Origin of the sequence: Rhodoplanes azumiensis (assembly GCF_042682915.1) — a bacterium.
Taxonomy (GTDB): Bacteria; Pseudomonadota; Alphaproteobacteria; order Rhizobiales; family Xanthobacteraceae; genus Rhodoplanes; species Rhodoplanes azumiensis.
In genome coordinates this window covers 55,451-105,291 of sequence record NZ_JBHUIW010000022.1, presented here as the reverse complement: position 1 = coordinate 105,291, position 49,841 = coordinate 55,451, and the positions used below count along the sequence as shown (strand labels likewise).

Annotated in this window: 46 protein-coding genes, 2 tRNA genes and 1 riboswitch (1 of these 49 cut by a window edge); of the genes, 26 read left to right on the top strand and 22 right to left on the bottom strand. The window is 71.0% G+C overall.

The genetic code is table 11. The features are described 5' to 3' along the window. The first annotated feature begins 364 nt into the window (after nt 1-364). The 17 genes from ACFSOX_RS17865 (at nt 365) to ACFSOX_RS17785 (ending at nt 16,208) form a co-directional block, all read left to right on the top strand. Entirely contained in the window at nt 365-631 is a 267-nt protein-coding gene (locus ACFSOX_RS17865; RefSeq protein WP_378479170.1) for a recombinase-like helix-turn-helix domain-containing protein, read from the top strand. Beyond that, complete coding sequence (locus tag ACFSOX_RS17860; RefSeq protein ID WP_378479169.1) at nt 615-1,394, top strand: ABC transporter ATP-binding protein; 780 nt, start codon at nt 615-617, stop codon at nt 1,392-1,394. The genes ACFSOX_RS17865 and ACFSOX_RS17860 overlap by 17 nt, the downstream gene beginning before the upstream one ends. Nucleotides 1,395-1,474: 80 nt before the next feature. Further along, nucleotides 1,475-2,470, top strand: coding sequence for an ABC transporter substrate-binding protein (locus tag ACFSOX_RS17855; protein WP_378479168.1), 996 nt, complete (start codon nt 1,475-1,477; stop codon nt 2,468-2,470). Between the two features lie 14 nt (nt 2,471-2,484). Then, nucleotides 2,485-3,327, top strand: coding sequence for an ABC transporter permease (locus tag ACFSOX_RS17850; RefSeq protein WP_378479167.1), 843 nt, complete (start codon nt 2,485-2,487; stop codon nt 3,325-3,327). A gap of 30 nt (nt 3,328-3,357) precedes the next feature. Then, entirely contained in the window at nt 3,358-3,909 is a 552-nt protein-coding gene (locus tag ACFSOX_RS17845; RefSeq protein ID WP_378479166.1) for a cupin domain-containing protein, read from the top strand. Between the two features lie 41 nt (nt 3,910-3,950). Further along, nucleotides 3,951-4,994, top strand: a complete 1,044-nt coding sequence (locus ACFSOX_RS17840; protein ID WP_378479165.1) for a Rieske 2Fe-2S domain-containing protein — start codon at nt 3,951-3,953, stop codon at nt 4,992-4,994. A 33-nt stretch (nt 4,995-5,027) separates the two neighbouring features. Then, on the top strand, nt 5,028-5,771 hold the full coding sequence (locus ACFSOX_RS17835; RefSeq protein WP_378479164.1) for an SDR family oxidoreductase: 744 nt from the start codon (nt 5,028-5,030) through the stop codon (nt 5,769-5,771). Beyond that, the gene (locus tag ACFSOX_RS17830) at nt 5,768-6,640 is read left to right on the top strand and encodes an alpha/beta fold hydrolase (RefSeq protein ID WP_378479163.1); all 873 of its coding nucleotides are present in this window, start codon (nt 5,768-5,770) and stop codon (nt 6,638-6,640) included. The genes ACFSOX_RS17835 and ACFSOX_RS17830 overlap by 4 nt, the downstream gene beginning before the upstream one ends. Beyond that, a complete protein-coding gene (locus ACFSOX_RS17825; RefSeq protein ID WP_378479162.1) occupies nt 6,637-7,485 on the top strand; it encodes an IclR family transcriptional regulator in 849 nt (282 codons plus the stop codon). Before ACFSOX_RS17830 ends, ACFSOX_RS17825 begins: the two co-directional genes overlap by 4 nt. After that, nucleotides 7,482-8,390 (top strand): VOC family protein, encoded by a 909-nt coding sequence (locus ACFSOX_RS17820; protein ID WP_378479161.1) that lies wholly within the window; start codon nt 7,482-7,484, stop codon nt 8,388-8,390. Before ACFSOX_RS17825 ends, ACFSOX_RS17820 begins: the two co-directional genes overlap by 4 nt. Nucleotides 8,391-8,394: 4 nt before the next feature. Then, the gene (locus ACFSOX_RS17815; RefSeq protein WP_378479160.1) at nt 8,395-9,183 is read left to right on the top strand and encodes an SDR family oxidoreductase; all 789 of its coding nucleotides are present in this window, start codon (nt 8,395-8,397) and stop codon (nt 9,181-9,183) included. Between the two features lie 11 nt (nt 9,184-9,194). Next, nucleotides 9,195-10,886, top strand: a complete 1,692-nt coding sequence (locus tag ACFSOX_RS17810; RefSeq protein WP_378479159.1) for a thiamine pyrophosphate-binding protein — start codon at nt 9,195-9,197, stop codon at nt 10,884-10,886. Nucleotides 10,887-10,920: 34 nt separating this feature from the next. Continuing rightward, nucleotides 10,921-12,429: an aldehyde dehydrogenase gene (locus tag ACFSOX_RS17805; RefSeq protein ID WP_378479158.1), complete on the top strand. Its 1,509-nt coding sequence runs from the start codon at nt 10,921-10,923 to the stop codon at nt 12,427-12,429. Further along, nucleotides 12,426-13,715 carry an FAD-dependent oxidoreductase gene (locus ACFSOX_RS17800; RefSeq protein ID WP_378479157.1) on the top strand — a complete coding sequence of 430 codons (1,290 nt, stop codon included), beginning with the start codon at nt 12,426-12,428 and terminating at the stop codon, nt 13,713-13,715. Before ACFSOX_RS17805 ends, ACFSOX_RS17800 begins: the two co-directional genes overlap by 4 nt. A gap of 3 nt (nt 13,716-13,718) precedes the next feature. Continuing rightward, a complete protein-coding gene (locus tag ACFSOX_RS17795; RefSeq protein WP_378479156.1) occupies nt 13,719-14,171 on the top strand; it encodes a flavodoxin domain-containing protein in 453 nt (150 codons plus the stop codon). Between the two features lie 151 nt (nt 14,172-14,322). Next, nucleotides 14,323-14,982 carry a DUF2478 domain-containing protein gene (locus tag ACFSOX_RS17790; protein ID WP_378479155.1) on the top strand — a complete coding sequence of 220 codons (660 nt, stop codon included), beginning with the start codon at nt 14,323-14,325 and terminating at the stop codon, nt 14,980-14,982. Between the two features lie 182 nt (nt 14,983-15,164). Then, on the top strand, nt 15,165-16,208 hold the full coding sequence (locus ACFSOX_RS17785; RefSeq protein WP_378479154.1) for a beta/alpha barrel domain-containing protein: 1,044 nt from the start codon (nt 15,165-15,167) through the stop codon (nt 16,206-16,208). 28 nt (nt 16,209-16,236) lie between these two features. Here the strand turns inward: ACFSOX_RS17785 and cbiB are convergent, their stop codons facing one another. Then, nucleotides 16,237-17,217, bottom strand: a complete 981-nt coding sequence (cbiB, locus tag ACFSOX_RS17780) for an adenosylcobinamide-phosphate synthase CbiB (RefSeq protein WP_378479153.1) — start codon at nt 17,215-17,217, stop codon at nt 16,237-16,239. A gap of 308 nt (nt 17,218-17,525) precedes the next feature. Further along, nucleotides 17,526-17,733: riboswitch (cobalamin riboswitch) on the top strand. Between the two features lie 176 nt (nt 17,734-17,909). Here cbiB and ACFSOX_RS17775 point away from each other — a divergent pair. The 3 genes from ACFSOX_RS17775 (at nt 17,910) to ACFSOX_RS17765 (ending at nt 20,742) form a co-directional block, all read left to right on the top strand. After that, on the top strand, nt 17,910-18,896 hold the full coding sequence (locus ACFSOX_RS17775; protein ID WP_378479152.1) for a FecCD family ABC transporter permease: 987 nt from the start codon (nt 17,910-17,912) through the stop codon (nt 18,894-18,896). Then, the gene (locus tag ACFSOX_RS17770) at nt 18,893-19,672 is read left to right on the top strand and encodes an ABC transporter ATP-binding protein (RefSeq protein WP_378479151.1); all 780 of its coding nucleotides are present in this window, start codon (nt 18,893-18,895) and stop codon (nt 19,670-19,672) included. Before ACFSOX_RS17775 ends, ACFSOX_RS17770 begins: the two co-directional genes overlap by 4 nt. Nucleotides 19,673-19,887: 215 nt before the next feature. After that, nucleotides 19,888-20,742: an ABC transporter substrate-binding protein gene (locus tag ACFSOX_RS17765; protein WP_378479150.1), complete on the top strand. Its 855-nt coding sequence runs from the start codon at nt 19,888-19,890 to the stop codon at nt 20,740-20,742. On the opposite strand, the gene ACFSOX_RS17760 is transcribed toward ACFSOX_RS17765, so the two are convergent. The 6 genes from ACFSOX_RS17760 to ACFSOX_RS17735 form a co-directional block, all read right to left on the bottom strand. Beyond that, nucleotides 20,743-21,147 (bottom strand): Na+/H+ antiporter subunit G, encoded by a 405-nt coding sequence (locus ACFSOX_RS17760; protein ID WP_378479149.1) that lies wholly within the window; start codon nt 21,145-21,147, stop codon nt 20,743-20,745. A gap of 4 nt (nt 21,148-21,151) precedes the next feature. Beyond that, the gene (locus tag ACFSOX_RS17755) at nt 21,152-21,421 is read right to left on the bottom strand and encodes a K+/H+ antiporter subunit F (protein ID WP_378479174.1); all 270 of its coding nucleotides are present in this window, start codon (nt 21,419-21,421) and stop codon (nt 21,152-21,154) included. 5 nt (nt 21,422-21,426) lie between these two features. Further along, entirely contained in the window at nt 21,427-21,933 is a 507-nt protein-coding gene (locus tag ACFSOX_RS17750; protein ID WP_378479148.1) for a Na+/H+ antiporter subunit E, read from the bottom strand. Further along, complete coding sequence (locus ACFSOX_RS17745; RefSeq protein WP_378479147.1) at nt 21,930-23,528, bottom strand: monovalent cation/H+ antiporter subunit D; 1,599 nt, start codon at nt 23,526-23,528, stop codon at nt 21,930-21,932. The genes ACFSOX_RS17750 and ACFSOX_RS17745 overlap by 4 nt, the downstream gene beginning before the upstream one ends. Before the next feature lie 106 nt (nt 23,529-23,634). Next, the gene (locus ACFSOX_RS17740; protein WP_378479146.1) at nt 23,635-24,000 is read right to left on the bottom strand and encodes a Na+/H+ antiporter subunit C; all 366 of its coding nucleotides are present in this window, start codon (nt 23,998-24,000) and stop codon (nt 23,635-23,637) included. Further along, on the bottom strand, nt 24,001-26,874 hold the full coding sequence (locus tag ACFSOX_RS17735) for a monovalent cation/H+ antiporter subunit A (RefSeq protein ID WP_465270126.1): 2,874 nt from the start codon (nt 26,872-26,874) through the stop codon (nt 24,001-24,003). A gap of 688 nt (nt 26,875-27,562) precedes the next feature. On the opposite strand from ACFSOX_RS17735, the gene ACFSOX_RS17730 reads away from it, so the two are divergent. Both ACFSOX_RS17730 and ACFSOX_RS17725 read left to right on the top strand, forming a co-directional pair. Continuing rightward, the gene (locus ACFSOX_RS17730) at nt 27,563-28,288 is read left to right on the top strand and encodes an AAA family ATPase (protein WP_378479144.1); all 726 of its coding nucleotides are present in this window, start codon (nt 27,563-27,565) and stop codon (nt 28,286-28,288) included. A gap of 142 nt (nt 28,289-28,430) precedes the next feature. Beyond that, nucleotides 28,431-28,507 (top strand) — tRNA-His (locus tag ACFSOX_RS17725). A 274-nt stretch (nt 28,508-28,781) separates the two neighbouring features. On the opposite strand, the gene ACFSOX_RS17720 is transcribed toward ACFSOX_RS17725, so the two are convergent. Further along, nucleotides 28,782-28,857: transfer RNA gene (locus ACFSOX_RS17720), tRNA-Phe, on the bottom strand. A gap of 59 nt (nt 28,858-28,916) precedes the next feature. Beyond that, complete coding sequence (locus ACFSOX_RS17715) at nt 28,917-30,089, bottom strand: diacylglycerol/lipid kinase family protein (RefSeq protein ID WP_378479143.1); 1,173 nt, start codon at nt 30,087-30,089, stop codon at nt 28,917-28,919. Nucleotides 30,090-30,306: 217 nt separating this feature from the next. Between ACFSOX_RS17715 and ACFSOX_RS17710 the strand changes: the two genes are divergently transcribed. The 3 genes from ACFSOX_RS17710 (at nt 30,307) to bluB (ending at nt 32,088) form a co-directional block, all read left to right on the top strand. After that, nucleotides 30,307-30,660 carry a DUF952 domain-containing protein gene (locus ACFSOX_RS17710; RefSeq protein WP_378479142.1) on the top strand — a complete coding sequence of 118 codons (354 nt, stop codon included), beginning with the start codon at nt 30,307-30,309 and terminating at the stop codon, nt 30,658-30,660. 161 nt (nt 30,661-30,821) lie between these two features. Then, complete coding sequence (locus ACFSOX_RS17705) at nt 30,822-31,250, top strand: hypothetical protein (RefSeq protein ID WP_378479141.1); 429 nt, start codon at nt 30,822-30,824, stop codon at nt 31,248-31,250. 133 nt (nt 31,251-31,383) lie between these two features. Beyond that, the gene (bluB, locus tag ACFSOX_RS17700; RefSeq protein WP_378479140.1) at nt 31,384-32,088 is read left to right on the top strand and encodes a 5,6-dimethylbenzimidazole synthase; all 705 of its coding nucleotides are present in this window, start codon (nt 31,384-31,386) and stop codon (nt 32,086-32,088) included. A 376-nt stretch (nt 32,089-32,464) separates the two neighbouring features. Here the strand turns inward: bluB and pnp are convergent, their stop codons facing one another. The 8 genes from pnp to rimP form a co-directional block, all read right to left on the bottom strand. Then, nucleotides 32,465-34,627, bottom strand: a complete 2,163-nt coding sequence (pnp, locus tag ACFSOX_RS17695) for a polyribonucleotide nucleotidyltransferase (RefSeq protein WP_378479139.1) — start codon at nt 34,625-34,627, stop codon at nt 32,465-32,467. 466 nt (nt 34,628-35,093) lie between these two features. Further along, nucleotides 35,094-35,363 carry a 30S ribosomal protein S15 gene (gene rpsO, locus ACFSOX_RS17690; RefSeq protein ID WP_378479138.1) on the bottom strand — a complete coding sequence of 90 codons (270 nt, stop codon included), beginning with the start codon at nt 35,361-35,363 and terminating at the stop codon, nt 35,094-35,096. 4 nt (nt 35,364-35,367) lie between these two features. Next, nucleotides 35,368-36,486: a tRNA pseudouridine(55) synthase TruB gene (gene truB, locus ACFSOX_RS17685; protein ID WP_378479137.1), complete on the bottom strand. Its 1,119-nt coding sequence runs from the start codon at nt 36,484-36,486 to the stop codon at nt 35,368-35,370. Then, entirely contained in the window at nt 36,483-36,914 is a 432-nt protein-coding gene (rbfA, locus tag ACFSOX_RS17680) for a 30S ribosome-binding factor RbfA (protein WP_378479136.1), read from the bottom strand. The genes truB and rbfA overlap by 4 nt, the downstream gene beginning before the upstream one ends. 178 nt (nt 36,915-37,092) lie before the next feature. Next, nucleotides 37,093-39,822, bottom strand: a complete 2,730-nt coding sequence (infB, locus tag ACFSOX_RS17675; RefSeq protein ID WP_378479135.1) for a translation initiation factor IF-2 — start codon at nt 39,820-39,822, stop codon at nt 37,093-37,095. Nucleotides 39,823-39,829: 7 nt separating this feature from the next. Continuing rightward, on the bottom strand, nt 39,830-40,537 hold the full coding sequence (locus ACFSOX_RS17670) for an RNA-binding protein (protein WP_378479134.1): 708 nt from the start codon (nt 40,535-40,537) through the stop codon (nt 39,830-39,832). Nucleotides 40,538-40,555: 18 nt separating this feature from the next. Beyond that, the gene (gene nusA / locus ACFSOX_RS17665) at nt 40,556-42,205 is read right to left on the bottom strand and encodes a transcription termination factor NusA (RefSeq protein ID WP_378479133.1); all 1,650 of its coding nucleotides are present in this window, start codon (nt 42,203-42,205) and stop codon (nt 40,556-40,558) included. A gap of 3 nt (nt 42,206-42,208) precedes the next feature. Continuing rightward, complete coding sequence (gene rimP, locus ACFSOX_RS17660) at nt 42,209-42,931, bottom strand: ribosome maturation factor RimP (RefSeq protein ID WP_378479132.1); 723 nt, start codon at nt 42,929-42,931, stop codon at nt 42,209-42,211. Between the two features lie 364 nt (nt 42,932-43,295). On the opposite strand from rimP, the gene ACFSOX_RS17655 reads away from it, so the two are divergent. Beyond that, complete coding sequence (locus ACFSOX_RS17655; RefSeq protein WP_378479131.1) at nt 43,296-43,976, top strand: 2-hydroxychromene-2-carboxylate isomerase; 681 nt, start codon at nt 43,296-43,298, stop codon at nt 43,974-43,976. A 232-nt stretch (nt 43,977-44,208) separates the two neighbouring features. Here the strand turns inward: ACFSOX_RS17655 and trmB are convergent, their stop codons facing one another. The 5 genes from trmB to ACFSOX_RS17630 form a co-directional block, all read right to left on the bottom strand. Then, the gene (gene trmB, locus ACFSOX_RS17650) at nt 44,209-44,925 is read right to left on the bottom strand and encodes a tRNA (guanosine(46)-N7)-methyltransferase TrmB (RefSeq protein ID WP_378479130.1); all 717 of its coding nucleotides are present in this window, start codon (nt 44,923-44,925) and stop codon (nt 44,209-44,211) included. Nucleotides 44,926-45,129: 204 nt separating this feature from the next. Next, the gene (gene metK / locus ACFSOX_RS17645) at nt 45,130-46,332 is read right to left on the bottom strand and encodes a methionine adenosyltransferase (RefSeq protein ID WP_378479129.1); all 1,203 of its coding nucleotides are present in this window, start codon (nt 46,330-46,332) and stop codon (nt 45,130-45,132) included. A 265-nt stretch (nt 46,333-46,597) separates the two neighbouring features. Beyond that, nucleotides 46,598-47,044, bottom strand: a complete 447-nt coding sequence (locus ACFSOX_RS17640; protein ID WP_378479173.1) for a helix-turn-helix domain-containing protein — start codon at nt 47,042-47,044, stop codon at nt 46,598-46,600. Nucleotides 47,045-47,565: 521 nt separating this feature from the next. Next, nucleotides 47,566-49,185: an apolipoprotein N-acyltransferase gene (gene lnt / locus ACFSOX_RS17635; RefSeq protein WP_378479128.1), complete on the bottom strand. Its 1,620-nt coding sequence runs from the start codon at nt 49,183-49,185 to the stop codon at nt 47,566-47,568. A 5-nt stretch (nt 49,186-49,190) separates the two neighbouring features. Further along, a protein-coding gene (locus ACFSOX_RS17630) for a hemolysin family protein (RefSeq protein WP_378479127.1) crosses the window boundary here: on the bottom strand, nt 49,191-49,841 show its 3' portion. Its footprint extends 522 nt past the window's final position; 651 of the gene's 1,173 nt are visible here — the last part of the coding sequence; its start codon lies beyond the right edge, outside the window — the gene reads right to left on this strand; the stop codon is at nt 49,191-49,193.

Here is a 49,841-nt window from a genome sequence, read left to right as displayed (position 1 = left end):
CGATACTCGCTCTCGCTGTTACAAGGGTGGGCAAAGCGAAGCGTGCCCACGCCGTCCGGTTCGGTTCGTCACGACCGCGTGGACACGACGCGGCAGCGGCGCGCCTTTGCCCACCCTACGGCATCCAACCCCACCCTTCGGCATCCAACGAAGTGATCACGTCGCAGCGCGCGCGACCCGCTCGAACGGGCCGTGCCCGCACGCCACTCATTGCGCCGCACAACAAACTCGCACTGCGGCATCCGTATTGATGCTGAATTGAGCTTGACGATGTCGCGGGTCCGACCCTAGCCTATTCAGCATTGAACGATCTGTTCAATAATGAACAGGTTTGAACGAGCGGCAGCGAACAGGCGACCCCCCGATGCCCAGACCGCATTCCGACCTCGCGCATCAATCCCGTGGCCGTGATCTCACCGCCGACGAGGCGGCACTCGCCGTCGCGCTCGAGCGCATCTTCGCCGCCGGCACGCACGACTTCGCCGCGGTCGCGCAGCAGCTCTCCGCGCAGGCGATCGTCGCGCCGGCGAGCCGCTCGACGCACTGGACCGTCGATCTGCTCGAGACCGAGCTGACCGCCATCAACGCATCTCTCGACGAGGCTTACGCGGCTCATGGTTTTGGCGCTTGACTTCATCGGCGTGACCAAACGCTTCCCGATCGTCGGCAAGCGCGACGAGTTCACGGCCGTCGAGAAGCTGACCTTCCATGTCGGCGCCGGCGAGATCGTCGCCGTCGTCGGTCCGTCCGGCTGCGGCAAGAGCACGATCCTCAACATGGTCGCCGGCCTCGACGGACCGAGCGAAGGCGAGGTGCGGATCGGCGGCGCGCGCGTCACCGGGCCGACCCGGCATGTCGGTTTCATGCTGCAGAAGGATCTGCTGCTGCCCTGGCGCACCATCGTCGCCAATGTCGAGTTCGGCCTCGAATCGCGCGGCATCGCGCGGGCCGAGCGGCGCGAGCGGGCGATGCGCGAGCTCGAGCGCTGTCGCCTCGTCGATTTCGCGCATCACTATCCGCACCAGCTCTCCGGCGGCATGCGCCAACGCGCCGCGCTGGCCCGGACGCTGGCGGTCGAGCCCGACGTGGTGCTGCTCGACGAGCCGTTCTCGGCGCTCGACGCGCAGACCAAGATGATCCTGCAGGAGAGCTTCGCCCGCACCATTGTGGCGACAGGTGTCACCACGGTGCTGATCACCCACGATCTTGCCGAAGCCGTGCTGATGTCGGACCGGGTCGTCGTGATGAGCGAGCGGCCGGGACGCCTCGTCGAGGAGCTTCCGATCGACCTGCCGCGGCGTGGCGATCCGATGGGCCGTGGCCGAATGCCGCGCGCCCACGAGTACATCGACCACCTGTTCAACACGCTGCATCTCGCCGAGCGCGCCGCCTGAAGCGTCGCAGCGACCCCTTCGCGACTCCAAACTGACGACCGCGACCGAAGACCCTCGCCGGGCCATCAAGGAGACCCCCGATGCCCTCCCTGCCGATCCGACTGGCCGCCGGCGCGGCCCTGCTGTTCGCCGCTGGCGCGGCGATGGCGGCCGTCACCGCGGCGCAGGCCGCCGAGAAGATGACCTATCTGTTCCCGGCGCCCGGCGTGCTGCCGGCCTTCGCGCCGTTCCAGCTCGCGCAGGCGCGCGGCTACTACGCGGCCGAGGGGCTCGAGGTGACGTTCCAGGTCGGCAAGGGCGGCGCCGACGTCGCCAAGCAGGTGGCGGTCGGCAATGCCGAGCTCGGCGGCGGCATCGGCGATACGCCCGTGATCGTCCGCGCCAACGGCCTGCCCGTGAAGGCGGTCGCGGTGCTGGGCGGCCAGGCGCTCACCCAGATCATCGTGCGCAAGGACGCCGGCGTGAAGTCGCTCGCCGAGCTGAAGGGCAAGAAGATCGGCGTCCTCTCGTTCCAGGACACGACCTACTACAACGCGCTCGCGGCGCTCGCCAGCGCCGGCCTCAAGAAGGAGGACGTCTCGATCGAGGCGGTCGGTCCGGCCGGCATGGTGAAGCTGATGATCTCCGGCGACCTCGCCGCCATCTCGGGCGTGCCGGAATGGACCGCGGCGATCGAGGAGGCCGGCATCGGCGTCGACATCTATCCGATCACGACGATCTTCCCCGCCATGGCGCAGGCGCTGCTCGCCTCCGACGAGACCATCGCCAAGAAGCCGAAGGTGGTGGAGGGCTTCGTGCGCGCGACCCTGAAGGCCGTGCGCGACATTCAGGCCGACCCGAAGAAGGCGGCGGCCGAATACGTCAAGGCGGTGCCGCAGCACGCCGGCCGCGAGGCGCAGATCCTCGACATCATGCAGCGCTACAACACGCTCGTGTACCGCACCGACGACCCGGCCGAGCTCGGCAAGCTCGACCCGAAGCGCATCGCCGCCGTGCAGAAGTTCTACGTCGACAACGGCATCGTGCAGACGGCCGTGCCGATCGCCGAGCTCTACACCAACCAGTTCGTCAAGTGAGCGGGGGCGATCCGATGAGCGTGAACGTTCTCGACGCCGACGCGGCCTCCGGCCGCACGCGACGCCGGCTCGCGGCGGCGAACGCCTCGCTCGCCCAGATGGCGCCCGACATCGCCCTGACGCTGACGATCGCCGTCGTCGTGCTCGCCGCTTGGCAGTACGCGCCGCCGCTGCTCGGCATCCCGCGCTACATCGTCCCGACGCTCGGCGATTGTCTCGCCGAGTTCGGCCGCATGATCGCGCAGGAGAACCTCGCCCGCCACTTCTTCGCCACCCTGTGGGTGTCGGTCGTCGGCTTCGTGCTGGGCAGCGCCTTCGGCGCGGCCTTCGGCTACGCGCTCGGCCTTTCGGCCATGTGGGAGCGGGCGATCGCGCCCTATCTGCTCACCCTGCAGATCGCCCCCAAGGTCGCCTTCGCGCCGCTGTTCATCATGTGGTTCGGCTACACGGCGTGGCCGAAGCTCCTGGTGACGCTGCTGATCGTGTTCTTCCCGATCCTCGTCAACGTGCTGCAGTCGATGAAGACGGTCGACCGCGATCTCGTCAATCTCGCCCGCGCCTACAACATGAGCCGTGCCGCGATCTTCTGGAAGATCGAGTTTCCGTCGTCGATGCCGGCCTTGATGGCGGGCCTGCGCATCGGCGCGACGCTCGCCGTCATCGGCGTCACGGTCGGGGAGTTCGTCGGCGGCAATGTCGGGCTCGGCTTCCTGATCACCTACGGCGAGGGCCAGGCCAACACCGCGATGGTGTTCGACGCGATCATCCTGCTGACCGTGATCGGCATCGCGCTCTACATGGCGGTCGCCGCGATCGAGAAGCGCGTTCTCCACTACATCCCCCGTGCCGGCCACTGACGTGGCGGAGCAGAGCCGAAGGAGAGGTCCATGAACCAGCCCGTGAAGATGGCCGAGATCATGCCCGAGGACGTCGTCGTCCCGGAGGGTAAGACCTTCGAGCAGTGGCTCGAGTCGCGCATCGCCCGCTACGACACCCGCAAGCTCGACTGGAACGCGCTGAAGTTCCAGGCCGACTACGATCCGAAGTATCGCCGCGCCCAGATGCGCTACATCGGCACCGGCGCGACCGGCGTGGCGCACGACGACAACGTCGTTCCGGCCGAGCACTTCACCTTCTCGACCATGGTGCTGCCGGCCGGCTGCGAGGGGCCGCTGCACCTCCACACCGACGCCGAGGAGGTGTTCTTCGTGCTGCGCGGCCGCAAGCTGCGCTTCATGGTCGAGCACCAGGGCCAGCGCTTCGAGGCGGTGCTCGGCGAGCGCGATCTCATCTCGGTGCCGCCCGGCATGTATCGCGGTCTCGTCAACGAGGGCATCGAGGAGGCGCTGATGCTGGTCATCATCGGCTCGACCAAGCCGGAGACGCCGACCTATCCGGACGACCATCCGCTGTCCAAGGTCAAGCGGCCGAAGACCTGACCTTCCGCAGACCCGACCCAGGCGCCGTCCCGGAGCAGCACATGTCCACGGATCTCAAGGACCGCATCGAACGCCGCATCAACCAGGGCCTGCTCGGCCAGTGGTACGCCGCCGCGAAGTCCGTGCAGGTGAAGCCCGGGCGGCCGCACGGCGTCACCATCCTGGGGCGCAATCTCGTGCTGTGGCGCGATGCCTCGGGCAAGGTGCAGTGCCTCGAGGACTTCTGCCCGCACCGCGGCGCCAAGCTGTCGCGCGGCGAGGTGCACGAGGGCAACATCGCCTGTCGTTATCACGGCGTGATCCTCGACGGCACCGGCACCATCGTCCAGGTGCCGGCGATGCCGGACTGCGCGCTGGAAGGCCGTCGCGCCATCGAGTCCTTCACCGTGCACGAGATGCGCGATTGCGTGTTCGTCTACATGCCGAGCGCCGAGCGCCCGACCGCGCCGGCGTTCCAGGCGCCGGTCGAGTTTCTCGACGAGGCGTGGGAAGGCTTCCTGTGCATGTCGCGCTGGGGCTGCAACTACCGCTACGCGCTCGACAACCTCGCCGACCCGATGCACGGCTGCTACCTGCACGCGCAGAGCTTCACGCTCGCTTACGGCGCCAAGCAGGATCTGATGAAGCTCGACCGCACCGACGACGGTTTCATCGTCTCGCGCGTGCAGCAGCAGGGCGAGAACTTCGACTGGACCCACATGGTGGTGACCGAGGCGCAGACCTATTGCCGTCTCGACATCCCGTATCCGAAGGCGGCGGGCCCCGGCAGCGTGTTCCGCATCATCGGCTTCACCACGCCGATCGACGAGACGCACTGCTACGTGTTCTTCTGGCGCATGCGCAAGATCGACGGCCTCGCCCGCCAGGCCTGGCGCTTCCTCTATCGCGCCATGCTGGAGGAGCGGCACTGGCACGTGCTTGAGCAGGATCGCGAGATGCTGGAGGACATGCCGGACGACGCGCGCATGCGCGAGATGCTCTATCAGCACGACATCGGCGTCTCGCGCATGCGCCAGATGCTCACCCGTGCCGCCAAGGCGCAGATCGCCGCCGAGGACGCCGCCGTTTCGCGCACGGCGGTTTGAACGAAGCTGACGAGCCGGGGTCGGGCAGGGCGCATGCTGAACGGACGCACCATCGTCGTCACCGGAGCGGCCCGTGGGGTCGGCCGTGCCATCGCGGAGGCTTGCGGCCGCCGCGGTGCGCGCCTGATCCTCGCGGACATTCTGGTCGAAGCCGGCGAGGCGACGACGGCCGAGCTGGTGCGTCACAACGTCGATGCGCGCTTCGTGCCGGTCGATCTGGGCGAGCCGGAATCGGTCGCGCGCTTCGCCGAAGCGGTCGCGGCCGCCGACGAGACGATCGACGGGCTCGTCAACAACGCAGCGATCGCCACCAATGTCGGCGGCAAGCTGTTCGACGAGATCGATCTCGACCTGTGGGACCGGGTGCAGCGCGTGAACGTGCGCGGCACCTGGCTGGTGACCCGGGCGCTCGCGCCCCTGATGGGGCGCGGCGGCCGCATCGTGAACCTCGCCTCCGACACGGCGCTGTGGGGTGCCCCGAAGTTGCTCGCCTACACGGCCAGCAAGGGCGCCATCATGGCGATGACCCGCTCGCTCGCCCGCGAGCTCGGGCCGCGCGGCATCGCCGTCACGGCGGTGGCGCCCGGCATCATGCGCTGCGAGGCGACCGACTACGTGCCGGCCGAGCGCCACGCGTTGTATGAGAACGGGCGCGCCGTGCCGGGGCCGCAGATGCCCGAGGACATCGTCGACGTCGTCGCCTTCCTGCTCAGCGAGGGCGCCCTGCCGCTGACCGGCCAGGTGCTGCCGGTCTCCGCCGGGTTCGTGTTCACATGAGTGGCGTCGCGCGCCTCCTGGAGACGACCGCGTCGCCGAACACGGCGATCGTCGGCGGCCGCGCCGACGGCATCGCCTATCTGCACCGGCCGGGGCGCGAGACGGCCGTGCCGGTCGTGTTGCTGCACGGCATCGGCAGCGACGCTGCCTCGTTCGTTCCTTTGATGGGGGCGCTCGATGCACGCTTCGACGTGATCGCCTGGGACGCGCCGGGCTACGGCACCTCGGCTCCGCTCGCGCCGGCGTGGCCGTCGGCCGCGGACTACGCGGAGCGGCTCGCCGCGCTGCTGACGACGCTCGACGGCGGTCCGGCGATCGTGGTCGGTCATTCGCTCGGTGCTCTGATGGCCGCCTCGTATGCGCGAAGCAAGCCGCAGCAGGTCGCCGGCGTGCTGCTGCTGTCGCCGGCGGTCGGCTACGGCGTCGTTCCGGGCGGCGATCTCCCCGAGAGTGTCGCGGCGCGCCTTTCCGATCTCGATCGGCTCGGGCCGGAGGAGTTCGCGCGACTGCGCGCGCCGCGCCTGGTGGCGGACGTCACGGTGCTGCCGGCCGTCACCCGTGCGATGGCGAGCGTGAGAATGCCGGGCTACGGCCAGGCGAGCCGGATGCTCGGCTGCGGCCGGTTGCTCGACGACCTCGCGGCGCTGACCTGTCCGGTGCTGGTCGCCTGCGGAGCCGAGGACCGCATCACGCCGCCGGCGCAGTCGGCGACGGTGGCCCGTGCCGTCGCGCCGGCCGGGCGGATCCGTGACGATCTCGTGTTGGTCGACGGCGCCGGCCACGCGCTGCCGCAGGAGCGGCCGGACGTGGTGGCGGGGCTGATCGCAGGCCTCGCGGCGCATCCCGGCAGCGACGGAGAGGCGCCATGAACGATCGTCTCGAGCACGCGAGCACCGTCCCGGCCGCGGTCGGCGTGCCGCCGGTCGAGCGGGCGATCCGCCTCCTGCGTGCCATCGCGGAGGGCGATCCGGTCACCAACATGAGCCGCACGGCGCGCGCCCTCGCCATCAACCGCACCACGCTGATGCGGCTCCTCCAGACGCTCGAGGCCGAGCGCTTCATCGAGCGCCGCCCGCAAGGCGACGGCTACCGCATCGGTCTCGGGCTGGTCGGCATCGCGGCGGGCGCGTCCTACTCGCAGGATCTGGTGCAGACGGCGATGCCGGTCGTCACGCATCTCGCCGAGTCGGTCGGCCTCTCGGCGCATGTCGGCGTGCTCGACGGCACCGATGCGCTCTATCTGGTGCGGCAGGTGCCGAATGTCCCGCTCGCCAGCAACATCCATGTCGGAAGCCGCGTGCCGGCCTATGCGACGACGCTCGGGCGCATCATCGTGGCGTTCTGGCCGGACGAGAAGATCGACCGCGTGTTCGGCGACCTCACCTTCACGGCGTACTCGAAGCACTCGCCGCGCACGCTCGACGCATTCAAGGCGATGCTCGCGGCCGACCGCGCCGCGGGGCTCGCCTGGAGCGAGAGCCACTATGTCTCCGGCGTCTCGTCGTTCGCGGGGCCGATCTTCGATCGCACCGGCGAGCCGGTCGCCGCCGTCAACGTCACCGGCCCGGCGCAGGTGTTTTCCGCGGAGCCCGGACGCCGCAGCCGCATCGGCGAGGCGGTGCGGGCCGCCGCAGACGAGATCTCGAAGCGTCTCGGCCACGTGGCGAAGCCGGCCACGCCGGCGGCGCCGACGACGAGGAGGAGAACCGCATGACGAGCGGCCTGATCAGCCACATGCGCGGCATCGCGATGCGCGCCACCGGCGCGACCGCGACCCGCGATTTCTACGTGAAGAATTGGGGGCTGGTGCCGATCGCGCAGGAGAACGGCACGCTGTACTTCCGCGGCACCGGGCCCGAGCAGTACATCTATTCTTTGCGCGACGACGACGTGTTCGGCGTCGACTACGTCAACTTCGCGGTGGCGAGCCGCGAGAATGTCGAACGCCTGCACGGCGAGCTCGTGGCGAAGGGCGTCGACGTGCTCGGCGCGCCGGCCGCGGCGACGACGCCGGGCGGCGGTTACGGCTTCATGGCGCTCGATCCGGACAGACGCCGGCTGCGCTTCGTCACCGGCGTGGCCCAGCACGACGACACCGAGGACGACGTCGCCAAGCCCCGCAAGGTGACGCATGTCGTGCTCAACACGCCGCAGATGGAGCGCACCCGCGACTTCTACATCGACATGCTCGGCATGCGGATCAGCGACTACTCGGCCGCCCAGATGGTGTTCCTGCGCATCGCCGCCGATCATCACTCGATCGCGCTGAACCAGAGCACCTATCCGAGCGTCAATCACGTCGCTTTCGAGATGCCGAACATCGATTCCTTCATGCGCGGCATCGGACGCATGAAGACGCTCGGCCAGGCGCCGGCCTGGGGGCCGGGCCGCCACGGGCCGGGCAACAACCCGTTCGCCTATTTCGTCTCGCCGTCGGGCTTCGTCATCGAGTTCACCACCGAGGTGCAGCAGATCGACGAAGCGACGCACGAGCCGCAGGTGTGGCCGCGCGACGTGCCCGAGAAGATGGACGTGTGGATGACGGCCGGCCCGCCGACCCCGGCGATGCGCGCCGTCATGCAGGGGCGTCCCGACGTCGGCTTCCCGGGGCGGAGCTGATCGCATGGATCTCGGCCTGTCGGGTCGCGTCGCCGTCGTCACCGGAGGTTCTTCCGGGATCGGCCTCGCCGCCTGCCGCCTGCTGCTCGACGAGGGGGCGGACGTCGCGCTGTGCGGGCGCGATGCGGCGCGGCTCGCCGCGGCCGCAGCCGGGCTGTCGGAGAGATACGGCGCACACCGGCTGCTCGCGCAGCGCTGCGACGTGCTGGTCAAGGCCGAGGTGGAGGCGTTCGCGCAGCTCATGCGGGACTGGCGGGGCCGCTGTGATCTGCTCGTCAACAATGCCGGGCAGGGGCGGGTCTCGACCTTCGCGGACACCTCGGACGACGACTGGCGGAACGAGCTGGAGCTGAAGTTCTTCAGCCAGATTCATCCGATCCGCGCGTTCCGGCCGCTGCTCGACGCGAGCGAGGCGCCGGCGATCGTCGGTGTCAACTCGCTGCTCGCCTATCAGCCGGAACCCCACATGGTCTGTACCTCGGCGGCGCGGGCGGGCGTGCAGAGCCTTCTCAAGTCGCTCGCTCGCGAGTTCGCGCCGCGTATCCGCGTCAACGCGATTCTGATCGGCCTCGTCGACTCCGGCCAGTGGCAGCGGCGTTACGAGGCCTCGGGCCCGACGGTGTCGCGCGAAACCTGGTTCTCGACGTTGGCGCGCGAGAAAGGCATCCCGCTCGGCCGCCTCGGCGATCCGGAGGAGGCGGCCCGCGCCATCCTGTTCCTCGGCTCTCCTGCGGCGAGCTACGTCACCGGCAGCCAGCTCGAGGTTTCGGGCGGCGTCTCGCGTTTCATCTAGGATCCCCCAGCATGACCATTTCGCTGCCGCTGTCGCGCATCGAGGAGAGCCTCGCCGAGGAGCCGGTCGGCGATCTCGTCGCGCGGTTCCTGGCCGAGATCGGCGTTCGCACCGTGTTCGGCGTGATCTCCATCCACAACATGCCGATCCTCGATGCGATCTTCCGCCAGCGTCGCATCCGCTTCGTTCCGGCGCGCGGCGAGGCGGGCGCGATGAGCATGGCGGACGCCTATGCGCGCGTCTCGGGCTCGCTCGGCGTCGTGATCACGTCGACCGGCACGGCGGCGGCGAACGCGGCCGGCTCGCAGGTCGAGGCGCTCACCGCCGGCGCGCCGGTGCTGCACATCACGACCCAGGTCGACAGTCCGTGGGCGGATCGCGACCGCGCCGCCATTCACGACGTGCCCCGCCAGCCCGACATGCTGAAGGCGATCTCCAAGAACTATTTTCGGGTGTGGGACGCGAACGGCGCGCTCGGCGTGCTGAAGGCCGCCGCGACGGCGGCGCTCGCCGCCCCCTCCGGCCCGGTCAGCGTGGAGCTGCCGGTCGACATCCAGCGCGCCCTCGCCCGCATTCCGAAGCGGGTCTCGCTCAACATTCCGCGGACGGCGCCGAGCGACGGCGAGCTCGATCAGCTCGCGGCGCTGGTGAAGGCGGCGAAGCGCCCGATGCTGTGGCTCGGCGGCGGCGCCCGCGGGGCGAGCGAGGCGGCGACCGTGCTGGTCGAGCGCGGCTTCTGCGTCGTCACCTCCACCAACGGCCGCGCCGTGGTGCCGGAGGGACACGCGCGCAGCCTCGGTGCCTTCAACATGACGCCGGAGGCGCAGGCCGTCTACCGCCGCGCCGATCTGATGATCGTCGTCGGCTCGCGGCTGCGCGGCAACGAGACTCGCGACGGCGCGTTGGAGCTGCCGTCGCCGCTCGTCCAGGTCGACGCCGATGCGAGCCGCATCGGCCGCAACTACGCGGTCGATCTCGGCGTCGCGGCGGACGCGCGCCTGGTGCTGGAGGGGCTTCTGGCGCGGCTTCCCGGGACGCTCGATGTCGATCCGGGCTTCGGTTACGAGGTGAGCGTCGCCCGCGCCCGCTCCGAAGGGGCGCTGCGCGCCCGGCTCGGACCTTATCAGGTGATCGCCGACGCCATGCTGGCGCGGGTCGGTCCCGGCCTGCATCCGTTCGTGCGCGACGTGACCATCGCCAACTCGACCTTCGGAAACCGCTACGTCGCGATCGGCGCGCCGCATCTCGGCGTCCACGCGCTCGGCGGCGGCATCGGCATGGGCATCGCCATGGCGGTCGGTGCCGCCTGCGCCTCGCCGGACGCCAAGACCGTGGCGTTGGTCGGCGACGGCGGCGCGATGCTCAACCTCTCCGAGCTGCTGACCGCCGTCGAGGAGGAGAGCGACGTCGTCTTCGTGCTGATGAACGACAAGAGCTACCAGGTCATCCGCAACATCCAGGATGCGCAATACGGCAGCCGCTACGGCTACAGCAAGCTGCGCACGCCCGACTTCGGCGCCTTCGCGGCGTCGATCGGTCTCGCTCATGTGCGGGTCGCCGCCGTCGAGGCGTTCGAGCCGACCTTCGCCCGCGCGCTGGAGACCAAGGGGCCGGTCCTGCTCGAGGTCGACATGACGGCGATCGGCCCGTTCGCCGAGCCGTTCGGCGGTCCGCCCGCCGGCGCGGCCGGCGGCGGCGCGTGATCGGGACGTCCGGATCCAAAGAGGCGAAGACGAGATGCTGATCGCCGACGACAAGATGCCGCCCGATCTCCTCTATGTCGGCGGCGAATGGCGCCCGGGTCGCGGCGCCGAGATCACGTCGATCTTCCCGGCCGACCGCAGCCTCAACCGCGTGCTGCACGGCGCCTCGCGCGAGGACGTGCTGGAGGCGATCGACCGCGCCGAGGCGGCGCAGCGCGATCCGGCGTGGCGGAGCCTGAAGGCGCACGAGCGCGCGACCTATCTGTATCGGATCGCGCAGGGAATCGCCGACGGTGCCGACCGTATCGCGCACATCCAGAGCCGCGACACCGGCAAGACCCTGAAGGAGACCAAGGCGCTGGCGCTCAGCGCCGCCGGCACGTTCCGCTACTTCGCGGCCGTGCTGGAGACCGCCGAAGATGCCCTCACACCGTCGCGCGGCGACTATCTCTCGGTCTCGGCGCACGAGCCGATCGGCGTCGTCGCGGCGATCACGCCGTGGAACTCGCCGATCGCCAGCGACGCCCAGAAGGTCGCGCCGGCGCTCGCCGCCGGCAATGCCGTGCTGTTGAAGCCCGCGTCGTGGAGCCCGCTCGTCTCGCTCGAGCTCGCCCGCATCGTCGAGGCGGCGGGGCTTCCGAAGGGCCTGTTCTCCGTGCTGCCGGGATCCGGCAGCGTGGTCGGTGATCTGCTCGTCGGGCATCCGGCGATCGGCAAGGTGTCGTTCACGGGCGGCACCGAGGTCGGCCGCGGCATCGCCCGCAAGGCCGCCGACAAGATGATGCCGGTGTCGCTCGAGCTCGGCGGCAAGTCGGCGACCATCGTGTTCGCCGACGCCGATCTCGACGTCGCGATCGCCGGCGTGCTGTTCGGCATCTTCTCGTCGAGCGGCCAGTCCTGCATCGCCGGCTCGCGGCTGCTGGTCCAACGCTCGATCTACGATCGATTCGTCGGGCGGCTGGTCGCCGCGACCGAGCGGCTCGTCGTCGGTCATCCGTTCGATCCGGCGACGCAAGTCGCGCCGCTGATCCACGACGACCACCGCGACAGCGTCGCGGACTATGTGAGGATCGGCCTGGAGGAGGGGGCGACCCTGCTCTCCGGCGGCGCGCCGCCGCGTGGCGACGTCTACGATCAGGGCATCTATTACGCGCCCACCATCCTGGCCGACGTGAGCAACGGCGCCCGCATCTGTCGCGAGGAGATCTTCGGTCCGGTCCTGATCGTGATGCCGTTCGACGACGAGGCGGAGGCCGTGGCGATCGCCGACGACAGCGACTTCGGACTCGCCTGCGGGATCTGGACGCGTGATCTCCTGCGGGCGCGCCGTGTGGGGGCGTCGATCAAGGCCGGCACCGTCTGGGTGAACACCTACAAGCAGTTCTCCGTCGCGACGCCGTTCGGCGGCGTGAAGGACTCGGGTCTGGGTCGTGAGAAGGGCCGCGACGGCCTGCGCGCCTACATGACGCAGAAATCGTGGTACCTCGACACGAGCGAGCGGCCGCATCCCTGGGCCGCGTCGGTCCTCGGAGGCGGAGCATGAGCGGACCTCGTCAGATCGCGGTCGTCGGCGCCGGCCCGTCCGGCCTGTTCTCGGCCCAGGCGCTGCTGAAGGCGGTGCCGGGGGCGGTCATCGACGTGATCGAGAAGCTCCCCGTGCCGCACGGGCTGATCCGCTACGGCGTGGCACCCGACCATCAGGGCACCAAGGCGGTGACGCGGCAGTTCGAGCGGCTGTTCGAGCGCGACGGCGTCGCTTTTCACGGTAATGTCGAGATCGGCCGCGAGGTGTCGCTGTCGGCACTGCTCGGGCTCTACGACGCCGTGGTGCTGGCGGCGGGACTGTCGGTCGATCGCCGGCTCGGCGTGCCGGGCGAGACGCTCGCCGGCGTGATCACGAGCGGTGCGCTGACGCGCTGGATCAACAGCCATCCGAGCGAGGGCGCGACGCCGCCGGCTCTCGGGCGTAACGTCGTCGTCGTCGGCGCGGGCAATGTGGCGCTCGACATCGCCCGCCTGCTGGCGAAGACGCCGGACGAGTTCTCCGGTAGCGATTTCGATCCGACCCGTGCCGCGGCGCTCGACGCCTGCGGCATCGAGACCATCGACGTGGTCGGCCGGGGCTCGGCGTCGGCCTGCCGGTTCGACCCGGCGCTGATCAAGGAGATGGCGCATCTCGCCTGCGCCCGCGTGGAGGTGCACGGCGATCTCGATGCCGATGCGCCGGCCGAGGCGGCCGCGCGGCTCACGGCCCTGAAGGTGATCCATGGCGCAGGCCCCGCCGACGCTCGCCGCGTCGTGCGGTTCCGGTTCGGGTGCACGCCCGAGGAGATCATCGGCGACGCGGCGGGCGCCGTGGAGGCGGTGCGGTTCAGGAGCGCGGATGGAGCGATCCTGAGTCTTCCGGCGAGCAGCATCGTCACGGCGATCGGCTTCGGTTGCGAGTCTCGCGCGAGGCTGATCGATGCGGCGAGCCTGCCGGCCGGCGACGGCGCGGGCGCGCTGCCGCACCGGATCGGCGAGCGGCTGTTCGCGGTCGGCTGGTTCCGTGGCGGCGCCGTCGGCACGATCCCGGAGGCGCGGCGCGACGCCAAGCTGTTGGCCGACGCGGTCGCGGCCGCACCGGCGACCGCCGAGCCGATGCCTGCCGCCCGTGCGGGGCGCGCCGGCCTCCTCGCTCGCATCGCGGCCGCCGGCGTGACGCCGGTGTCCTATGCGCATTGGAAACACATCGAGGCCGCCGAGACGGCGGCGGCGCCGCCCGGCCGGGCGCGCTTGAAGCTCTGCTCCACCTCCGACATGATCGTCCACGTCCATCGCGCGGCCTGACCCATGACCATCGTGATTCTCTACGGGACCGAGACCGGAAACGCCGAGATGCTGGCCGAGGATCTGGCCGCGCGCCTCTCCGCCGAGCATGCCGTGAGCACGGTCAACATGGACGGCGCCGATCCCTCGGTGTTCGACACCGATGCGCTGTTCTTGATCGTCACCTCGACTTACGGGGACGGCGAACTGCCGGCCTCGGCGAAGCCGTTCCACGCCGCGCTCGCGGCGGCGCGGCCGTCGCTTTCGGGAAAACGCTTCGCCGTGTTCGGGCTCGGCGACAGTCAGTATGCCGAGACCTTCAACTTCGGTGGCCGCACGTTCCAGGAGCTGCTGGAAAGCCTCGGCGCCCGCGCCGTGGCGCCGCGCGGCCTGCACGACGCTTCGGGCAAGGAGCTCGCCGAGGACGTCGCCGGCCGTTGGCTCGACGAGGTTTTGGTGGCCGCCGAGTCCGTGTGACCCTTCGGACATCTGCCGTCCGAGGCTCCTGTGGACGAGCTCCCCGCCGCGCGTGACAAAATCTTGGGCAGGCCTACGGGTTGTGCAGCGACGGGTCGATGGTATCCTGCGCCCGACAGGCTTCAGGATCACGCCCGGCGAGGACGGCCCGATGTGCACGGATTCTTCTCCCCCCCGCGGGATGCCGACGGCGGCGCCCGCCGCGACCGGCGCGTTCCCCCTGATCGCGGCGATCCGCGGCGGCCCCGGTACCGGGGCCTCCGACGTGCTGATCGCCTTCGCCCAGGCCCGCATGGCCGAGGGGCTTTCGGTCGCCGGCCTCGTCGTCGCGCCGGCGCCGGACGGCACGACGCGCGGCGGCCCGCACAGCCACGGCGGGCACGCGCATGGGGGCCATGGTCACGGCGGACACGGCGGCGAGGCTTGCGGCTGCGGCGGCGCGCTGCGCGACCTCGCGTCCGGCGAGGTGATCGGCACCCATCAGGATCTCGGGCCCGGCTCGGAGGCCTGCAATCTCGACACCTCGGGTCTCGCGCGCGCCTGCGCCGGCGTGGAGCGGCAGATCGCCGCCGGCGTCGATCTCGTCGTCCTCAGCCGCTTCGGCGGTCAGGAGGCGGAGCGCGGCGGGCTGACGGCGGCGTTCCAGGCGGCGGTCGCGGCCGGCGTGCCGGTCGCCTGCGTGGTCACCCCGAAGGCCGAGGAGGCCTGGGCCGTGTTCGCCGGCGATCTCGCCTTGATGCTGCCCGCCGACCTCGGCGCGCTGGAGGCGTGGTGGACCGAGCGGCGCGCGACCCGTGACCTGGCCGCCTGACACGTCCGCAAGCGAAGGCGTCGCCATCGCCGGACGACTGTTCGCGAATACGGAACGCGCCACCGAATCCGAAGACTGGCCCGCTTCCTCGGGTTCGGCCGGTTTCCAGCCGCCTGCCGTTCGCTTATGATGGTTCGCGTCGTTTTGTGATCGCGAACAACTGGAAGCGAACGGGGAGCCGGATGAGCGAGCGTCTGCGCACGGCGATCGGACGGGTGACGTTGAAGAACCCGCTGATCGCCGGATCGGCCGAGCACCTGATCGAGCCGGAGGGGGTGCGCCGCGCGCTCTCCGCCGGGGTCGGCGCCGTGGTGGTGAAGTCCACCAACGAGTCGCAGGCGGCGCGCCGCCAGCTCCAATGCGCCGAGTACATGGTCCTCGACGACCATTGGCGGCCGCTCCCCTGGACCAAGGACGCGCCGGCGCACGCCTACATCGCCTGCCGGTCCGGCCTGTCGCCGCTCTCCTTCGAGGTGTGGCTCGAGCAGACCGCGATGCTGGACCGCGAGGCGAGGGCGGTCGACTCTTATGCGGTGGCGAGCCTGATCCTCGCCGATCTCCACGCCTGCGTCGCCATGGCCCGGCAGGTCGAAGCGGCGGGCCTGCGGGTGCTCGAGCTGAACATCGGCACGCCCTATGCGAGCCAGGCGCCCGGCGCAGTCGCGACCGAGCTCGATCCGGCCCGCATCACCACGATCGTCACGGCCGTGCGGGCCGCCGTGACGATCCCGCTGTGGATCAAGATCACGGGCCAGAGCGAGCGCGTCCCGGAGCTCGCGGCGGCCGCCCTCGCGGCCGGCGGCGAGGCCGTGGTGATGGCCGGCCGGTCGCTCGGCCTGATTCCGGACGTCGAGACGTTCGAGCCGATGCTCGGCACCACGCTTGGCGTCGGCGGGCACTGGAACCTGCCGCTCACCTGCCAGTGGCTGGCGCTCTCCCGCGCGAAGCTCGGACCGCAGGCGCCGCTGATCGGCACCAACGGGGCGCAGAGCGGGCTCGACATCGCGCGCATGATGCTGGCCGGCGCCAGCGCCGTGGCGATGTCGTCCGCCGTGATGCTGCGCGGCTTCGAGGTTCTTTCCGAATCGCTCGCCGAATTCGCCGCATATCTGGACCGCAAGGACGTGAGTGCGCGTGATCTGATCGGGCGTTCCGCCGACAGCCGCAAGACGTTCGCCGAGATGCCGCTGCGGGCCGACAACTGGCGCCGCTACGTGCCGGCGTGACGAGTCCAACGGTCCGCCGGCGACGTGATCAGATCGCCAGCGCGAGCGCGACGGCGCCGAGCAGCGCCGCGGTCCCGCCGAAAGCCACCCGGAACAGCACGAGGGCGCGGCGGATGTCGGCCGGCGTCGCCTCGGCGCGGCCGTCGCCCATCCAGGCAGCCTCCACGCGCGCGCCGCCGTAGACGCGCGGGCCGGCGAGCCGCAGGCCGAGCGCGCCCGCCATCGCCGCCTCGGGCCAGCCGGCGTTCGGCGAGGTGTGCCGGCCGGCGTCGCGGCGCAGCGCGGTCCACGCCCTGCGCCAGGAGGCGCCCGGCACGACGAATGCGGCCCCGACCAGCATCAGCCCGGTCAGGCGCGAGGCCGGCAGGTTGACGAGATCGTCGAGCCGCGCCGCCGCCCAGCCGAAGGCGCGGTGCCGTGCGGTCTTGTGGCCGATCATCGAGTCGGCCGTGTTGATCGCCTTGTAGGCCAGCATGCCGGGCAGTCCGGCGGCCAGGAACCAGAAGGCCGGCGCCGTCACGCCGTCGGAAGCGTTCTCCGCCAGGCTCTCGATGGCGGCGCGACATACCGCGGCCTCGTCGAGCGTCGCCGGATCGCGCCCGACGATTTTTGCGACCTCGCGGCGGCCGCCCGAGAGACCTTCGGAGTCGAGGGCGTCGGCGACCGCCCGCACGTGACGGTCGAGACTGCCGGCGGCGATCAGCACCGCGACCGCGATCACGGCGATCACCAGGCCGACCGGCCGGGTCGCCGCGGCGAGCCCGCCGAGCCCGGCGCCGGCCGTGATCGTGACGGCGAGCAGAACCAGGACCGTGAGAACGCCGGCCCCGCGCCGCACCGCGTCGGGCCAGGCCGGCCGGTTGAGCGTCTGGTCGAGCCGCGCGATCAGCGCGCCGATCCACGACACCGGATGGCCGATCGCCTTGAACACGACAGCCGGATAGGCGACCCACGCCTCCAGCACGGCGGCGACAACGAGAACGAGGAGGCGGTCGTGAACGTCGAGCATCGCGGCATCCGGGGCCGCGCAGCCGCGGCGGTCATTGCGGGCGCGGCATACACCGGTCTTCGGCGAAGGTCACGGGAGGCCCTGTCTCACCTCTCCCCGCGCGCGGGGAGAGGTCGACATCTGCGCCTGTGGCGCAGATGTCGGGTGAGGGGGCGTCGCCGCGAGTCCGGGCTCACGCGAGTCTCTGCTTTGCGGAGGCGCCCCCTCACCCGACTCGCCGCTGCGCGGCGAGCCACCCTCTCCCCGCCTGCGGGGAGAGGGAACGAACCACGCGGCTCCCCGTCCTTGTGCCCGAATGCCCGCCGTGGTTTAACGCCGATGTCGTCGGTGCCTCCACCCGGAGGTGAAACGGGAACACGGTAAGGACGCCCTCCGATCCGAGAGTGTCCGAAACCGCGGCTGCCCCCGCAACTGTGAGCGGAGCTCCTCGTCCGAACGCCACTGGCCGCAGCGGCCGGGAAGGCGGACGAAATCCGATCCGCGAGCCAGGAGACCGGCCGGCGACAGGCACGTTCGGTCGACGGTGGGTCGACGGAGGATTTCCCTTGAAGCTGTCCGACGCGGCCCGCACCGCCGTCGCCGACCCGCTCGCGGAGCGGGACCGCGCCCGCGACATTGCACGAGACAATTCGGCACGCGACGATTCGGCAGGCGATGATTCGGCACGCGACGCATCGCGCCGCCGTGCGTCGGTGATCCTCGCGCTTTTCGCGCTCGTCGTCGTGCTGGTGCTGCTGTCGCTCGGCCTCGGCTCGGTGCGGCTGTCGCCCGCCGAGGTCGCGACCGCGTTGTTCGGCGGCGGCAGCGAGGAGAGCCGCATCATCGTCCAGGAGATCCGGCTGCCGCGGGCGATCCTCGGCGTCGCGGTCGGCGCCGTGCTGGGTCTCGCCGGCGCCGCCCTGCAGGGACTGCTGCGCAACCCGCTCGCCGCGCCGGAGCTGTTCGGCGCGCCCCAGGCGGCGGCTTTCGGGGCCGTGCTGGTGATCGCCACCGGGCTCGCCGACGTGCTCTCCTTCGCGCTGCCGCTCGCCGCCATCGCGGCCGCCTTCGTCTCGGTGTTCGTGCTGCTGGCCGTCGCCGGCCGCAATGCGAGCCTGCTGCTGCTGATCCTCGCCGGGCTCGCGCTCTCGGCGCTGGCCGGGGCCGGCACGGCGCTGACCATGAATCTCGCGAAAAATCCGTTCGCGGCGCTGGAGATCACGTTCTGGCTGCTCGGCTCGCTGGAGGATCGCAGCCAGCGACACGTGGCGCTGGCGCTGCCCTTCGTGCTCGCCGGCGGCGCGCTGCTGCTGTCGCAGCGCCATGCGTTCCGGGTGCTGAGCCTCGGCGAGGAGACGGCCGCGAGCCTCGGCGTCGACGTCGCCCGCACGCGGCTTCTCGTGATTCTCGGCGTCGCGCTCGGGGTCGGCGGCTCGGTCGCCGTGTCGGGCACGATCGGCTTCATCGGCCTCGTCGGGCCGCATCTCGCCCGCCCGCTGGTCGGCCCGGATCCGGCCCGCCTGCTGGTGCCGAGCGCGCTGCTCGGCGCCGCGCTGCTCACCGCCGCCGACATCGCGGTGCGGCTGCTGCCGGCCACCACCAGCGTGCGGGTCGGCGTGCTCACTGCGCTGATCGGCGTGCCGTTCTTCCTGTGGCTGATCGTGCGGGAGCGCCGTTCGCTCGGCGGAGGCGTGTCGTGACCGCCCCCTATCTGGCCGCCGAGGAGCTGACCGTCGCGGTCGGCGGACGCGACGTGATCGCGGGCGTCTCTCTGACGGCTTCGCGCGGACAGCTGATCGCGCTGGTCGGCCCCAACGGCGCCGGCAAGACGACGCTGCTTCGCGCGCTCGCCGGCCTTCTGCCGTCACGCGGCGGTCTGACGGTCGGCGGCGAGGCCGTGACGTCGTTGGCGCCGCGCGAACGCGCGAAGCGATTCGCGTATCTGCCGCAGGGGCATGTGGTGCACTGGCCGCTGCCGGTGCGCGACGTCGTCGCGCTCGGACGTTATCCGCACGGCGCCGTCGATCCGGCGCGGCTGTCGCGCGGCGACGCCGAGGCGGTGGCGCGCGCCATGCGGATCGCCGATCTCGATGCGCTCGCCGACCGCCCCGTCACCGAATTGTCCGGCGGCGAGAAGAGCCGCGTCGCGCTCGCCCGCATGCTGGCCGTCGAGGCGCCCGTGGTGCTGGCCGACGAGCCGGTCGCCTCGCTCGATCCCTATTATCAGCTCGAGGTGCTTGGCCTCCTGCAACGCACGGCGCGCGCCGGCGCGCTCGTCGTCGTCGTGACGCACGATCTCGGCCTCGCGGCGCGCTTCGCCGATCGCGTGCTGGTGCTCGCCGCCGGCCGCCTGGTGATCGACGGCACGCCCGAGGAGGCGCTCGGCGAAGACCCGCTCGCCGAGGTGTTCCGCATCACCGCCTGGCGCGGCGGCGCCGCCGACCAGCCCGTCGTGGTGCCATGGTCGGCGGTGTGATGCTGCTGCTCGGACATCGGCGTATGTCGTCGTGGCTTTCCCCCCACCCCCGACCCCTCCCCGACAATCGCAAGGGCGAATGGGGGGAGGGGAGTCGATTCATCTCGACGGTCATCGGGCAAGGCGCCTCGGGCTCCCCTCCCCCCGCGAGCGAAGCTCGTGGCGGGGAGGGGGCGGGGGTGGGGGGCCTGCAGCGTTTCCGCGGCTGTTTGCGCATGTTGCTCGGCGCAATCGCTGCGACAGTCGCCGTCATCCTCACGTTCGCTTCCGCGACGTCCGATCCTCCGAAAAAAATCGTCTCGCTCAATCTCTGCACGGATCAGCTTCTGCTCAGCCTCGCCGATCCTGATCAGATCGCCGGCCTGAGCCCCTATGCGCGTGATCCGACGCTCTCCTGGGCGGCTGCCGAGGCGGTGCGGTTTCCGGTGATGTCGGGCGGGGCCGAGGACGCGATGATGCTGAAGCCCGATCTCGTCGTCGCCGGCCGCTTCGAGCGCCGCGCGACCCGCGAGCTGCTGGCACGCCGCGGCCTGAGGGTCGCCGACTTCGACGTCGTCCGCTCGATCGACGAGGCGAAGCGGCAGATCGCCCGCATGGGCGCGATCGTCGGCCATCCGGAGCGGGCGGAGGCGCGCATCGCGGCGATCGACGCGGCGGTGGCGCGGCTGCGTGCGGTCGCGACGCGAAAAGGGCGGCGCGTGCTCGCGGTGTCGCGCCGCGGCTGGATTCCCGGCGCCGACAGTCTCACGAGCTCGCTCTTGGCCGCTGCCGGTCTCGTCAACGCCGCATCCGAGATGGGCATCGCGACCGGCGGCTTCGCGACGCTCGAGCAGATCGTCGCGGCGAAGCCGGACCTCGTGCTGGTCGCATCCGCCCTGACGATGGCGGAGGACCAGGGCCAGGCCTTCCTGCTGCACCCGGCGCTGCAGCGCCTCTACCCGCCGGAGAAGCGCATCGTCATCCCCGAGATGCTGACGGTCTGCGGCGGCCCGATGCTGGCCGAGGGGCTCGACCGCCTCGCCGACGTGCTGGCGCGGCGGCCTGACGAGGTCACGCGCGTCGCGCCCTGATCAGCTTTCGCGAGGATCGGCGGCGGGCGGCATCAGCGTCGCCCAGCCCGAGTCGGGCGCCGGCGGGAGCACCGCCCTGGTCGTCCGGTCACGCAGCATGTGCGCCTTGGCGATCATGTGGGCCGAGACCGGCGCCGTCATGAACAGGAACAGCGCGATCAGGAGCTCGTGGAACGACAACGCGTCGTGCCGCAGGTCGAACCACAGCATCGAGGCGACCAGCATCGCGCCGATGCCGAGCGTCGTCGCCTTGGTCGGCGCATGCAGACGGCGCATCAGGTCGGGCAGCGTCGCGAGACCGAGCGAGCCGACGAACAGGAACACGGTGCCGACCAGGATCAGGGCGGTGACGGCGATCTCGGACGCGGTGATCTGCGACGCGGTGATCTGCGACGGGTCCATCATGGGCTCACTCGATCACGTTGCCGCGCAGCAGATACTTGCAGAACGCCACGGTGGTGAGAAACCCGACCATGGCGAACAAGAGCGCCGCCTCGAAGTAGATCGCCGTGCCGTACCACACGCCCATCACGACGATCAGGGCGATGGCGTTCACCACCATGGTGTCGAGCGCCAGGATGCGGTCGAGAACGTCGGGGCCGACGACGAGGCGATAGAGATTGAGCAACGCCGCGACGGCGATCGCCGCGAGCGCGATCATGCAGGCGATCTCGATCATCCCGGTCATTCGAAGATCTCCTTCAGGCGGCGCTCGTAGCGGCTCTTGATCTGCCGCACCACGGCGTCCGGGTCGGCGGCGTCCAGGCAGTGCACCAGGATGCTGCGGCCGTCGGCGGAGAGGTCCGCCGAGACGGTGCCGGGCGTCATCGTGATGGTGCCGGCCAGCATCGTGATCGCCTCGGGCGTCGTCAGGTCGAGCGGCACCGAAACGAAAACGGAGCGCAACGAGGCGCCGCGGCGGAACAGGATCAGCCGCGCCACCTCGATGTTGGAGACGACGATGTCCCAGGCGACGACGCCGACATAGGCCGCGACGATGAGCGGACGCTTGATCTTCGGCCGCGCCGGCCACCAGCACGCCGTCCAGGCGGGAATCGCGAGGCCGAGCGCGACACCGAGCACGAGGTTTCCGACCGAGATGTCGTTGGCGAGCCCGACCCAGACGATCGCGACGACGACGCTGAGGATCGGGTGCGGCAGCAGGCGTTCTCTGGTGAGGAGCGTGCTCACGGCGTCACCTCCCCGGCGGCTGCGGTCGCGGCGGTCCGGGCCGGGAGCACGGCCCGACGATAGGCCGCGGTGTCGAAGAGCTGCGCCGTCGTCGCGTCGAGCTCCGTCGTGATCGGGCCGGCGAACGCGGACAGCAGCGCCGTCGCGGCGAGCAGCACCGCGCAGATCGCGACGGCGAGGCGCGGCGGCGTCACCGCGACTACGCTGCCGTGGTGCGTCTCGGGTTCGGCGTCGCCGCCGGGTCGCGCGGGGCGCGTCTTCCAGAACACGGTGCTGCCGGCGCGGGCGAAGCCGAGGATCACGAGAAGGCTGGTGGCGAGCAGCACGGTCCAGACGACGGTGGCGCCGGGCGCCGCGCCGGTCGCGTCGAGGATCAGGAGCTTGCCAAGGAAGCCGGAGAGTGGCGGCATGCCGGTGACGGCGATCGCGGCGGCAAAGAACAGGCCGGCGAGGAGCGCGGCCGACGGCAGCGGTGGGGTCGTGGAGATGCGGTCCACGGCGCGACCGCGCAGCGGGGCGAGGAGGTCGACCAGCAGGAACAGGGCGGCGCCCGCGACCGTCGAGTGGACGAGATAATAGAGCCCGGCCGCGACGCCGCCGCGATCGAACAGGCCGAGGGCGACCAGCAGCGAGCCCATCGACCAGACGACGGCGAAGCAGGCGAGCGCCGAGAGCGTGCGGCTCGCCAGCACGCCGGCGGCGCCGATCACGAGCGTCGCCAGGGCGGCCGGCAGCACGAAGGGCGCCGCGAGATCGGCGAGCGCGCCCGCCTCGACGCCGAACACCAGCACGCAGACGCGCAGGAGCGAATAGGCGCCGACCTTGGTCATGATCATGAACAGCGCCGCCACGGGTCCGGGCGCGGCCCCGTAGGCGCCGGGCAGCCACCAGTGCAGCGGCACCAGCGCGGCCTTCAGGGCGAACACCACGAGCAGCAGCAGGCCGCCGGTGCGCAGGATCGCGACGTCGCCCGGCGCCACCGTCGCCACCTTGTCGGCGAGGTCGGCCAGGTTGAGCGTGCCGGTGACGGCGTAGATGAGACCGACCGCGAACAGGAACAGGGTCGAGCCGGTGAGATTGACGGCGACATAGGAGAGGCCGGCGGTGAGACGCCGCGCGCCGCCGCCGTGCAGCATCAGGCCGTAGGAGGCGATCAGCATCACCTCGAAGAAGACGAACAGGTTGAACACGTCGCCGGTCAGGAAGGCGCCGTTCAGTCCCATCAGCTGGAACTGCAGGAGTGCGTGGAAGTGCCGCCCGCGCATGTCCCAGCCGCCGAGCGCATAGAGCGCGACCGCGAGGCCGAGGCCCGCCGTCAGCACCAGCATGGTGGCGGAGAGCCGGTCGAGCACCAGCACGATGCCGAACGGCGCCGGCCAGTGGCCGAGATAATAGGGCGCGACGGCGCCGTCGCGGGCCACCGCATAGAGGCCGAGGGCGATCGCGAGCAGGGCGGCCGTCGCCCCGATCGAGACGACGCGCTGCACGGACCTGCGGCCGCGGAAGAACAGCACGAGCGTGGCGGCGACGAGCGCCGGCAGCACGATCGGCAACGCGATCGCGGCGATCGCAGGCGAGGGCAGGGGCGGGGTCATGCCGGCGCTCCGAAGCGAGTCGGGCCGGAGCGGCCGGGGTTCCCTCTCCCCGCGCGGCGGGGAGAGGTGAGGTGATCGCGAGCGGGGCTCTTCGACGTGATCATCATCACGGCCGCTCTCCGGCGCGGTCGATGACGGGAGCGTCGTCGTCGCGACCGCCGTCGACCCGGTCGGTGCCTGTCTCCAGATAGCCGCGCAGCGCCAGCACGACGATCAGGGCCGTCATGCCGAACGAGATCACGATCGCGGTCAGCACCAGCGCCTGCGGCAGCGGATCCGAGTAGGCGGTCGCGGCCTTGTCGATGATGGGCGGCTTGTCGATCACCAGGCGGCCCATGGCGAACAGGAACAGATTCACGGCATAGGACAGGAAGACGGTGCCGATGATCACCGGGAAGCTGTGCGCCCGCAGCAACAGATAGACGCCGACCGCGGTGAGGATGCCGATCGAGGCGGCGACGAGAAACTCCATTCAGGCCTCCGTTCCGGCGAGCGGGGCCGCCGCGGCCGGCGCAGCGTCGCGCTTCGGCGCGGGTGCACCAGGCACCTTCGTGGGCGGCGCGCGCTCGGCCCGGCGCTGCACCAGCGCGATGCGGGCGAGCGACAGCACCACGGTGCCGACCACGGCGAGGAACACGCCGGTGTCGAACAGCATCGCGGTGGCGAGCTCGATCTCGCCGATCAGCGGCACGTGGAAATAGCCGTAGGAGCTGGTGAGGAACGGCCGCGCGAAGGCGAGCGCGCCGAGCCCGGTCAGCCCGGCGACCAGCACGCCGGCGCCGATCAGCGCGTGGCCGTCGAAGCGGCGGCGCGACGCCGTCCAGTCGAAGCCGGAGGCCATGTACTGCATGATCAGCGCGATGGCGACGACCAGGCCGGCGATGAACCCTCCGCCCGGCAGATTGTGCCCGCGCAAAAAAATGTAGACGCCGACCGTGAGGGCGAGCGGCAGCAGCGCGCGCGCGACGACGACCAGCACGGTCGGGTGCGCGTCGGCCGCCTGGACGCTGCGCTTCAGCGTATCGAGCCGGCGCGCGGCGGCGCCCTTCAGGGCGGTGTCGAGCAGCGCCACGATGGCGAGTGCCGCGATCGACAGCACGATGATCTCGCCGAACGTGTCGAAGCCGCGGAAGTCGACGAGAATCACGTTGACGATGTTGGTGCCGCCGCCGCCGGGCTTCGCCTGGGCGACGTGATAGTCCGAGATCGTCGTCCCGTCGCGCGTCATCACGGCGAAGGCGAGGGCAGCGGCGCCCAGCCCGGCCGCGCCCGCGATCACGCCGTCGCGGACGAGGCGCCCGCGGCCGGCCTCGCGCGGCGTGCGCTTCGGAAGGAGCTCGAGGGCGAGCAGGAGCAGGATCGTCGCCACCACCTCGACGGTGATCTGGGTCAGGGCGAGGTCGGGCGCCGAGAACTGCAGGAACGCGAGCGAGACGACGAGCCCGACCACGCTGGTGAGCACCAAAGTGAGCAGGCGGCGGCCGTGCACGGCGGGCACCGCGAGGCTCGTCGCCGCGAGCAGCACGAAGGCAACCACGGCCGGCAGCGACGCCGCGAGCACGGGCCGCGCGCCCGGCGCATGCGTGCCGCCGAGATAGCCGACCGCGCCGACCGCGAGCACCGTGACGGTGATGACGCCGAGATAGCGCGGCAGCGACTCGGTGTGCAGCCTCGCCGTCGCCTTGCGGCAGGCCAGCACGGTCGCCGCCACCACGGCGTCGAACGCCGCCTTGGCGTCGGGCCGGGCGAGGCGTTTGTGCAGGCGGCTCACCGGTCCGAGCATCGCGTAGAGCAGCACGGCGCCCGCGAAGGCAACGAGGCTCATCACCAGGGCCGGCGTGACGCCGTGCCAGAGCGCGAGATGGATGTCGGGCAGCGCCGCCGCGCCGATGGTCGCCTGACCGACGAGCGCCACGATGCCGCCGGCGACGGACTGCGGCGCGATCCCGATGGCGATCACGGGGACGATCAGCACGGCGACCGGCAGCCACATGCCGGCCGGTGGATCGTGCGGAGGATGCGACAGCGCGGCGCGGGGCCGCCCGAGAAACACGCCGATGCCGTAGCGCGCCGAGTAGGCGACCGAGAGCAGCGCCGCGATCGTCGCGGCGAGCGGCACCGGCCAGGCGAGGCCCGCGAAGGGCGTGTGCCAGGCCGCCTCCAGCATCATCTCCTTCGAGAGAAAGCCGTTGAACAGCGGCAGGCCGGCCATCGAGGCGGTCGCGACCAGCGCCAGCCCGGCCGTGATCGGCATCAGTCGCGCGAGCCCGCCGAGCTGACGGATGTCGCGCGTGCCGGTCTCGTGGTCGACGATGCCGGCGCCCATGAACAGCGCCGCCTTGAAGGTCGCGTGATTGAGGATGTGGAACACGCAAGCGAGCGCGGCGAGCGGTGTGCCGAAGCCGAGCAGCATGGTCATCAGCCCGAGATGGCTGACGGTCGAGTAGGCGAGAATCGCCTTCAGGTCGGTCTTGAACAACGCGATGAAGGCGCCGACCAGCATGGTGATCAGCCCGGTCGCGGTGACGAGATAGAACCACGCCTCGGTGCCGGCGAGCACCGGCCACAGCCGCGCCAGCAGGAAGACGCCGGCCTTCACCATCGTGGCGGAATGCAGATAAGCCGACACCGGCGTCGGCGCCGCCATGGCATGCGGCAGCCAGAAGTGGAACGGAAACTGCGCCGACTTGGTGAAGGCGCCGCCGAGCACCAAGAGCAGGATCGGCAGGTAGAGCGGCGAGCTCTTCACCGCCTCGCCGCGCAGAAGAATCTCGGAGAGTTCGTAGGAGCCGGCCGCCTTGCCGAGCAGCAGCATGCCGGCCATCAGCAGCAGGCCGCCGCCGCCGGTGACGACCAGCGCCATGCGGGCGCCCTGGCGGCCCTCCGGCGTCCGATGCCACCAGCCGATCAGCAGGAACGAGGAGAGGCTGGTCAGCTCCCAGAACACGACCAGCAGCAGCACGTTGTCGCTGATCACGATGCCGACCATCGCGCCCTGGAACAGCAGCAGATAGGCGAGGAAGCGGCCGACCGGCTCGTCGCGCCCCAGATAGGCGCGGGCATAGACGATGATCAGCAGGCCGATGCCGAGGATCAGGGCGGCGAAGAACAGGCCGAGCCCGTCCAGGAAGAAGCGGAACGACAGGCCGAGGCGCGGCACCCAGGCGGTGCCGGCCTGCACGATGTCGCCGTCGATCACGGCGGGGGCCGCGGTCGCCAGCACGGCGAGCGCGGCGAGCGTCACGCCGGCGGCCACGGCCGTGCAGGCGTCGCGGCCGGCCCGGGCGACGAGCGGCGGCAGAACGGCACCGAGCAGCGGAAGCAGCGTGATCAGCGCCAGCCGCATCACGTCCCCGCGCGACACGGGTTCGGATGCGGCCGCGCGGCCGTGGGACGCCACGAGCGGGTCGCGAGTCGAGCGATCGCGAGTCTCATGGCCGACATCTCGATGATCCTCCGGAGCACGCCTTCGGGGTATATGAACCATCCGAAGGTGAATCGCTGTGACATGATGTCCGTAGAAACGCGCAGCGGTCGCAGCCGAGCCGTGTGTCGCCGCGGGTCGCCGTTCCGCCCCGTCGCCGCCGGTGCCCCCCGATCCCGGTTCCAGGCCGGGGCTCCGCACGGCGCCGGACGGGTCCGGCATCCCGGGCGCGCCGTCCGATCTGCGCCGTCCGATCTGCGACGTCCGATCTGCGACGTCGACCCGCGGCGTCTGGCAGGCGACGGCGCCCTGCGACCCGCGGGCCGCCGCGACCCCGGTGATTCGGCGTAACCGCCAGCGCCCGCGGGACAATCGCGCCGCCTCCGCCGGGCGTCGCGAGCGGCTACTCCAAACGTGTTAAGAGGCCCTTTCGCGATTGCGGCAAGAATTTGGAATTCGTGGCGAATCCGTGGCGACTCCGGCGCGGGGGCCGCCGACCGATCGCTCGACGCGCCGTGCGAATCCCCTGAAAAACCCACACCCCACAGCCGTTTACCGGCTGTTAACCATGTTCCCCTCAGGCTCGATCCAGGCAGCCGAGGAGAACCCCATGAACGTCATTACCTTTGCGTCTCGCAAGGGCGGCGCAGGGAAGAGCACGCTCACCGCGCACCTCGCGGCCACGGCGCACCTCGCCGGGCATCGCTGCCTGCTCATCGACGCCGACCCGCAGGGCTCGCTGACGCTCTGGCAGTCGCTGCGGCCGGACGGCAAGCCGGTCGTCAAGAGCGCGGCCCGCGGGGTCGACGGCCTCCTGGCCGTCGCCATGATGGAGGGCTACGACTTCGTCTTCATCGACACCCCGCCGACCATGTGGGTGGTGGTGTCCGAGGCGATCCGCGCCTCGACCCTGGTGGTGATCCCGGCCCGGCCCGGGCTGTTCGATCTCCATGCGGTGCGCGAGACCGTGAAGACCGCGCAGGACCGCAACAAGCCTTATGCCGTGGTGATGAACGCCGCGCCGGCGCGCCGCGACGACAAGGAGTCGCCGGTCGTCGCCTATGCCCGCAACCACCTCGACAAGCTCGGCATTCCGGTGTGGTCCGGACAGATCACCCAGCGCGCCGGCTTCGCCCTGTCGCTCGCCGCCGGCGCCTCGGCCCCGGAGGTCGATCCGACCTCGGCGGCGGCCGCCGAGATCGTCGGCCTGTGGACGGCGATCTCCCGCTCGGTCGATGCCGTCAACCTCGCCCACGCCCGCGCGACCGAGCGCGGCGCCGATCCGCGCGGTCCCGACCCGCGTGTCTTGGCTCCGGTCGCCAGCCGCGCCGCCTGAGCGCCGCCGGTCGGCCGATCGAAAGAGCGCCCGTCCCGGGCGACCATCGCGCAAACCCGGACGGCACCTCGTCCGGCTTGCAAAAAAAACCGTCTCCGCCTAGGTTCCGCGCGCTCGCCGGTGCCGCACCGCGAACGGCCGTGCAGCTGTAGCTCAGTTGGTTAGAGCGCCTGACTGTGGATCAGGAGGTCGGTGGTTCGAGTCCACCCAGCTGTACCACCTCCTCGCCACATGCAGACCTTGACAGCGAGCGCGTCGGTCCGCGTGGCGTCGCGAACGTGGCGCTCTCCTCTCCGCGCACGACCACGGTTCGCCGCGCGGCGCCGCCCGCGAGAGGGCCGGGCGCGCTCGAACGGGTGCGCCCGATCCGGCACGCCATCGCGCCGCCGAGCGGTTCCTGCCCACGGCCGTCCCCGACGGGAGACCGGCGCAGAATCGAACGCGATCCGCCCGGGGCGGATTTCGATCTGAAGCGGATTCTTGAAGGCTTACGTGGTGCCCAGGGGCGGAATCGAACCACCGACACCGTGATTTTCAGTCACGTGCTCTACCAACTGAGCTACCTGGGCGTGCCCGCGAGAAGCACGATGCCGGGGCAGGGCCCCGGGGCATCGGCGAGCGGGGGCGGTTATAGAGGCTCACCGGGCGGATGGCAAGCCGACCGCGACGGGATTGCGACAGCGGTTTTCGCAGCCTCGGCGGCAATCTCCGCGACGGCGTGCGACGTCGACGTCCAGGCCCGTCGATGTCCCGTGCCGGCGATCGCGCCTCGGCACGACGCGGCGTCGGCCGCTCGGGCCGGCCGGGCGGCCCGCGCCGAAACCCCTCGTTCCATGTCCCGCCACCCGCCGCCGTCAGGCTCCGCTTCGCCGGCCGTATCCGCCCCGGCGTCGGCCCGCACGGCCGTGGTCGGCGGCCTCTCGGTCGGCGCCTTCAGGATCGTCAGGGCGCGCGGCACGACGCCGTAATGCAGCGGCACCGCGGCGCGGACGAGTTCGCCGTCGGTCGCCGTCCAGGCGCGGCGGCGGACATGCGCGATCGTCACCTCGCGGGCCGTGACGCTGCGGATGCCGGGATTGTCGCGCCAACCGCCGGTGAGCAGGTCGGCGCCGGCGCGCGCGAGGCCGAGCGTGCTGGCGTCCTCGGCGATGTGGACCTCGAGAAGCCCCTCGTCGAGCCGCGGGCGGCGCCAGTCGGGACCGAAGCGGTTGTTGGTGACCAGCACGGCGTGGGCGTCGACGATCTCGCGGTGGCCGTCGAGCGCCACCTCGAAGCGGAACCGGCCGCTGCGGCGCAGCGCCTTGAGGGCCGCCCATGCGACTCCGAGGAAGCGCCCGAGCGAGTGGCCGCGGGCTTCCTCGCGGGCGCGTGCCATCTGGCTGAAGAAGCCGATGCCGGAGAGCGAGTGGAACGGCCTTCCGTCGAGCGTCGCGAGGTCGATGTCGGCGGGTGTCGCCGACGTCAGCGCCGCCACGGCGGCGTCGATGCCGGCCGGCATGCCGAGATCGCGGGCGAGCAGGTTCATGGTGCCGAAGGGCAGCACGCCCAGAACCTTGCCGGTGCCGGCCAGCGCCCGGGCGGCGAGGTTGACGCTGCCGTCACCGCCGCCGACCACCAGGGCGTCGTGCGACGTGCGGGCGGCCTCGGCGATGGCGGCCGGCATCCCCTTGGGGGCGACCAGATGGACGTCGACCTCGCGCCCGCCCTCCCCGAGCGCGGCGAGCGCCGCCGTCACGGTCTCGGCGCCGCAGTCGACGACGGTGCCGGCACGGGCGTTGAGCAGGACGAGAATGCGGCGCATGACGGTTCCGGTGACGATGGTGTCTCGGCCCGGCGCACCGGCGCGACGCAGGCGCGGGCGGCAGAGCCCATCCGAGCCTCAACGCGGTACCGCGGCCCTGGTTCGCGTCGGTGCAGCCGCCGGCCGCGCGGCGGTCGGCCGCAGCCCGGACCCGCGGCGGCCGGGCTCGCGTGCCGGACGTTGCGCCGTTATCAGGGGCGGCAGACGAGGAGAATCGATGAGCCCGGTGGACGCGAGCGTGTACAAGATCTGCCCGGCGGCGCTGTGGCGCGAGGCCGAGGCGTGCGGCGTGTTCAAGGGGGCGCCGGTCGATCTCGCCGACGGCTTCATCCATTTCTCGACCGCGGCCCAGCTCGCCGAGACGGCCCGCAAGCATTTTTCGGGGCAGCACGACCTGGTGCTGGTCGCGGTCGCCACCGCGGCGCTCGGCCAGGCGCTGCGCTTCGAGCCGTCGCGCGGCGGCGATCTCTTCCCGCACCTCTACGGACCGCTGCCGCTCGGTGCCGTGACGGCCGTGGTGCCGCTCGACACCGGTCCGGACGGTGGCGTCCGTATCCCGGCGCTCGGCTGACGGCCGCCGCCCCGCGAGGGGTCGCGACGAGGAGCGCGGCGGTTCTCCTGAACCTCCCGCCGACGCGCCGCGACGAAGACCCGGGACGGCCTTGTCACGTCTCGCCGGCGACACGCCCGGTCACGCGGCCCGCGCCGCATTCGTTCCGTGGGGAAGATTCCATGCCCGACATCGTCCGCCGGCGCCTCGTCGCCGGCCTCGCCGCCACGGCCGCGGCGCCCGTGACGGCCGGTCCGGCCGCGGCCCAGAGCGCGACCGAGATTCGCACGCCCGATCTTCGCACGCTGCACGCCCAGGCGAAGCTCCCGGAGACGTCCATGACCACGCTGTTCAAGATCGTCACCGTCAAGGACGAGATCGTCATCGGTCTCTCCGACGCCGAGCTCGATGCGCTGGGCGGCCGCGATGCCGGCACGGTGGCGCGGGCGCTGAAGGCCCGCGGTGAGCTCACCGCCTGGCAATACGCGGTGCGCAAGGCGGCGACCGGGGAACTGGAGCAGGCGCCGCGTCAAAAGGTCGGGCTGCTCGCCCACGAATCGCTGCGCGTCGAGCCCTATCCGACGCCGCTCGCGGTGCGCGCGCACGAGTGACACGCGTCGGCGCGTCGTCTCGGCGGGGCCGGATTGCGTGTCCCGGGAGGGTCGTCGGGCGAGCAAATCACGCTATGATGCTCGTTCCGCCGCCGCGGCCGGACACGGCGGCGCGCGTTTCGACGAGGACATCATGGACGCGACCGTGCAGCAGAACGCCGACTTCTCCGAGGAGGAGCGCGACGCCGTCTATCGCTGCATCGCGACGCGGCGCGACGTGCGCGGCCAGTTCCTGCCCGACCCGATTCCCGACGAGGTTCTGGCACGCCTGCTCGACGCCGCCCATCACGCGCCGTCGGTCGGCTTCATGCAGCCGTGGGACTTCATCGTGGTCCGCGATCCCGCCGTGAAGCAGAAGGTCCACGCCGCCTTCGCGACCGCGCACGACGAGGCGGCCGACATGTTCGACGGCGGCCGCGCCGCGACCTATCGCAAGCTCAAGCTGGAAGGGATTCTCGAGGCGCCGGTCGGTCTGTGCATCACCTGCGACCGCGAGCGCACCGGCCCGGTCGTGATCGGCCGCACCCATCAGCCCGAGATGGACCTCTACAGCGCCGTGTGTGCCGTGCAGACCCTGTGGCTCGCGGCACGGGCCGAGAATCTCGGGCTCGGCTGGGTGTCGATCGTGCGCTACGACGATCTGCGCAACGCGCTCGGCATCCCGCCGCGCATCCAGCCTGTGGCCTATCTCTGCATCGGCAAGGTCTCGCATTTCTACGCGAAGCCCGAGCTGGAGACCGCCGGCTGGCTGCCTCGCCTGCCGCTGCGCGACCTCGTCTGGTTCGACGGCTGGCACCAGCGCCGTGGCGACGAGAGTTTGCTCGACGCGCTGGGGTAAGCCGGCCCGCGGCGCTCGCCGGCGCACGGGCTCGTCCGTCGCGGCAGCCTGGGCACAGATTCCCCGACGCACGGGTCGGCCGCATGGTGACGGTGGTACGGGCCTCCTCCGACGCCGCGGCGCGGCTCCCTCTCCCCGGCGGGGAGAGAGGGCTGAGGTGAGGGGGTGCCGACGCCGGTTGGATCATCGAGAAGGCAGTCCCCCCTCACCCGGAGCTCGCGCCGTCGCGCGAGCCCCGACCTCTCCCCGCTGGGGAGAGGTGAAGCGAGGCGCAGGTCGCGAGAACGACGATCGCATCAGCTGATAACGAAACAGGGCGGCCCGTGGGCCGCCCTGTCGCATGCTCGGGGTCGGTGAACCGACGCAGCGGTGGCGATTACTCGCCGGCCTCGCGCGGCTGCTCGTCCTTGTGGCCCTCGGCCTTCTGCTTGGCCTCGAGATCCTCGCCGGTCTCCTGGTCGACCACCCGCATGGACAGGCGGACCTTGCCGCGCTCGTCGAAGCCCAAGAGCTTCACCTTCACCTTGTCGCCTTCCTTGACGACCTCGGTGACCTTCTGGACGCGCCGCGAGGCGAGCTGGCTGATGTGGACGAGGCCGTCCTTGGAGCCGAAGAAGTTCACGAAGGCGCCGAAGTCCATCACCTTGACGACCGTGCCCTCGTAGATCTGGCCGACCTCGGGCTCCGAGGCGATCGACTTGATCCAGTTGATCGCGGCGCGGATCGATTCGCCGTTGGCCGAGGCGACCTTGACGGTGCCGTCGTCCTGGATGTCGATCTTGGCGCCGGTCTTCTCGACGATCTCGCGGATCACCTTGCCGCCCGAGCCGATCACCTCGCGGATCTTGTCGACGGGAATCGAGAACATCTCGATGCGCGGCGCGTGCTCGCCGAGCTGGGCGCGGGCCGAGGTGAGCGCCTTCGACATCTCGCCGAGGATGTGCAGCCGGCCGTCCTTCGCCTGAGCGAGGGCGATCCGCATGATCTCCTCGGTGATGCCGGCGATCTTGATGTCCATCTGCAGCGAGGTGACGCCCTTCTCGGTGCCGGCCACCTTGAAGTCCATGTCGCCGAGATGGTCCTCGTCGCCGAGGATGTCGGTGAGCACCGCGAAGCGCTCGCCCTCGAGGATCAGGCCCATGGCGATGCCGGCGGTCGGCGCGCGCAGCGGCACGCCGGCGTCCATCAACGCGAGCGAGGTGCCGCACACGGTCGCCATCGAGGACGAGCCGTTCGACTCGGTGATCTCCGAGACGACCCGGATCGTGTAGGGGAACTCGTGCTTGAGCGGCAGCATCGGCCGGATGGCGCGCCAGGCGAGCTTGCCGTGGCCGATCTCGCGCCGGCCGGGCGAGCCGATGCGGCCCGTCTCGCCCACCGAGAAGGGCGGGAAGTTGTAGTGCAGCATGAAGGTTTCCTTGTAGGTTCCCTCCAGCGCATCGATGAACTGCTCGTCCTCACCGGTGCCGAGCGTCGCGACGACGAGCGCCTGCGTCTCGCCGCGAGTGAACAGCGCCGAGCCGTGGGTGCGCGGCAGCACGCCGACCTCGGCCTCGATCGGACGCACCGTCTTCACGTCGCGGCCGTCGATGCGGCGGCCGGTGTCGAGGATGTTCCAGCGGACGATCTTGGCCTCGAGCGCCTTGAACACGCCCTTGACGCGCAGCTCGTCGTAGCGCGGCGTCTCGCCCTCGGGGAAGAAGTGTGCCTTCACCTTGGCCTTGGCGGCGTCCACGGCCTTGTAGCGCTCCTGCTTCTGCGGGATCGCGTAAGCCGCGCGGAGATCCTGCTCGACGATCGCCAGCATCTCCTTCTCGATCTCGGAGTTGTCCTCCGTGACCAGGTCGCGCGGTTCCTTGGCGGCCTTCTCGGCGAGCCGGATGATCGCCTCGATGACCGGCTGGAAGTGCCGGTGGCCGAACATCACGGCGCCGAGCATCACCTCCTCGGGGAGCTCCTTGGCCTCGGACTCGACCATCAGCACGGCGTCCTGAGTGCCGGCCACGACGAGGTCGAGCTGGCTCTCGGTCATCTCGTCGAGCTGCGGATTGAGGACGAACTCGCCGTTGATGAAGCTGACGCGGGCGGCGCCGATCGGGCCCATGAAGGGGATGCCCGAGATGGTCAGCGCGGCCGAGGCCGCCACCATCGCGACGATGTCGGGATCGTTCTCCAGGTCGTGCGACATCGTCGTCACGATCACCTGGGTGTCGTTGCGCCAGCCGTCGGCGAACAGCGGCCGGATCGGACGATCGATCAGCCGCGAGGTGAGCGTCTCCTTCTCGGTCGGCCGGCCCTCGCGCTTGAAGAAGCCGCCAGGGATGCGGCCCGCCGCGTAGGTCTTCTCCTGGTAGTTCACGGTCAGCGGCATGAAGTCGATGCCGGGGCGCGGCGTCTTCTCGGCCACCACGGTGGCCAGCACCGTGGTCTCGCCGTAAGTGGCGAGGACGGCGCCGTCCGCCTGACGGGCGATCCGGCCGGTCTCCAGCACGAGCTTGCGGCCGGCCCAGTCGATCTCCACGCTATGCTTGTCGAACATCTTGGTCTTCTCTCATGGTTTGGGGGATGCCTCGGACAGCCATGAGCAAGACGGCGAGAGGCTGCCGCGCGCGCCCGAAGGCGCGACCCGCGACAGCGTCCGGCGATCCTGCCATGGCGATCTCCAGCGTTCGCCGGGCGGCCTCGCCCGGCTCGGTCGGCGGCGACGGGCCGCCGCATTCGGCACGGCGTCTCGGACCTGTCGGGGGGCCGAACCGGCTCGCTTCCGAACCAGTGGTCCCGGACCGTTCGGTCCCGCCGCCGGAGCGCCACTCCGACCGAATTCGCTGCGCTCCGGACCTTTCGGTCGCCTTCCGCCCGCCATGTCCCGCGTGCCGGGACCGGGGCGGTGTCGGCGCGGCGGCCAGCGCCGCACCGTGTCGTCGGGCGGGCACGGCCCGCCGGCGGACTCGTCCCGGATCGGCGGCTCTCGTCCGCCGGCGGGATCGGCCCGCGAGAAAACCCGCTCAGCGACGGATGCCGAGCTTCTCGATGATCGCCTTGTAGCGGCTCTCTTCGGTCCGCTTGAGATAGTCGAGGAGCTGGCGGCGCTGCGACACGAGCTTCAGGAGGCCACGCCGGGAGTGGTTGTCCTTGGTGTGGGTCTTGAAGTGCTCGGTCAGGTTGGCGATGCGCTCGGAGAGGATCGCGATCTGGACCTCGGGCGAGCCGGTGTCGCCGGCCTTGATTCCGTGGGCGGTGATCAGTTCGGCCTTGCGGGCGGTCGTGATCGACATCGGGTCAAACACCTTGCTTTCGGCCGGCTCTGCCATGCAGGCCGGCGAGGTTGAACACGCGCTTGGGGACGATCTCGCCACGGTCCATGTCGGCGAGGGCCAGGAGCTGGCCCGAGACGGTCACGGACACGATGCCGTGGACGATGGGGGCGTCCCGCCCGCGCACCAGAACGGCCTGGCCCCTTTGGAGCCTGGCCGCGTCCGCCCGACTGACGGCCAGCGCCGGGATGTCGTCCAGCGCGGTCGAGACAGGCAGAAGGGTGTCGGCGAGGCTTCCCTCGCCAACCGCGGCTCTATCGCACACCGCCTGCAGTTCCGCCAGAGGAATCATGTCCTCGCGGGCGAACGGGCCGACGGCGGTGCGGCGCAGCGCCGAGACGTGGCCGCGGCAGCCGAGCAGGCGGCCCATGTCGCGGGCGATCGCTCGCACATAGGTGCCCTTGCCGCACTCGGCCGCGAACACGGCATGGTCGGTGTCCGGCGTATCGATCAGCTCCAGCGTGTGGATCTCGACCGGCCGCGCCTTGAGCTCGACGGTCTCGCCGTCGCGGGCGATGTCGTAGGCGCGCTCGCCCTCGATCTTGATCGCCGAGTAGCGCGGCGGCACCTGCTCGATCGTGCCGGTGAACCGCGGCAGCACGGCCCGGATCGCCTCGACGGTCGGGCGGTCGGCGCTCTCGGCCACCACCCGGCCCTCGGCGTCGTCGGTGTCGCGCTCCTCGCCCCAGCGCACCGTGAACTCGTAGCGCTTGCGGCCGTCCATCACGAACATGACCGTCTTGGTCGCCTCGCCGAGCGCGATCGGCAGGCAGCCCGAGGCGAGCGGGTCGAGCGTGCCGGCGTGGCCGGCGCGCTTGGCCGAGAACAGCCGCTTGGCGATCGACACGGCATGCGTCGAGGTCATGCCGACCGGCTTGTCGAGGACGAGCCAGCCGTGGACGTCGCGCTTGTCGCGCTTCTTCTGCGGCCCGCGCTCGCGGCGCGGCCGCTCCTCGCCCTGCGGGGCGGCATGACCCTGCGGCGCGGCGTCGGTCCGGCCGGCGTCGGAGACCGGGCGGGCGTCGGGCGCGAGGGCGGCCGCCCCTGCGGGCGGGATGTCGTCTTCGGCGATGTCGGGCGTCATTCGTCGTCGCTCTTGTTGTCCTGGTCGGCGCCGTCCAGATCGCGCTTCACGGCAGGCGAGCGCAGCAGGCCGTCGATGCGGGCGGCCTCGGCGAAGCGGTCGTCGATGCGGAAGCGGATGTCCGGCGCGAATTTGAGGTTCACCCGGTGGGCGATCTCGCCGCGCAGGTATTTCCTGTTGCGCTCCAGCGCCTCGAGCACCGGCTTCTCGTCGCTGCCGCCGAGCGGCATGACGTAGATGGTGGCGAGGCGCAGGTCGGGCGACATGCGCACCTCGGGCACGGTGATCAGATGCGTCTCGAGCACCGGGTCGTGCACGTCGCCGCGCTGGAGAATCTCGGCGACGGCGTGCCGAATCAGCTCGCCGGCGCGCAACGCGCGCTGCGACGGGCCGGCGCCCTGGTCACGGGTGTGATGATGCTTGGCCATGGTCTTCTTGCCGGTGGCGCGGGAATCGAACCTGCGCCGGCTGTGCGTCGCGGCGCCCCCGGTCTCCGTCCGTCCCATACCGGAGGAGGGGAGGCGAGGGTGTCGTCCACGACGCTGCGATACGGAAACGCGTGCCCGGCGGACAATGCCGGGCACGCCCGATCCTCGATGAAATCACCTACAGCGAGCGCTGCACCGTCTCGAGCCGGTAGCACTCGATCACGTCGCCGACCCGGATGTCCTGGTAGTTCTCGAACGACATGCCGCATTCGTGGCCGGACGTGACCTCGCGGACGTCGTCCTTGAGGTGCTTGAGCTGGCCGAGCTTGCCTTCGTGGATCACCACGTTGTCGCGGATCAGGCGGACATTGGCGCCGCGCTGGACGACGCCGTCGGTGACCCGGCAGCCGGCCACCTTGCCGACCTTGGTGATGTTGAAGACCTGCAGGATCGAGGCGTTGCCCAGCATCGTCTCGCGCGTGGTCGGCGCCAGCAGGCCGGACATGGCCTTCTTCACGTCGTCCACGAGGTCGTAGATGATGTTGTAGTAGCGGATCTCGATGCCGAGCCGCTCGGCCGCCTCGCGCGCCTCCTTGTGGGCGCGCACGTTGAAGCCGATGATCGCGGCGTTCGAGGCCTCGGCGAGCGTCACGTCGGACTCGGTGATGCCGCCGACGCCCGACAAGAGCACGCGGGCCGCCACCTCGTCGGTGCCGAGCTTCTCCAGCGCGCCGACGATCGCCTCGATCGAGCCCTGCACGTCGCCCTTGATGACCAGCGGGAATTCCTTCTGGCCCGAGGTCTTGAGCTGGCTCATCATCTGCTCGAGCGAGCCGCGCATGCCGCTCGCGCGGGCCGCCTGCTTCTCGCGCTTCTGACGCGCCCGGTAGTCGGTCACCTCGCGGGCGCGGCTCTCGTTCTCGACGACGGCGAGGCGGTCGCCCGCCTCCGGCGTGCCGTTGAAGCCGAGCACCTCGACCGGAACCGACGGGCCGGCCGTGTCGATCGGCTTGCCGGTGTCGGAGACGAGCGCGCGCACCCGGCCCCATTCGGCGCCGGCGACGACGATGTCGCCGACCTTGAGGGTGCCGCGCTGGACCAGCACGGTCGCCACCGGGCCGCGGCCGCGGTCGAGCTTGGCCTCGATCACGGTGCCTTCGGCCGGGCGGTCCGGATTGGCCTTCAGCTCGAGGATTTCCGACTGCAGCCCGATGATGTCGAGCAGCTTGTCGAGATTGGTCTTCTGCTTGGCCGACACCTCGACCTCGAGGGTCTCGCCGCCGAAGGTCTCGACCTGCACCTCGTGCTGGAGGAGCTCGGTGCGGACCCGCTCCGGCTTGGCGTCGGGCTTGTCGATCTTGTTGATGGCGACGATCAGCGGAACCTTGGCGGCCTTGGCGTGCTGGATCGCCTCGACGGTCTGCGGCATCACGCCGTCGTCGGCCGCGACCACCAGCACGACGACGTCCGTCACCTTGGCGCCGCGGGCGCGCATCGCCGTGAAGGCGGCGTGGCCGGGCGTGTCGATGAAGGTGATCTTGGCGCCGGACGGCGCCGTCACCTGGTAGGCGCCGATGTGCTGGGTGATGCCGCCCGCCTCGCCGGCCACCACGTTGGCGTGGCGGATGGCGTCGAGCAGCGACGTCTTGCCGTGGTCGACATGGCCCATGATGGTCACGACCGGCGGCCGCGGCACCAGATCCTCGGCGGCGTCGGCGACGTCGAACAGGCCCTCCTCGACGTCGGCTTCCGAGACGCGCTTGACCGTGTGGCCGAGCTCCTCGGCGATCAGCTGGGCCGTGTCGGCGTCGATCGTGTCGGTGATCTTGGCCATCTGGCCCTGCTTCATCAGCAGCTTGATCACGTCGACGGCGCGCTCGGCCATGCGGTTGGCGAGCTCCTGGATGGTGATCGCCTCCGGGATCGTCACCTCGCGCACGAGCTTCTCCTTCGGCTCGTTCGACGCGTGGCCCTTCAGGCGCTGCACGCGGCGCCGGAACGCCGCGACCGAGCGCTCGCGTTCCTCGCCGGCGTCGAGCGCCGTGACCACGGTCAGACGGCCGCGATTCTTCTGGGGGCCGGCCTTGGTGCTGGCCGGCTTGGGGGCCGGAGCCGGACGGGCCGGGCCGGCGCCCGAGCGGCGCACCGGGCGGCGCTCGTCCTCGTCGGGCTCCTGCACGGCGGTCCGGGCGTTGACCGGGGTCGTGCCCGGGGCCGCCCCGCCGGCCGGCCGGCCGGCCGGGCGCGCCGGCGCGGGCCGCGCCTGCGGCGACGCCGTCGTGGCGGGCGCCGCCTTGGCGGGCTCGTCGTCGCCGAACCGCTTCTTGGCCTCCTGCTCGGCCTTGCGCTTGGCCTCGTCCTCGATGCGGCGGCGCTCGTCCTCCTCGCGCTTGCGCGCCTCGGCGGCCTCGCGCTCGGCGCCCTCGGCGCGCTCGCGCTCCTTGCGGCGGCGGGCCTCCTCCTCGGCGATCTTGCGCTCCTCGGCCTCGCGGACGCGGGCGTCGGCGAGCGCCAGGGCGCGGGCGGAGCGCTCCTCCTCGGTCAGGGTGCGCAGCACCACGCCGGACGAGCGCGAGCCGCCGCCCTGCGGACGGGGACCGGCGCCGCCTTGCGGGCGCGATCCGGCGCCGCCCTGCTGCGGCCGCGGCGCGCCGCCGGTGCCGCCGCCCTGCGGGCGCGGCGGCTGCGGGCGCGGGGCGCTGCTCTGCTGCGGCGGTGGCGAGGTCGGCTCGGACTTGCCCTCGGGACCGTGGCGGCGCTTCACCTTCTCCACGACGACCGCCTTGGTGCGGCCGTGGCTGAAGCTCTGGCGCACCACGCCCTGCTCGACCCCGGGACGCTTCAGCGTCAGGGTCTTCGGCTGTGCGACCGACAACGTCTTCTCGCCAGGATTCTTGGTATCAGTCATTACGATCCTAGTCTCGGGCCGGGTTCACGGCCATCTGCCTGTCGCCCCGCGGATCGGGGCCACCCGTTCGGAACATTTCGAGCATGCGCCAACGCCCCAGGACCGCCTCGCTCGCGCGCCCGGGCAGAAGGGCAGCATGTATCACATTTGTCCGTGCGAGTGCCAAATCCAATTCGACGGATTCGAACGAACAAATGATCGGTAGCGGCCGGTCGGCCGCGGCGGGGCGTCGCGCCGCCAGGGCGTCGACCTTGCGGACCCCGTCCGGGCTCGCGTCGCGGGCCCGCACCAGGCCGACCGCGGCGCCCGACGTCAGCGCCGTCTCGACCTTGGTGTAGCCCGCCACCACGGTGCCGGCCTTGTGGGCGATGGACAGCGCGTCCAGGACGGCGCGCTCCAGCAATCGCTCGGTGTCGTCGGCGAGGCCGGCGTCGGTCGTCGCCTTGCCCTTGAAGGCGCGCTTGAAGGCGCCCTGCTTGATCGCCGTCACCAGCGGCCCGCGGGCCGCCGTCACCCAGGCCCCGCGGCCCGGCAACTTCCGCTTGATGTCGGCCACCACCCGGCCGTCCGGGCCGGCGACGAAGCGGATCATCTCGTCGATCGGCCGGACCGTGCGGGTCGCCACGCACAGACGCTCCCGCACGGCGGCGGACCCTTTCGGGCCGCCGTCCAGCAAGGTCTCGTCGGTGTTGCCCACCTCGATCCGGGCCAGCATCGCGATCCGTGTCCTCCGTCAGGCCTGCGGCGCCCCGGCGTCCTCGCCTTCGTCCTCGGCCTCGCCCTCGATCCCCTCGGCGCCCTCGTCGGTCTCCTCGGACGGCCGGGCCAGATCCTCCTCGCTGATCCAACCGGCCTTGAGGCGGGCCTGCATGACGATCGCCTCGCAGTCGTCGCGCGACAGCTCGAAGCCGTCCAGGATGCCGGCCTCGCGCTTGGTCTCGCCGTCCTTGCGCTCGGTCCAGCCGGCGAGGTCGTCGGTGGCGCAGCCGGCCAGATCCTCGACCGTCTTGATGCCGTTCTCGCCGAAGGCGACCAGCATCCGGCCGGTCACGCCCGGCACCTCGCGGACCTCGTCCTCGACGCCCAGCGCCCGGCGCTTCTCGTCGTACTCGGCCTCGATCTGGTCGAGATACTCGCGGGCGCGGGTCTGCAGCTCCTGCGCCGTCTCCTCGTCGAAGCCTTCGATCGAGGAGATCTCCTTCTCGTCGACGGCGGCGAGATCCTCGACCGAGGTGAAGCCCTCGGACGCCAGCAGCTGGCCGACCACCTCGTCGACGTTGAGGGCCTCCATGAACAGCTTCGAACGCTTTTCGAAGTCGGCCTGGCGGCGCTCCGACTCCTCCTGCTCGGTGAGGATGTCGATGTCCCAGCCGGTGAGCTGCGAGGCGAGCCGCACGTTCTGGCCGCGCCGGCCGATGGCGAGCGACAGCTGCTGGTCCGGCACCACGACGGCGATGCGCTCCTTGTCCTCGTCGAGCACCACCTTGGCGACCTCGGCGGGGGCGAGCGCGTTGACCACGAAGGTCGCGATGTCCGGCGACCACGGGATGATGTCGATCTTCTCGCCCTGCAGCTCGTTCACCACGGCCTGCACGCGCGAGCCGCGCATGCCGACGCAGGCGCCGACCGGGTCGACCGACGAGTCGCGCGAGATCACGGCGATCTTGGCCCGCGAGCCCGGATCGCGGGCCACGGCCTTCACCTCGACGATGCCGTCGTAGATCTCCGGCACCTCCTGGGTGAACAGCTTGGCCATGAATTGCGGATGGGTGCGGGAGAGGAAGATCTGCGGGCCGCGCGGCTCGCGGCGGACGTCGTAGATGTAGGCGCGGATGCGGTCGCCGTTGCGGAAGACCTCGCGCGGCAGCATCTCGTCGCGCCGCACGATCGCCTCGCCGCGGCCGAGGTCGACGACGACGTTGCCGTACTCGACCCGCTTGACGATGCCGTTGACGATGTCGCCGATGCGGTCCTTGTACTCCTGGTACTGCCGGTCGCGCTCGGCCTCGCGCACCTTCTGGACGATCACCTGCTTGGCCGACTGGGCGGCGATGCGGCCGTATTCGAGCGGCGGCAGCGTGTCGGCGATGGTGTCGCCGACCTGGGCGGCGGGATTGTGCTTGCGGGCGTCCTCGAGGCTGATCTGGTTCGCCGGGTTCTCCACCGCCTCGACCACCAGCATGTGGCGGGCGAGACGCAGCTCGCCCTTCTTCGGGTCGATCTCGGCGTGGACGTCGGTCTCCGAGCCGTAGCGCGAGCGCGCCGCCTTGGCGATCGCATCCTCCATGGCCTGGATGACGATGCTGCGGTCGATCGACTTTTCGCGCGCGACGGCGTCCGCGATCTGCAGAAGCTCGAGCTTGTTGGCGCTGACGACAGCCATGGGTCAGTCTCCGTCGGGGCGCGGGGCCGCCGGCGTCTTCGCCCGGTCGGCTCCGTCCTGGGTCGCTTTGCGGGATTGAATGCGTTCCTTGCGGCGCGCCGCCCGCTCCTGGCGCGCCTCCTTCTCGTCCGCCTTGCCGCGGCGAAGCGCCTCGGCGACCAGCGCGTCGGTGAGAACGAGCTTGGCGTCGGCCATGTCGGTAATCGGCAGGAGAACCTCCTGCGGCGCGCCGTCGCTGCCCTCGATATGGAGCCGCGCCGTCTGACCGTCCAGTCCGGCGAGCTTGCCCTTGAAGCGTTTCTTGCCGCCGACCGGCACGGCCATCTCGACCTTGGCGACGTGGCCCTGGGCACGGGCGAAGTCGCACAGCCGCACCAGCGGCCGGTCGATGCCGGGCGAGGAGATCTCCAGCCGGTATTCGCGATCGATCGGATCGATCTCGTCGAGGATCGGCGACAGGGTGCGCGACACCGCCTCGCAGTCGTCGATCTGCATGGTGCCGTCGGGCCGCTCGGCCATCACCTGCACGGTGCAGCCGTCGAGCCCGGAGACCTTCACCCGCACCAGCCGGTAGCCGAGGGTTCCGAGCACCGGCACGACGATCGCGGCGACCCGCGCGGCGAGCCCGCTCTCGGCGATCAGCCGCGGCTCGTCCAATGCGCTCTCGGTCGGCGCGCTGTCGGTCGGCGCGCTGTCGGTCGGCGCGTTCTCGGTCGTCTCGGTCATATCGGAACCGGCCATAGGGGAACCAGCGGATCCTTTCGGAAGTGTCGCCCGAATGTAGTCTCGCCCGGACGAAGTCTCGCCCGGACGTCGTGGCACGGCGACGACGACGCGGCCGGCCGCAAGTAACAAAAAAGAGCGGGTCCCGGGCGGGCCCCACTCTCACCAACCGATCGTTCAGACCGTTATGAGGTGTCCTCAGACGACGCGGACTATAGCGAAGATCGCCGAACTCGCAAGTGGAACCGGTGGCGGCAATCCGTCCGCGCCGTCGTCGTCGCCGGCCGCGGCCGGAAAGCGCCGCGGATTGCCGGGGCGGGCCGGGTTCGGCGTATGGTTGCGGCCGTGACCACGACGAGGGGGCGGCATGAGGGAGACCGGGACGGCGGCGGCGGGAAACGGGCGGCCCGCGATCGACCTGTGGTTCGAGTTCGCCTCGACCTATTCGTATCCGGCGCTGATGCGGGTCGGGCCGCTCGCGGCGGCGGCCGGGGTCACGGTGCGATATCGGCCGTTCCTGCTCGGGCCGCTCTTCAAGGCGCAGGGTTGGGACACCTCGCCGTTCGTCATCTATCCGGCCAAGGGCCGCTACATGTGGCGGGATCTGGAGCGCCTGTGCGCCGATCTCGGCCTGCCGGTCGTCCGCCCGCCGGTGTTCCCGGCGAGCAGCGTGCTGGCCGCCCGGGTCGCTCTGGTCGGGCTCGACGCAGCGGCCGCCGGCGAGGCGGCTGGCAAAGGGGCGGGAGAAGGCGCCGGCTGGGGCGAGGCGTTCTGCCGCGCCGTGTTCCGGGCCGGGCTGGGGGAGGGGCGTGCGATCGACGACCCCGCCGTGATCGCCGACCTCCTCGCCCGGCTCGGCGTCGATGCGGACGCCGTGCTGGCGCAGGCGGCGACGCCGGTGGCGAAGGCGAGGCTGCGCGAGGAGACCGAGGCGGCGCAGCGCCTCGGCCTGTTCGGCGCGCCGACCCTCGTCACGGCCGACGGCGAGATCTTCTGGGGCAACGACCGGTTGGAGCAGGCGCTGGCCTGGGCCAAGCGGGGCGGCTGAACGGTTCGGCAGGCGCAGAGATCGTGGCTCCCTCCCCACCCCTCACCCACAAGGGGGGAGGGCGCAGGCTCGTCATTCGACGAACGGCGGTGCATCGGCGAGCGATGTCGATCGGGCGAGATCGACCAAGCAGCTAGAGCCGCAAACACGGGGTGTCGGTTCGGCGTTCCCTCCCCCTTGGGGAGGACAGGGATGCGGGGCCCCGCGACGGCACTTCGCTTCGCGCCCGGCCTCACCGCCGCGGCCGACGGCGGAACACCAGGTAGCAGGGCGTGCGGCCCTCGCGGATCGCCTTGGCCTCGTAGCGGGTGCGGGTGAAGCCTTGCCACGGCTTGCGCCAGTCGTCGGCGCACTCGGCCGTCCATTCGAAGGCGGGCGCGCGCAGGAGGTGCTCCAGCGTCCAGGCGGCGTAGTGCTCCCAGTCCGAGGCGAAGCGGAACGCGGCCCCGTCGGCGAGCAGGCGGGCGAGCGTCGCCACCGTCGCGTCCTGGACGAAGCGGCGCTTCCAGTGCCGGCGCTTCCGCCACGGGTCGGGATAGAGGAGGTCGACGCCGGCGAGCGAGGCCTCCGGCAGCCAGGCCAGCACCTCGGCGGCGTCGCCGTGATGAATGCGGATGTTGGAGAGCCCGGCCTCCTCGACATGGACGAGGAGCTGGGCGACGCCGTTGACGAAGCCCTCGCAGCCGATGAAGCCGATGGTCGGTGCGGCCGCCGCCTGGGCGGCGAGGTGCTCACCGCCGCCGAAGCCGATCTCCAGCCGCACCTTGTCCACGGGCGGATCGAACAGGTCGCCCAGCCGCGCCGGCGCCGGGCGCGAAACGTCGAGCGCGAGGCGCGGCAGCAGCGCGCCGAGGAGGTCGGCGTGATGCCGGCGCAGCGTGTGGCCCTTGCGGCGGCCGAAGAACGCGCGCGGGGCGGCAGGGTTCGGGTCCAACGACAACGGCTCCATGAGCGTGGACCGGGTAGACCGCGTAGGGTGGGCAAAGGCACGGAACGCGCCGTGCCCACGCGGTGCTTGCCGGCCGCGGACGGCGTGGGCACGGGCCGCCTGCGGCGCCCCTTTGCCCACCCTACGCGTAACGGCCGACACGAAAGAAGCCGGCGAAGCGGAACTTCGCCGGCTTCAAGTCGGACCGGGCGACCCCGCGTCGGCTCAGCCGACCGCGCTCTTGAGCGCGTCGACGAGGTCGGTCTTCTCCCAGGAGAAGCCGCCGTCGGCGTCCGGCGTGCGGCCGAAATGGCCGTAGGCCGAGGTGCGCGCATAGATCGGCTTGTTGAGGCTCAGATGGGTGCGGATGCCGCGCGGTGTGAGGTCCATGACCTCGGCGGCGGCGCGCTCCAGCTTGTCCTCGGGAACCTTACCCGTGCCGTGGGTGTCGATGTAGATCGACAGCGGCCGGGCGACGCCGATCGCGTAGGCGAGCTGCAGGGTGCAGCGGTCGGCGAGGCCGGCCGCGACGATGTTCTTGGCGAGATAGCGCGACGCATAGGCGGCCGAGCGGTCGACCTTGGTCGGATCCTTGCCCGAGAAGGCGCCGCCGCCGTGCGGGGCCGCGCCGCCGTAGGTGTCGACGATGATCTTGCGGCCGGTCAGGCCGGTGTCGCCGTCCGGGCCGCCGATGTGGAACTTGCCGGTCGGGTTGATGTGCCAGATCGTCTTGTCGGTGATCCAGCCCTCGGGCAGCGCCTTGCGGACATAGGGCTCGACGCGCTCGCGCACCTGGCTCGAGGTCATGTCGGCGATCAGGTGCTGGTGCGACACCACGATCTCACGCACGCCGACCGGCTTGCCGTGCTCGTACTGGACCGTGACCTGGCTCTTGGAATCGGGGCCGAGCACCTTCTCCACGCCGGCGTGGCGGGCCTCGGCGATCAGGCGCAGGATCTTGTGAGCGTAGAACAGCGGCGCCGGCATCAGGTCGGGCGTCTCGTTCGTCGCGTAGCCGAACATGATGCCCTGGTCGCCGGCGCCTTCTTCCTTGTTGGTGCCGGGCTGCAGCGCGTCGACGCCCTGCGCGATGTCGGCCGACTGCGGATGCAGCAGGATCTCGATGTCGCAGGTCTGCCAGTGAAAGCCGTCCTGCTCGTAGCCGATGTCCTTGATGGCGCCGCGGACGACGCTCTCGATCTGCTCGTTGGTGACCGAGGCGGGGCCACGCGTCTCGCCGGCGATCACCACCTTGTTGGTGGTGGCCAGCGTCTCGCACGCGGCCCGGATCGCCCACGGATCGATGCCGGCCTTCGGACCCTCGCGGTAGAAGAGGTCGACGATCTCGTCGGAGATGCGGTCGCAAACCTTGTCGGGATGGCCTTCGGAAACCGATTCGCTGGTGAAAAGATAGCTCGCGCGGGACACGTTCGACTCCACAGCCCGAGACGCGGACCTCCGCGTCGCCCAAAATCGCGCCTGTTCTTGCAGCGTCCCCTTGCCCGGTCAAGACGCAGTCCCGGCGATCCGCTGCCGATTCCGCGCGCGGATCGAGAAAGTCCCAGCCGCCGCGCGGCGCGATTCGCAGGCGCCGGGGGGGGGCGGCGGGATCCAAAAACACGAACGGCGCGCCTTGGGGGCGCGCCTGGGTCGTGTCTCGCGATGGGGGTCGGTCGGAGGACCGCCCCAGGGGTCAATGCTCGGCGGGCTTGCCGTTGCCGTTGCCGTTCTCGACCGGCTCGCCGGCGATGTGCTCGACCAGGTCGACGATGCGCCGGCGCAGCTTGGCGTCGCCGATGCGCATGAACGCCTTGGTCAGAGCGAGGCCGTCCGAGGTCGCCAGGAAGTCGGAGATGTAGGCCGGCGACGGAGCCTCGGCGAGGCCGTCGGTCGGGCCGCCGTCGCCGAGATCGGGGGCACCCTCGAAGAAGAACGCCACCGGAACCTGCAGGATGTGAGCGATCTGCTGCAGCCGGCTGGCACCGATACGGTTCGTTCCCTTTTCGTACTTCTGCACCTGCTGAAAGGTCAGGCTGAGCGCGTCGCCGAGCTTCTCCTGGCTCATCCCCAGCATCATGCGACGCATACGCACACGGCTCCCGACATGCTTGTCGATGGGGTTCGGAGCCTTCTTGGCCATCATTGTCTCTCTCTCCTCATATCCCCGCCGACCACCTTCTCGTCCACTCTCTCGTGCGATGCAATCACAGGACTGCATAGCTGTTCCAAGCACCAGCGAAACAGATTCGAAATCGTTCTGAATTGGAACAAAATAGACACTACCCTCGTTTGAGAGGGTTTACCAATGCAAGTTGCTGAACAATGGAGTAACTTGCCTGATCAATCGGATGATGTCTGCCGGGTAGCACGTTCGGTACCGGGCAGAATTTGTCCGGGGCAGGAGTTTCGGACAACGAGGCGACCGCGGGTTCTGCCCGAGCTATGTAGCGCCCCGTCGTCGCCGTGTCAGCAGGATGGTACCTGTTATTGTGGCGGTTTTGGCCGCACCTGACGCAGAACGGGTATGCACACGGTAGGGCTGTCGACAGCCGAAATTCGTCAGATTTCGCGACCGGCTGATGGCGATTAAAAACTCAGCCACACGAATGATGCGACTCTAGGCCGCGAGAGGTAAGCAGGTCTAGTCCGGGCTGATCCGGATCAGCGACCTAATCGACGCAATCGCCGGCGGCGCTTCCATCCCGAAGCCACCAGCGCGAGCACGACGACCGCGGTGACGGGCGCGTCGCCGGTCCGCGCATAGGGCGTCGGCGACAGCGGAGCAGGCAGGCGTGCATCCAGCACGCCCTCGCGACCGAGGCCGAGCTGTGCGAGAACGCGGCCGGCCGGATCGACGACCACCGAGATGCCGGTGTTGGCGGCCCGCACCAGCGGCAGCCCTTCCTCCACGGCCCGCATCCGGGCCTGCTGGAGGTGCTGATAGGGGCCGGGCGAGAGGCCGAACCAGGCGTCGTTGGTGAGGTTCAGGAGCCAGCCGGGCCGCGCCCCGCGCGGCAGCACGGCATGCGGGAACACCGCCTCGTAACAGACCAGCGGCACGAAGGGCGGCGCCTTCGGGCTTTCCAGCGTGCGCAGCCGGTCGCCGGCCAGGAAGCCGCCCGGCACCCGAACCAGCTGCTCGATGCCGATCCGGCGCAGCAGGCCGCGCAGCGGCACGTACTCGCCGAACGGCACCAGATGCACCTTGTCGTAGATCGACAGGATCGTGCCGTCGTGGTCGAACACGTAGACCGAGTTGAAGGCCTGGATGTCGCCGGGCCGCGACGAGGGGGCGAGCCGCGCCGCCCCGGTGATCAGCACGGTGCCCTCGGGCAGCAGGTCGGCGATCGCGGCGAGCGCGTCCGCCTCGCGGGCGACGAAGAACGGAAAGGCCGATTCGGGCCAGATCAGATGGGTGACGTCGGCGACGCCGCGGCCGTTTGCGGCGGTCGCGCGGTTCGACAGCGCCAGGTACCGCTGCATCACGTCGGCCTTGGCGGCGTAACTGAAGCGCTGGTCCTGCGGGATGTTGGGCTGCATCAGCCGCAGCCGCGGGCCGTCGACGAAGGTGGTCGGGGCGAGCGCCAGCCGGGCCGTGCCGAACGCCGCCAGGGCGATCAGGAGCCCGAGCCCGACCGCCGGCAGGAGCCACGGCCGCGGCGTCTCGGCGCGCGGGTCGGCGAGCGCCGCCGGCGCGGCGAAGATCAGCACGGCCAGGAACGTCATGCCCCACAGGCCGACGACGGCGAAGCCCTGGGCCAGCGCCAGCGGCTCGGCGAGCGCGTAGCCGAAGGCGTTCCACGGGAAGCCGGAGAGGATGTGCCCGCGCAGCCATTCGGCGGCGGTGAGGGCGGCGGCGAGCGTGACGATACGGAACGCGCCGGGCGCCCACAGGGCACGGGCGAGCGCGAAGCCGGCCGCCGTGAACAGCGCGAGCCCGGCCGGCAGGATCAGCACGGCCGGCACCAGGAGGGCGCCGAACTTGTCGGCATCGACCAGGAAGGCGGCGCCGATCCAGTAGAGTCCGGCGAGGAAATAGCCGAAGCCGAACCACCACCCGGCCGCCGCGGCGGCGCCGACGCCGTTCCAACGTCCGGCGCCGGAGCCGTCGATCAGCCAGACCATCACGGGGAACGTGATCAGGAGGGTCGGCCACAGGCCGAGCGGCGCCATCGCGAGCGTCGAGGCGGCGCCGGCCAGCAAGGCGATGACGGTCCGCCGGACCCCCCAGGCGAGCACGATCGGCTGCGCGACCCGGGCGAGCGCGTCCGTCACCGGCACGGCGGTCACGACGAGGCGGCGCCGCGGCGCGGCTCGGGGCCGGGCGGGCCGGCCCCGTCGGGCGGCGCCGCGCGGGCCTCGGACGAGGTCTCGCGGCGCGCCTCGCGGCTGCGGCGCTGCTTGCTGCGGGTGATCTTCACCCGCTTGACGCGGCGCGGATCGGCGTCGAGCACCTCGATCTCGAACGGCTCCGGCCCGGGCACGATCTCGCCGCGCACCGGCACGCGGCCGACCCGCGTCACCAGATAGCCGCCGATCGTGTCGACCTCCTCGGCCGCGTCGCCGACGTCGAACTCGGCCCCGACCGTCGCGGTCACGTCCTCGAGCGGGGCGCGGGCGTCGGCCAGGAAGGAGCCGTCGGGCTGGCGCACGACGCTGCGCGCCTCGTGCTCGTCGTGCTCGTCCTCGATGTCTCCGACGATCTGCTCGACCAGATCCTCGATCGAGATGACGCCGTCGGTGCCGCCGTACTCGTCGATCACGAGGGCGAGATGGACGTGGGTGGCCTGCATCTTGGCGAGCAGGTCGAGGGCCGGCATCGACGGCGGCACGAACAGGATGTCGCGCACGATCGCGGCCTCGGAGAGCGGCATCGCGAGGTCGATGGCACGCAGATCCAGATCGGCCGGGAAGCGCTTCTTGCGCTTGGAGGTCGG

Excerpts from the sequence above, each read along its gene's own strand:
- ACFSOX_RS17865 (WP_378479170.1), top strand. The coding sequence starts at position 365 with ATGCCCAGACCGCATTCCGACCTCGCGCATCAATCCCGTGGCCGTGAT.
- ACFSOX_RS17860 (WP_378479169.1), top strand. The coding sequence starts at position 615 with ATGGTTTTGGCGCTTGACTTCATCGGCGTGACCAAACGCTTCCCGATC.
- ACFSOX_RS17855 (WP_378479168.1), top strand. The coding sequence starts at position 1,475 with ATGCCCTCCCTGCCGATCCGACTGGCCGCCGGCGCGGCCCTGCTGTTC.
- ACFSOX_RS17850 (WP_378479167.1), top strand. The coding sequence starts at position 2,485 with ATGAGCGTGAACGTTCTCGACGCCGACGCGGCCTCCGGCCGCACGCGA.
- ACFSOX_RS17845 (WP_378479166.1), top strand. The coding sequence starts at position 3,358 with ATGAACCAGCCCGTGAAGATGGCCGAGATCATGCCCGAGGACGTCGTC.
- ACFSOX_RS17840 (WP_378479165.1), top strand. The coding sequence starts at position 3,951 with ATGTCCACGGATCTCAAGGACCGCATCGAACGCCGCATCAACCAGGGC.
- ACFSOX_RS17835 (WP_378479164.1), top strand. The coding sequence starts at position 5,028 with ATGCTGAACGGACGCACCATCGTCGTCACCGGAGCGGCCCGTGGGGTC.
- ACFSOX_RS17830 (WP_378479163.1), top strand. The coding sequence starts at position 5,768 with ATGAGTGGCGTCGCGCGCCTCCTGGAGACGACCGCGTCGCCGAACACG.
- ACFSOX_RS17825 (WP_378479162.1), top strand. The coding sequence starts at position 6,637 with ATGAACGATCGTCTCGAGCACGCGAGCACCGTCCCGGCCGCGGTCGGC.
- ACFSOX_RS17820 (WP_378479161.1), top strand. The coding sequence starts at position 7,482 with ATGACGAGCGGCCTGATCAGCCACATGCGCGGCATCGCGATGCGCGCC.
- ACFSOX_RS17815 (WP_378479160.1), top strand. The coding sequence starts at position 8,395 with ATGGATCTCGGCCTGTCGGGTCGCGTCGCCGTCGTCACCGGAGGTTCT.
- ACFSOX_RS17810 (WP_378479159.1), top strand. The coding sequence starts at position 9,195 with ATGACCATTTCGCTGCCGCTGTCGCGCATCGAGGAGAGCCTCGCCGAG.
- ACFSOX_RS17805 (WP_378479158.1), top strand. The coding sequence starts at position 10,921 with ATGCTGATCGCCGACGACAAGATGCCGCCCGATCTCCTCTATGTCGGC.
- ACFSOX_RS17800 (WP_378479157.1), top strand. The coding sequence starts at position 12,426 with ATGAGCGGACCTCGTCAGATCGCGGTCGTCGGCGCCGGCCCGTCCGGC.
- ACFSOX_RS17795 (WP_378479156.1), top strand. The coding sequence starts at position 13,719 with ATGACCATCGTGATTCTCTACGGGACCGAGACCGGAAACGCCGAGATG.
- ACFSOX_RS17790 (WP_378479155.1), top strand. The coding sequence starts at position 14,323 with ATGTGCACGGATTCTTCTCCCCCCCGCGGGATGCCGACGGCGGCGCCC.
- ACFSOX_RS17785 (WP_378479154.1), top strand. The coding sequence starts at position 15,165 with ATGAGCGAGCGTCTGCGCACGGCGATCGGACGGGTGACGTTGAAGAAC.
- cbiB (WP_378479153.1), bottom strand. The coding sequence starts at position 17,217 with ATGCTCGACGTTCACGACCGCCTCCTCGTTCTCGTTGTCGCCGCCGTG.
- ACFSOX_RS17765 (WP_378479150.1), top strand. The coding sequence starts at position 19,888 with ATGTTGCTCGGCGCAATCGCTGCGACAGTCGCCGTCATCCTCACGTTC.
- ACFSOX_RS17760 (WP_378479149.1), bottom strand. The coding sequence starts at position 21,147 with ATGATGGACCCGTCGCAGATCACCGCGTCGCAGATCACCGCGTCCGAG.
- ACFSOX_RS17755 (WP_378479174.1), bottom strand. The coding sequence starts at position 21,421 with ATGATCGAGATCGCCTGCATGATCGCGCTCGCGGCGATCGCCGTCGCG.
- ACFSOX_RS17745 (WP_378479147.1), bottom strand. The coding sequence starts at position 23,528 with ATGACCCCGCCCCTGCCCTCGCCTGCGATCGCCGCGATCGCGTTGCCG.
- ACFSOX_RS17740 (WP_378479146.1), bottom strand. The coding sequence starts at position 24,000 with ATGGAGTTTCTCGTCGCCGCCTCGATCGGCATCCTCACCGCGGTCGGC.
- ACFSOX_RS17735 (WP_465270126.1), bottom strand. The coding sequence starts at position 26,874 with ATGCGGCTGGCGCTGATCACGCTGCTTCCGCTGCTCGGTGCCGTTCTG.
- ACFSOX_RS17730 (WP_378479144.1), top strand. The coding sequence starts at position 27,563 with ATGAACGTCATTACCTTTGCGTCTCGCAAGGGCGGCGCAGGGAAGAGC.
- ACFSOX_RS17715 (WP_378479143.1), bottom strand. The coding sequence starts at position 30,089 with ATGCGCCGCATTCTCGTCCTGCTCAACGCCCGTGCCGGCACCGTCGTC.
- ACFSOX_RS17710 (WP_378479142.1), top strand. The coding sequence starts at position 30,307 with ATGAGCCCGGTGGACGCGAGCGTGTACAAGATCTGCCCGGCGGCGCTG.
- ACFSOX_RS17705 (WP_378479141.1), top strand. The coding sequence starts at position 30,822 with ATGCCCGACATCGTCCGCCGGCGCCTCGTCGCCGGCCTCGCCGCCACG.
- bluB (WP_378479140.1), top strand. The coding sequence starts at position 31,384 with ATGGACGCGACCGTGCAGCAGAACGCCGACTTCTCCGAGGAGGAGCGC.
- pnp (WP_378479139.1), bottom strand. The coding sequence starts at position 34,627 with ATGTTCGACAAGCATAGCGTGGAGATCGACTGGGCCGGCCGCAAGCTC.
- rpsO (WP_378479138.1), bottom strand. The coding sequence starts at position 35,363 with ATGTCGATCACGACCGCCCGCAAGGCCGAACTGATCACCGCCCACGGA.
- truB (WP_378479137.1), bottom strand. The coding sequence starts at position 36,486 with ATGACGCCCGACATCGCCGAAGACGACATCCCGCCCGCAGGGGCGGCC.
- rbfA (WP_378479136.1), bottom strand. The coding sequence starts at position 36,914 with ATGGCCAAGCATCATCACACCCGTGACCAGGGCGCCGGCCCGTCGCAG.
- infB (WP_378479135.1), bottom strand. The coding sequence starts at position 39,822 with ATGACTGATACCAAGAATCCTGGCGAGAAGACGTTGTCGGTCGCACAG.
- ACFSOX_RS17670 (WP_378479134.1), bottom strand. The coding sequence starts at position 40,537 with ATGCTGGCCCGGATCGAGGTGGGCAACACCGACGAGACCTTGCTGGAC.
- nusA (WP_378479133.1), bottom strand. The coding sequence starts at position 42,205 with ATGGCTGTCGTCAGCGCCAACAAGCTCGAGCTTCTGCAGATCGCGGAC.
- rimP (WP_378479132.1), bottom strand. The coding sequence starts at position 42,931 with ATGACCGAGACGACCGAGAACGCGCCGACCGACAGCGCGCCGACCGAC.
- ACFSOX_RS17655 (WP_378479131.1), top strand. The coding sequence starts at position 43,296 with ATGAGGGAGACCGGGACGGCGGCGGCGGGAAACGGGCGGCCCGCGATC.
- trmB (WP_378479130.1), bottom strand. The coding sequence starts at position 44,925 with ATGGAGCCGTTGTCGTTGGACCCGAACCCTGCCGCCCCGCGCGCGTTC.
- ACFSOX_RS17640 (WP_378479173.1), bottom strand. The coding sequence starts at position 47,044 with ATGGCCAAGAAGGCTCCGAACCCCATCGACAAGCATGTCGGGAGCCGT.